This is a genomic window from Psychrobacter sp. UBA2769, from assembly GCF_002352555.1.
Classification (GTDB): Bacteria; Pseudomonadota; Gammaproteobacteria; order Pseudomonadales; family Moraxellaceae; genus Psychrobacter; species Psychrobacter maritimus.
This window is the reverse complement of record NZ_DEIR01000024.1, coordinates 36,203-79,260: the sequence shown is the minus strand read 5'-3', so window position 1 is coordinate 79,260 and position 43,058 is coordinate 36,203. Positions and strand designations below refer to the sequence as shown.

The window sequence follows — 43,058 nt, the reverse complement described above, 5'->3', positions numbered from 1 at the left end:
ACGCCAACGCCAACGCCAACGCCGACGCCGCCAGTTAATCCCGATGCTAAAGTAGATACTGAACTTACTGGTTTCCAGAGTAATACGCTAAGTAGTAAAAAGTTCTTAACTCTTACGGAAGATGCGATTGGTTATGCAGAGATACGTAATGACAAATCTGACTTTACAGAGACTGTGACTGTAGATGGATCTAAGGTTCCTGTAGACAATCAATTAGGAGATAACTTTACTGGTTACGATAAATTCTTTGCCCGTGCTGACATGACCAAGCCTGACTCTGTAAAACAGAAGGTTCTTGTCAATATAAGTGGAACTAGTGATTCAGAGTATGGTAATGGTTTTAAGCTTCATACTGAAAACACAAAAGTTCAAGGTCCTGTAGCATTAGATCTAAACTATTCATCTGTTTATAAGAACTTTGATACACAAATGAAAACGCAGATGCAAATTGGACATGTATATGGAGATCCAAAGTTAGCTACAACAGACTTGGCGCGTGTATCCACTGTCTACGTACAAGGCAATGGTACAAACCTTGAAGATATGCAGTACATGAAAGACTTGGCACAGTACAATATTGATAACGACATCAATGATGGTATGGTAGTCTATGCTGGTGTTGCTACCTATATGGAGAACCTGCATCTAAAAGAAGGCGCTCGCGGTGGTCCGGTAGTTGATGGTACCTCTAAGTTCGATGTTGATTTTGTGAACAGCAAGCTTGAAGGTACATTGAAGTTTGCAGATGGCGATTATAAATATATGCCTACTGGCAACCAAATTAATATCAATGCTAATATTACAGGAAATACTTTCGCCGGTAACAAGGATGGTATCGATGCCGCAGGTGGTTTCTATGGTGAAGATGCTAAATTCTTAGGCGGCGTTTACCAAGAAGCGTTAGCTCAAGGCGGCAAGGGTGCTCAACCAGGTGAAGGCACGACTTTCCAAGGAACCTTTGGTGCTGAAAAGCAATAAATAAATTAAACATAAAAACTTAGATATAAAAAAGCGCCTTAGGGCGCTTTTTTTTGTTTTCTAGATTCTTGTATTCACGAAATCTGTATAAAGCATGATGGAAAGATTAACTAGTAAGTAGAAGTAATAAAAATACAAAACAAAAATTGGTATATTTTGTATCAATATAGTTTAAGACTGCTATTTAATATGAGAATTTACTGAACATAGTTCGATTTTTATAATTAATTCTCAAATTGTTATTTGACTCAATCCCTGTCTTTAATCTCAATAACATCTCTATATGTATCAAGGTATATAAATTAATATGAGGAGGATTTTTTATTATTTCAAAACTTCCTAATTAATATTTCTAATATTGTATTAATAAAGGACTTATATAATTACTAATGCTTCATTATTTTTCTTATATTAGTCTAATTATTCTTATAAAACATAGGAAATACTCAATTTACTCTAAAAAAATGATGATTATCTTACTTTTTCTAAAAAATGACGCAATACATGGAAATGCATCATTGATTATCGTAATTATTTTAATTTGGATAACTATGAAAATACAAGAGTATCCTATATTCTTTTGTGCGTATATTGATACATATTTTCTCTATATAGCTTATTATATTCGCTTATAAGGATTAATTGGTAACTAAATATTACAGTGAACATTATTTCATTAATATTAATTGACTTTCTGTGGTGAATTTGTTTATGTATGCATGCAACTAGATTAAAGTTGTATCTTATTCGAAGTAACGGAATATCATAAACTCTTCATGGAGGAAGACGAATGTCGCCTAACTGTCATTCAATCTCAGCTGTAACAGCAGCAAAAAAACTAAATACACCACTCAAAGCCAGTGTGGTTCTCTTAAGTGCTATTATTCTAGCGTCATGTGTGACTAGTGGCGGAGATGATCCTATCACTCCGAAACCAACACCTGTGTTGCCAGGTACTGATACGGGAAGTGGAGCTGGTAATATAACTGAGGCTGAAAAAGCTATTAAAGCGGCTGAGGCTAAAACCAAAGCAGCAGAAGAAGCGCTTAAAGTAGCAGAAGCCAAAACCAAGGCAGCAGAAGAAGCGCTTAAAACAGCAGAATTGAAGTTTGGAGAGGAATCAGAAAAAGCAGCACAAGCATCGAAGACAGCAATTGATGCAGCAAGAGCAGAAGCAGTACAGGCAAAAGCAGCAGCAGAAGCTGCAAGAGTCGAAGCAGTAGCAAAAATTGAAGCCGCTGCAAAAGCATCTAAAGAAGAAGTGGATGTAGCCAAAAAGATAGCTAGTGAAGCAGTAGCAAAAGTTAAAGACGCTGAAGAAAAAGCAAAAGCTGCAGATCTTCGTGCTACGGTAGCAGAGGCCAAAGCTAAAGAAATTGAAGAGTCACTTAAAGCGGAAATAGCGGCTAAAAAGGCAGCAGAAGAAGCCAAGGAGCTGGCGCAAGCAGCAGAAAATGCTGCTAAAGATGCTAAAGTAAAAGCAGAACAAGCTGCCACAGCCGCCAAAGCGCAAGCAGAGCTTGAGAAACAAAAAGCGGCCACTGCGCAAGCAGAAGCGGATAAAGCCAAAGGTGAGTTAGTCACCGCACAAGATAAGTTAGCGGCTGCAGAGAAAGCCCTAGCAGACGCATTGGCAAATGGCAGTGGTGACACCGCCGCCCTGCAAGCAGAAGTGGATCGTCGCAAAGCCGCCCTTGAGGCCGCCAATGCCCAAATAACCGCTGCCCAGCAAGCGCAAGCTGCAGCGACTGCCGCAGCAGAAGCTCAAATTGCTGCCGCCAACCAAGCCGCGCAAGCCGCCAAAGACGCCCTAGCAGCAGCCACCATCAAGAACGCTGCCGAAGCGAAGAAATCGGGTGTTCAATCATTAAACATTAATGCCGGCTCACTCGGGTTGTTTAATACCACCACCCGCGACTTTGCCGTGAATGAAGACGGCTCTGCCGTTGATGCCCGTGCTGATATTGCCTCTCAGAATCCAGATGGCACAGCAGGCTTACTCCCACTGGTCCCAATCACCCTCTCTGGTGAAGGCGACACAGCAGTCGCAGACTCAAACGGCTTTAAAGCCCATAAAGGCAAAGCAGACATCGTGGTTGCCGCCATTGGTCAGACACTGCCTTTAACCTACACCTCAACCTATAAAGACTTTGGCGATGACATGCGCATCGGTCATATTGATGGCTCTGCTGAAGTTGCTCTATTGAACAAAACCTTACCCGTCAATGGTGTCGCCGTCATCGGTAATGCCACCCAAGTGGCTAACATGCCGAAAGAGGGCACCGTAGGTTACACAGGGGACGCCACTTACCGCAAGCTGGGTATTGGCAATGACATCGAGTTTGGCAAATCTGTATTCACCGCCGACTTTGTTGCTAAAAACGTGAAAGGGGACTTAACCTTTGCTAACGCCGGTAAGATTGGTCTAACCGCTGGTATCAATGGCAATCAATTCTCAGGCACGGCGGCTGACAATGCCGGTTACAGCACTGAAGGGGGATTCTTCGGTGGTGACGCTCAATACCTAGGCGGGGTTTACGCTGGTAATGAGGCTCAAGGCACCTATGGCGCGAAGAGCGACAAGCAAACCGCAGCAGAAAAAGCCGCTGCCAAAGCCCAAGCGGATGCCGCCAAAGCCAATGCTGACAAAGACACTGCCCAAGCCCAAGCCGCCGCCGCCCAAGCTGCTGCAGACAAAGCCCAAGCGGATGCCGTTAAAGCCCAAGAGGCCCTGAAAAAAGCAGAAGACGCCTTAGCAAATGCTGGTAATGGCGAAGATCAGCTCGCCGCCGCCTTAGCACGTGCGGCCGCCGCCGAAGCCGCTCAAGCTGCAGCCGAAGCCGCCGCAGAGACTGCAAAAGCTGCTGAAGCGGCTGCATTGTTAGCCAAAACCGCAGCAGAAAATGCAGCCACTGCAGCGCAAGTAGCTGCCGACAAAGCCATTGGTGATGCTAAAGTTGAAGCCGACAAGAAAGTAGCTGCCGCCAATCAACAAGCGGCTGATGCTAAAGCGCAAGCGGCTGCGGCTCAAACACGTGCCGATGAAGCGGAAAAAGAGAAATTAGAAGCTGAAGCTAGAGCGAAAGCGGCAGAAGAGGCTCTTGCAGCGGCACAGCAATTACCGCCAGCACCAACCAACCCAACAGTTGCTGCAAATACTAAAGTTACTGGCTTCCAAAATAGTATTGCAAAAGACGACAATAGTGGTTTGAGCGCAAATACTTCTGCGAGCTACGATACCTACACAGCTCTTTTTAATGAGACTGGATCGAGTTATTTTAAACAACCTGTGAATGTCACATTAAGAAGTACAGATGACGAAGACTACGAAAAGGGTTTTAAGAAGAGCTCTCTCAAGCAAATTGGTGGTACGTGGGACAATAAGCTAAATTACACCTCTACTTATAAAAACTTTGATAATCAAATGCAAATTGGTCATGTGTATGGCGATCTTAAACGTCTTGCTAACTTAACCCAATTAGCTACTTTGTCAAACGTCTATGTACAAGGTAATAGTACAAATGACGTTGATATGAAGTACATGAAAGATCTATCGCAATACAATATTAATAACCGTATTAATGACGGTAAAGTTGCCTACAAAGGTGATGCCACTTATCTTGGTAATACAAAAAGTGAGATTATTGGTGTTGATCCAACTGTAGGTACGTCTAACTTTAGTGTTGATTTTGTGGATAGCCAAGTCGACGGCACACTATCGTTTGCTGGTATGAAAGATAAGAAAATAAAAGCAGAAATTGCAGGTAATACCTTTGCGGGTAATTGGAATGGCGTTGATACTAAAGGTGGGTTCTATGGAGAAGATGCCAAGCTATTAGGTGGTATATATCAAGATGCTGGCGGTAAAGGAACTTATGGTGCTACTAAAGTCGGCTCTAACTCTGAACCAGTACCAGTACCTAAAGCTATAACTGGTGTTATGAGCAATACTGTCAGTAGTGTGTCAGGGACTGGAACAGAAAATGCTATTGGTTATCGTCAGTTTGTAAGGGACAATGATACATTCAATACCACAACAGGTTCTGGTGAAGATACCAACCCAGTAATGATTGTTGATACTAATACAGATAATCTACCGGGTTATAATCAGCTTGTTGGTCGTCTAGATATTACTAAACCAGGTAAATTCGGACAAGCATCGAAACTGACACTAGTAAAATCTGATGATATATCACTCGATGATGGTTTCAAAAAATCTAAAGATACGACTACAGCGACCTTTGGTAAAGTTGAATCCATTCTTGGCAAGATTGATTTAAAATACGATTATCAATCTGTTTATAAGAACTTCGACTCGCAAATGCAAATCGGTCATGTGTATGGTGACATGCGTAAAGAAGGTTCATTTGGTGGGGTGAAATCACGCTATACCAATGTTTACGTCATGGGTGAAGCAACTGAGAATATGCCTACAGAAGGTAAAGTTCAGTATGCTGGTGTTGCAACCTATATGGATAATCTGCATTTAGGCTCAGGCGCTCTTAAAACCCCAGTGGTTAATGGTACATCTAATTTTAATGTTGATTTTGTGAACGATTCATTAACAGGGACATTAAAGTTTGCTGATATTAATAAAAATATTGGTATTAGTGCTGGCATTACGGGTAATACTTTTGCTGGTAGTAAAGATAATATTGCAACCTCAGGTGGTTTCTATGGTGAAGATGCTAAGTTCTTAGGTGGTATTTACCAAGAAGCACAACCTGGTAGCGTACCCGGAACTGGAACTACGCCAGGAACTGGTACAACTTTCCAAGGAACCTTTGGTGCCGAAAAGCAATAAAGTAATATGACTGTATAAAACAAACAAAAAAGCGTCCTAGGACGCTTTTTTGCTCGCTTAAAGCATTAAAATCCCTTAGGATAACTAAAGTTGGAATAATGTTTAGAAAAATAGTGATCGTACTTAGGTAAGGATACCCATGAATAATCAATATATGCGCAAACCTCTCACTGCTTCCATTTTGCTATCGATGATGGCGTTTTCTCTACCATCAATGGCTGCTCCAGACGATTTACCAGAGATAGAGCCCGAGCTTAACCAAGCTGATGAACTGCTTAAACGCGAGAGTCAAACTGCTGTATCAGACCCAACAGCACCTTCTACCACTGTTAATGATACAGAAGCACAACGTGCTATCAGAAGTCGCCAGCAACTTGCTGCCGCCACCGCTTATAACTTAGAAGCCTTAAAAGCCAACCCAGCTGCGTTTAGTAAATTCTTGAATGATGCTTTAGCTGCGCAGGATATGGTGACCGTTAAGCAGGTATTGCCCCACTATAAAGCGTTAGAAACCAATGACTCTATGCTTATCAAGTTTGCTGATGCCTTGATATATCGCAGTGAAGCTAAAAACAAACAAGCGATTGAAATCTATCGCGGTATGTTAGCCGCAGATCCAGACTTTCACCCTGTTCGCTTAAATATGGCAATTGCGATGCAAGCTGATAAGCAATATGCTGCTGCAAAAGAGCAGTTTTTAAAACTGCAGTCGGTTGATCTGCCTGCACCGGTGATGGCTAGAGTTCAAAACTCGTTAGCTCAAATCAATAGCTCAGAGAAATGGCAGTTTAATGCTTCTGCCAGTTATGTTAGAGATAATAATATTAATGATGCGCCCTCTCAAACTATTCAAACAGAGTTGGGAAGAACGGTTGAACAAAAGTCAGCCAATGGTATTCAAGTATCTGGCAGCGCAAACAAACGCTTTAATCTACCTGAGAACTTTTATGCAACTGTAGGTGGCAATGCCTCTTTGAAGGGCTATTGGGACGAAACTGACTATAACGATTATCTATTTACCGCCTCTGCTGGCGTTGGTTATGACGATGCCAAAAATGATCTCTCTCTGACGCCTTTTGTGACTAAAAGGTATTATGATGAAGAAGCTTATAGCTTGCGTAAAGGCGTGACCGTGAGTGGCTCGCGCTGGGTTAAACCAAAGCTCAAACTAACGGCTACAGGTATTTTATCCAATGAAACCTTTGAAGAAGAAAGAGATAAAAACCGTGAAACAGATGGTCAGTTTTTGGGTTTAAATGCTTTTTATATTAAAGATGCCAAAGAATATTTTTATGGGGGATTTGGTAATTATCGAAATGATGTACCCAAATCTAGCGTCATTAGTTATGATCGAAACTCAGTAAATGCTGGTTGGGGTCGTGAATGGAAGCGCGGTATTTCGACATTAGCATCAGCAGGTTATGCGATGAAAAAGTATGATGATATCTCAGAGGATTATCCAAAGGGAAGTTTTTACTATCAAGCCATTGGTGCTGATTATGGCTCAACAAGAGAAGATAAAACCACGTCACTCGGTCTGCAAGTATGGAAGCGCGATTTTACTATACTTGGATTAACGCCAAGATTGGTATTTGATTATGAAACAACTTCTAGTAACTTTGCTTATTATGACGACCGTGATGAAAAATCAGCGACAGTACTATTAACGAAAACCTTTTAGTTAAACCATTTTAATTAAATACGTTTACTACGTATAAAACGCTAATAATAAAAAACCTCGCCAATTAGCGAGGTTTTTTTGTCATACAATAATAAATAAAAACTACTTATCTATCTAAGTTCATTTCCATCTCTTCAAACTTCGCCGATACTGAAGGTCTTGGACCACCAGTCATGATACTCACGGCAAAAATAGCGATGGTACTTAAGATAAAGCCTGGAACGATAGCGTATAACCAGCTGTTTAATGGCACGCCATTCATCTGGAAAGGACCATAAACCCATAAGATAACAGTCAATGCACCGACGACCATGCCAGCAACGGCACCGTTACGGTTCATACGACGCCATGTAAGGCTGAAAATAACCAATGGTCCAAATGCTGCGCCAAATCCTGCCCAAGCGTTAGATACTAAGCTGAGTACAGAACTTTCTGGGTTCGAAGCAAGTAGAATTGCGACTACAGCAACCACGACAACTGAGAGTCGACCAACCAATACTTGACGCGCTTCTGGCGCATCTCTATCAAAGAATAGCTTATAAACATCCTTAGTCAATGAGCTTGATACCACGAGTAGTTGAGAGGAAATCGTACTCATAATAGCGGCTAAAATGGCGGCTAATAAGAAACCCGATACCAGTGGATGGAACAAGAACTGGGTGAATACCAAAAAGATGGTTTCAGGGTCGTCTAATGTCATTGCCGTTTTTTGTACATAGGCGCGACCAGCGATACCTGTCACACAAGCACCGATAAGGCTGATAATCATCCAGCTCATACCGATATTACGCGCAGTGGGGATATCTTTTACTGAGCGAATGGCCATAAAACGGACGATAATATGCGGCTGACCAAAATAACCAAGCCCCCAAGCGAGTAGCGATACAATTCCCAGTACCGTCATGCCGCTGGTAATATCTAACATACTAGGGTCAATGGCTCTAATAGCATTGGTCGTCGCCGACACACCACCAAGGTCGGTCAAGGCGACAATAGGCACGATGACCATGGCAAACAGCATGATGATACCCTGTACAAAGTCAGTCATCGATACCGCTAAGAAACCACCAAATAGCGTATAAGCAACGACGACACCTGCGGTTACCCATAGACCTGTACTATAAGAAAGATTTAACGAGCTTTCAAAAAGTTTACCACCACCGACTAAACTGGCAGCGGTATAAACGGTAAAGAATAAGATAATAACCACGGCAGAGATGACACGTAGCAAATGCGACTTGTCTTCAAAGCGGTTGGCAAAATAATCTGGCAAAGTGATGGCGTTGTCAGCGACTTCGGTATAAACACGAAGGCGCGGTGCCACGATAAGATAGTTTAGAAAAGCACCCAAGGTTAAACCAATGGCAATCCATGCACTGACGACACCGTCAGCGTACATAGCACCTGGCAAACCAAGTAGTAACCAGCCTGACATGTCCGATGCGCCTGCTGATAAGGCAGTGACTGCAGGGCCTAAACTACGACCACCAAGCATATAGCCTTCAGTATCATTGGCTTGCTTAAAATAAGCATAAATGCCAATCCCAATCATCACTAAGAAATAGGCGCCAAGCGATATCATCACGCCACTAGAAACTCCGTTCATATAAACTGTCCTTAACCAACATAATTGGCTGTCATTATTTTGAATGATAAAAATTAGGTCTTACAAGACGCTGTTCGAAAACAATGTCTTAAGATGAAAGAATCTAAAGACGAAAAAAGCCATTAAGTAGGACATAATGGCTTTTATTCAAAATCTTCTGTTAGTTTTATATGATTGATGCTGTTCTAGGACTGCTATCTATAAAGTCATGATTCAACGCAAACGGCATATACATCTGTCAATTTTATAATCTCATCGCTCGCATCTGCTCACCATGTATAAATCTCAGTCGTTTATATAACCAATCATTTAAAACCACTAAACCTACTATTTACTATCATATATTACTAGAAGTGTTCAATATATGACTATCAGTGTGTTTAAGGTAAATTTATGTTATCTAAACAACGTCAAATGTATTATAACGTATGAGTGGCACAAATGCGAATGTGCTATTTTGCTAAATAACGCAGTTCTTTTAGCCAATATTGTTAAAAAGTCTACTTACTCGTTATTCAATGGGCGCTAGCAGCTCTAATAATGCCGTCACGCTGCTTGATTGTGTTAGTTTTGGATTGATGACCACGCCCAAATAACGTTGCAATTCGATATTATCTGCCATATCAATACGTTCTAAATCCTGACTGACCATCGTTTGTGGTAATACCGACCAGCCAAGCCCAACAGAAACCAACATCCGAATAGACTCAAGCGGGTTGGTGCTCATAGTGGCGTAAGGTTTTAGATTGTGCTTAGCAAATTCCGCCAAGGTAATCTGACTGGTAAAGGTATTGGCAGATGGCAGGATTGCAGGATAGCGCGCCAATTGCTCGAGCGTTACATTGGATTTGGTCGCTAAAGGCGATAAAGTGCCGGTCATAAAGTAGAGCGGATCTGACCATAAGGTATGATAGGTCAAACGCTTATCATAGACGGGCGGCAGCGTTAAAAATGCCAATGATAAATCACCATCGAGCACCGCTTTATGGGCAGTTTCTGAATCGACAAAATGCACTTCTAGTTGTACGGCAGGATAAGCTTGGATAAAATGCTTAAGCACAGGCGCTAGGTGATGCAAGCCGATATGATGGCTGGTACCAATCACCAATTTGCCAGAGACGATATGTTGCGAATGCTGTAGGTTAATTTTAAAGTTTTCATAATCTTCAAGCCAGCGTTTGGCATGAGGCAGCATTTCACTGGCGGCTTGCGTCGGTACAATGCCGCGACCAACCGTATCAAATAGGGTAATATTAAACTCATCTTCTAAATTTTTGATGCGCTTACTGACCGCAGGCTGAGTAATAAATAGCTTTTCTGCCGCACCTGAGATGCTGCCTGTCTTCATAACAGTGACAAATGTCGTCAAATTTGTGGTATTCACACCGATGTCCTTAGCTACATAACGAGCTATAAATAAAAGTTGGCTAGCCTAATCATAATGAATTAGAAATAAAAGTTTGTGACTATGCAAAAATCATCAATTATTATTATAGGATTAGCCTGCTATAATCACAAGACATCTAGACGTATTGTGACATATTTATTCTGTTAACGTCATGATTGGCAGTATATGGCGTATTTTGAGTAGCCATTAATGCAATAGAGGATAAATATTATAAAATATCTGTGTTTATTCTTTGTGCCTATAACGTCTTAATAAGGCTCTATAAAACATAAATGAATAAACAAGTAGTAACAATAAACAGGTAGTAACAAAGTATTAAATTAAAGTGCGTCAGTAGACAAAAATATTTTGTCACTCACTCATTATTAAAGCAGTCATTCAGAAATTAGCAACTAAAAAAGGATAGCAACATGGCCGGTCAAACGTTATATGACAAACTTTGGAATGCTCACGAAGTCACCAAGCGCGATGATGGTTCGAGCCTGATTTATATCGACCGCCATTTGCTACACGAAGTGACAAGCCCGCAAGCATTTGAAGGCTTAGAGCTTGCCAACCGTGCACCGTGGCGTCTGTCGGCTAATATCGCAAGCCCTGACCATAATGTACCGACAGTGACTAAAGAGCGCTCAGAAGGCGTGGCTGGTATCAAAGACAAAGTATCGCGCTTACAAGTACTAACCCTGGATGAAAACTGTGCCAAGTTTGATATCGCTGAATTTACCATTAATGATGCGCGTCAAGGTATCTTGCACGTGGTCGGTCCTGAGCAAGGCTTAGTCTTGCCTGGTATGACGGTCGTTTGTGGTGATTCACATACCGCTACCCATGGTGCTCTTGGCTGCTTAGCACACGGTATCGGCACCTCAGAAGTTGAGCATGTATTGGCAACCCAGTGTTTGATTCAAAAGAAATCAAAAAATATGCAAATCCGGGTCACCGGTAAGCTTGGCGCTGGCGTGACGTCAAAAGATGTGGTGCTTGCTATCATTGCCAAAATCGGTACCGCTGGCGGGACGGGGCATGCGATTGAGTTTGCCGGACAAGTATTTGAAGACATGAGCATGGAGGGTCGTATGACCGTCTGTAATATGGCAATTGAAGCGGGCGCACGCGTCGGCATGGTTGCTGTCGATGATACGACCATTGAATATGTGAAAGGCCGTCCTTATGCACCGACTGAGGAGCAGTGGGAGCAAGCCGAAGCCTATTGGCGCACCTTGTACTCAGATGATGATGCCGTATTTGATACCGTGGTTGAGATTGATGGTAGCGAGATAGCACCGCAAGTTTCTTGGGGCACCTCACCTGAAATGGTCGTTGATATTACTCAGTCGGTACCAACCCCTGACCAAGCGGCTGATGAAGCGCAAGAAGAAGGCTGGTTACGCGCTTATACTTATATGGGTTTAGAAGCTGGGCAAAAAATCACCGATATCCAGCTTGACCGTATCTTTATTGGTTCGTGTACCAACTCACGTATCGAAGATTTACGTGATGCAGCAGCAGTGATTAAAGGTCGTAAAGTTGCCGATAATATTAAAGAAGCCATTGTTGTTGCAGGTTCTGGTCAAGTGAAATTGCAGGCAGAAGCAGAAGGCTTAGATGCTTTGTTCACAGAAGCGGGTTTTGAGTGGCGCGAGCCGGGCTGCTCTATGTGTTTGGCGATGAATGCCGATAAGCTTGAGCCGCAAGAGCATTGTGCCTCAACGTCTAACCGTAACTTTGAGGGTCGTCAGGGTAATGGCGGTCGTACGCATTTGGTCAGCCCAGCGATGGCAGCAGCAGCAGCTTTGGCTGGTCACTTTGTCGATGTGCGCACGTTTTAATGACCCTATTATCAATGATTGATTTTGAAGTAACTAGAGATTCTGTCTGTATGGGTGATGACGTTGACGCACCTCATTATGCTAAATTAAGTCTTGAGTCTAGCCTACCTTTAAAAGAGTTAGTAACTACAATTTTGAATAAGTATCAATTAGCTAGTGTAGCAAGTCCTAAGATTTATTGGATATGTAAAATAAATGGTATTCATGTCGCTACTATTACCGTCACTGAGGATTTGTGTAGAAGTATTCAATTTGAAGAAGGCTGTAAGGTTCATTTAGATTTATTAAATAGCGTTCATTTTAAATATACTTGGTGAATTTTAATTGAACTCCGTTGGAATATAGGCAGATGCGTCATATTAAAAATAGATAGTTTTGACCATACTATATCTATAGTTCACATCATCACTAAACTTCAAAAAAATATAAACTTAATAGAAAAGGTAACCCTATGCAAGCTTATAACACCCAAACCGGTATCGTTTGCCCACTCGATCGCGCAAACGTCGATACCGACCAAATTATCGCCAAACAATTTTTAAAATCCATTAAACGTACGGGCTTTGGCGTCAATTTATTTGATGATTGGCGTTATCTCGACGAAGGTTATCCGGGTCAAGACAATAGCACCCGCGTGATTAACCCAGACTTTGTTTTAAATCAGCCACGTTATCAAGGTGCAACCATATTGCTGGCACGTAGAAACTTTGGTTGTGGCTCGAGCCGTGAACATGCACCTTGGGCGCTTTCAGAATACGGCTTTCGTACTATCATTGCACCAAGCTTTGCTGATATTTTTTATAATAACTGCTTTAAAAATGGCATGCTGCCAATCGTCTTGGATGAAGCCATTGTTGATACCTTGATGAAAGCAACGCTTGCCAATGAAGGCTATGAGTTGACTGCCGACCTTGAGCGTCAAGTGGTTATTACCCCAAGCGGTGAAGAGTATGCTTTTGAGGTCGATGAGTTTCGTAAGCATTGTTTACTCAATGGGCTTGATGATATCGGTCTGACTTTGCAGCAAAGCGATGCGATTAAAGACTATGAGCATAAAATGATGCAAAAAACGCCTTGGATATTTAATGATGTTAGAGCATAGCTATTAGAGAATAGTCCTTAGTATTCAAAGGACTGATAAATTTTTTTTAGTAGAAAATATTATTCAACATATAAAAGTGCTCAACGCTAATACAGCGTTGAGTTATGGTAATTAAGTGGCTAAAATGAATGATAATGTATTTTTACCTTATCGTAATTTCTACCTCATAAATAGTAGCCACCATTATGAATAAAACACGCTTTGTTGTATGGACAAGTACGGCTATTGCCGCAAGTTTATTATTATCTGGCTGTCAGGTATTGACGGGTTATCAACAAATAGACTCGGCAGAAAATGCCAAAGTATGGACTGGGAAAATAACCCCTGTCGCCGGTGAAGTAAATATTGCCTGTGTCGGTACTTATCATTGCGAAATTGCCCGCATTGATCAGACGCGCATTATAGGTAGTGATACTCATGAGCCTCTTAATCCTACCATGCTGGTTGCGATGCAAGCGGTGAATGCAAACGGTAAGAGCCGTACTGGTAATAAGCATGGACAAGCGCCAGTGGCGATGGATATGACGCCGCTTACTCATAAAAAAGCGATAAAGATTGTACCCTTGTCAGCATCTGCTATGCCTGGGCTAACCAATTATTATGCGCGAGTAAAGCCTGGCAAGCGTGAGGTACAAGTCAATTTCTATCCAGAAAATAACGTGGGCTATGTCGAGCGTTTCGCGATGATTCACGATTTTTCTGAGGCAGGAACCTATCAGCTGCGCGCTTATCAAAAAAAATCAAGCAACAACTCAGGCAGTTTGCTTGATAGTGCTTCGCCAGAGCCGTTATGTGTTGAGCTATATCAAGGCAATAGTGTCCAGCGCCGCTTTTGCAAAGAGATAGAGGCTGAGCATCAAGGGGAGTTTGTGGAAACTCGAGTTGTTAAAGCTGAACCTACTCAGTCGCCATCAAAGCCACTAGCAAAAAATAAAGTAAAAGCCAAAGTTTCATAAAAAAGCGTTTACATCGAAGCTTATTTAAAGAAGTTTATTTAAAGAAACTTATTTAAACAGATAGACCCTGACTTCTTGTGTAACACATTGCACAAGAAGTCATTTTTTAACAGGCTCTCATAAGCTTGTTAGCAGTACCCTAAATAGCAATACCTTAAGTATTAGTAGCATAAACGTCAATTCCATAAAGAATATTTACTTAACCATTTACTCACAAGGATCAGTATGGCAACGATTTTAACATTAGCAGGCGATGGCATTGGCCCTGAAATCATGACTCAAGCCGTTGATGTGCTTAATGCTGTCAATAATAAGTTTGAATTAGGCTTAACCCTTGAATCTGGATTAATCGGTGGTGTGGCGTTTGATGCCACGGGTGAACCATTGCCAGAAGAAACGCTACAACGTGCGCGTGCAGCAGATGCGGTGTTATTAGGTGCGGTTGGCGGTCCTAAGTGGGATGGTATTGAGCGTAGCAAACGCCCTGAGCGTGGCTTACTTAAAATTCGTAGTGAGCTTGGTTTGTTTGCCAATCTGCGCGTAGCCAAACTTTATCCGCAGCTTGTCAATGCTTCAAGCATTAAGCCTGAGATTATCTCGGGTTTGGACTTGCTGATTGTACGTGAATTAACCGGTGGTATTTATTTCGGTGAGCCGCGCGGTATTCGTACCTTAGCGAATGGTGAGCAGCAAGGCTATAACACCATGGTGTATAGCACCAGTGAAATTCAACGCATCGGTAAGGTTGCTTTTGAGCTGGCAAAAACCCGTGCACAAGCAGCAGGGACGCCAGCTAAGGTTTGCTCAATCGATAAAGCCAATGTTTTAGAAGTCACTGAGCTGTGGAAGCAGACGATGATTGAGATGCAGCAAGCGAATTATAACGATGTGGCGTTATCGCATATGTATGCGGACAATGCTTGTATGCAGCTGATTAAAGACCCTAAGCAGTTTGATGTAATGGTCACAGGCAACATGTTTGGTGATATCTTATCTGATGAAGCGGCGATGCTGACCGGTTCTATCGGTATGCTGCCATCGGCGAGCCTCAATGAGGCGGGTAAAGGCATGTATGAGCCTTGCCATGGTTCAGCCCCTGATATCGCTGGTCAAGATAAAGCCAATCCATTGGCGACCATTTTATCTGTGGCAATGATGCTGCGTTATACTTTTAAACAAGAAGCTGCCGCGCAAGCGATTGAGCAAGCGGTCAGTGACGTACTTGACGATGGGTTACGTACCATTGATATCCTCGATCGTAGCGAGACAGGACTCAAGCAAGTAGGTTGTCAAGAAATGGGGCAGGCGGTACTGGCAAAATTGGTTTAGTGATGCAGCTTTAATATAAGCGGATTTTTCAAATATTGTTAACTAGATGCCTTAATAGCTAGGAAAATTAAAAACTAGAAAGCATGATAATTAGAAATCCTTATAGCGCGAAACCCATAATTTGCTTAGCAAATTATGGGTTTTTTTATACCTATTTAAAAGATTTATTCACCGTAACACACTCAATAAACTGGTCGCAGAAAAGGACTTTTTTTAACACAGATGCCGCAGGATAAGGCTTTTATTAACATAAAGCTGTTATATGCTGACAGGCTAATATGTCACTATAGGCGAGTTTACTAAGTTATTAAAATACTGAGTCATTAAAAACTAAGTCATTAAAATAAGCGCTATTTATTAACCTTAGTTTTTCTACGAAAGAAATATTTTATTAAGACATTAAAAATTACTTAAAACAAACGTCCTAATAGTGAGTTTTTATCATTAGATTTCTAATAAAAAACAATATCAATAACAATACCTACTCTAGGAGTTTTACATGTACCAATTAACCAAAATTAGCAGCGCGCTGGCAGCCCTTGGTTTATCGACATTTTTATTGATGGGCCAAAGTGTTGCTGCTACTAATGACAATACTACTAATGCTACTAATGACAATACTACTAATGCGACAAGCAACGCCGCTACCAATGAAACCGTTACCAGTAATGCAGCGTCCAACACTGTCAATAAACAAGCTGCTGCTAACAATGCCACAGATATCAGCCCAGTGACCAATGGGGTGAGCCAAAAATTTGCTGGTAACAGTAGAGCTGCCGTATCGTTGAATAAATTTTTACCGACCATTAAATATACGACAGAAAATCTGCCAGCAGTCGCGCAAAAGATAAATGCCGCTACTTGGAAGGAAGGCACTAAAATTGATCGTAATGTCGGTACCAAGCTACAAGCCTTGTTGAACTGGAACCAAAACGGTGTTGGTCCGGTAGATGGTTATTGGGGTAAAAATACCATCAAAGCCATGCAAGCTTTTCAAAAGGCAAATGGCTTGACCGTAACCAATGATTTGAATAATGAGACTTGGCAAGCATTAACCAAAAATGAGAAGCTGATGACACAGCCAGTATTGGTCAGTTATCAGCTGAGTGAGGCAGATGTTAATATTAAAACCACGAGCATTCCCGCAGGCGCAGAAGCCAAGGCTAAGCTCGATGGTATGTATTATGAAAGCGTGACGGAAGGCTTGGCAGAAAAGTTTCATATTAGTGAAAAATATCTTAAAACGCTCAATCCTACCGCTAAATTTACCGCTGGTGAAACCATCACTGTTTATAACCCTGGCAATCCTAATACGAAGCCTGTGAGCCGAGTCGTCGCTGATAAAGCCACCGAAACGCTATATGCTTATGATGATAAAGATAACTTAATTGCCAGCTATCCGACCACGGTAGGCAGCACAGCGACGCCATCGCCAACAGGGACGCATACGGTAGAAGTAAAGGTACATGAGCCTAATTATACCTACACAGGCAATGATGGTAGCAAAGCTATCATTCCACCAGGTCCTAATAATCCAGTCGGGCTGGTATGGATAGGACTGAGTAAGCCTTCATACGGTATTCATGGTTCACCAGATCCTGCCCGTATCAGCCGTCAAGCATCTGCAGGCTGTATACGCTTGACTAACTGGGACGCGCTTGCACTGTTAGGTGTGATTCAAAATGGTGCAACCGTTGAGTTTAAATAAGTCATCACTATATTGGTTAGCAATAAAATCGATGCGCTAGATACGCTAACAGTTACGTGCGACTGGTATAAAATGAACACAGAGCTATTGGTATTCATTTTGCGCAGCCTCTGTCTGCGTAGGCACAGCAAGCAAGAAAAATGAATACCAGTAGCGCGTTATAATACTTGTACTGATCTTATTTAAGATTGACTATATCGGTTGCAAAGTGAATTCACTATATTTATAGGTTGTTATTTAAAAACCGTTATTTAAAAATCGTTATTTAAAAACGGCTATTGAAAAGTTGTTATTAAGAAAACAAAAGTCGTTATTAAGAAAACAATTAAGTCCTAAGATTTCGGTCTTAAAATGAAGACAAAAAAATACCGCTAAAAGTAGCGGTATTTTTTATGGTAAAAGCAAAAAACAATATTAATAGACTAAAATATGATAGGCAATAATGAGTAGGCTAGCAGTATCATTATTATTATCAGTTAAACCTCTCAAGCATTTATATTAATGCTGTTATAACCATTTTAGCCAATAAGAATTTAGTTTTTACCACGGTAAGTAATGCGACCTTTTGATAAGTCGTAAGGCGTCATCTCAACCTTAACTTTATCGCCAGTCAAAATGCGAATGTAATGTTTGCGCATCTTACCTGAGATGTGCGCAATGATTTCGTGTCCGTTTTCTAAACGAACTTTAAACAATGTATTTGGAAGGGTATCAATGACTTCGCCTTCAAATTCAATAATATCGTCTTTTGCCATAATTTGTATCAATCAATTAAAAATAAGCCCATATTATACGTAACTTAGCGGATTAAAGCAATACGGAACCTGATTTTTGCTTGACAGCCTGTAAGTGATATGTATGTTATCTTTTAACGAGGGGCTGTAGTAGATAAGCACTATGCCCGCTTATATTAGCTTAATCGGGTAGGTTGAGCCAAATAGGCGTTAAAGGCGCATTTGGCAGTAATTGTTGAAAACGCTTAGGATAATAGGCGTTAATAAAATACAAGCCATCGCCAGAAGCCGTCGGCGGCGCAATCGTACGATCTTTTTTGGCTAAAATATCCAAAAAGGCTGCGGGCGGCAATTCGTGTCGACCAATGGCATATAAAGTGCCCATGAGGTTACGTACCATATGATGCAAAAAGCCATCCGCCTGAATGTCAAAAACAATAAATTGACCGTGGGCAAAGAGTCTTGCATGACTGACTGAGCGGACGGGCTGATTAGACTGACAGGCAGCAGCACGGTAGCTGCTAAAATCGTGAGTACCAACGATATCAGCCGCCGCTACTTGCATCGCTGCTAAATCCAGCGGCTCATAAATATGAGTCACTTGATGATTTAAAATAGCAGGGCGCTGGGCTTGATTGAGCGTGATATAACGATAACGACGGGCAATAGCCCCAAAACGGGCATGAAAGTCGTCAGGCATCGGCTGTATCCAGCGTAGGGCAATATCATCGGGCAATAAGCTGTTGACGCCGCGCAGCCAGTTATGAGGGTGACGATAGGCATGAGTGGTAAAATGGGCAATCATATTGCTGGCATGCACGCTTGCATCGGTACGACCAGCCGCGACGACCTCTACTGTCTCATTCGCGACTTTACCGATAGCTGTCTCTAACGCTTCTTGGACGCCCAATACTTCTCGTTGCCGCTGCCAACCATGATAGTGCGTACCCAAAAACTCAATGGCGATGGCTAATGTATAGGTTGGGGGAGCTTTAGCTTCGATGCTGTTAATCTCGGACATGTTAATCTCGGACATGGGTGTTATTGGGCATTATAGTATTGGATATTTTAGTATTAGACGTTCTAGTATTAGACGTTCTAGTATTAGACGTTCTAGTATTGGCGCTTATATTCTAGGATTAGCGCTTATAAAGTACGCATATTCAACGCTAGTCTAACGTTTTTTGATAGTAGTGCCAGCTTGATTGACATTGTTGAGCCAACGTTGACGGCGTCTTGCCGGACTATCATAACGCAGTAAAAGCCATAACAGCCGTGCATAAATAGCGGGAATTGTTAAACGTCCGCCACTAATTACATGGTAATCATATTGCCAACTACCGGCAGCATAGCTCTCACTGACCCCGCCAAATGGAGACTGGCTAGCGCATACCACCATGTGGCCATTTTTATAAGCAAGTTCTAGTGCTTCTGCTAGCGCTGGCGAATAAGGAACGTTGCCTGCGCCGAAACCTAATAAAATAATCCCACAAGGCGGCTGTGATAATAATGCCTGTAGCTGATTGCTCATCACCTCAGTGTCGTTCGGCAGGCAATATAAGGCATGAATGCGCGCTTGTTTAGCACGAGCTTCAATATTGCTGACCAATTCCTGCTGATCATCTAGCCAGTGCTGGCGGCGGGTATCTGGTAAGCTTTTGATATAACTATTGGCAGGATAGGCCGCTCGAGAGTGACCGGTAAATGCCATCAAATCGTGGCTATGAATTTTTTGCACTGTCTGTGCCAGCCAAGACTCGCCGCCAAAACCAATCTTTATACCTGATTCACCAGCTGCCGCCAATTTTAATGAATCGGTGAAGTTATCCCAAGCATCGCTATTTGCGTCAATGGTGTAAGAGTGCAACACGTCACTGTCTAATAATGGGCGCATACTAGCGGTGATAACCACGCAAATATCACTACCAGCAAAAGCCTCTGCTAAAAACGCGCCTAAATAACTCAAAGTATCCGTACCAGTAATAAGCACAAACCGTCTGTCGCCTTGGGCATAGGCGGATAGCAAAAGCTGATAAAAATGTACAAAGTCACTAGGGGTAAGCTGGCTGCTGTCTTTAATTAAAGTATTATCAAGCCATGAAACCTGAGGCAGATTATTAGCATTATTTTGCTCAGCCAGTAGTTGTTGCAAGGTCGGCAAAAAAATATCTGCCGATAACGGTGCTAAGGGTCGCCCGTAGCTACCAAAAGTACCACCAGCATAAATGAGACGAATAAGATTGGAGCGTGTCTTTGTCATAATAGAGGAGGGCATAGTATTAGCACAGTGAAGAGAAATGAGAGCAGAAAGCGCCGCTAAGTTTTAGGGCGCATTCTAGCAAAAATAATGAGTAATGATAGAGTGAATGATAATAGAGAGTATCAAGCTTAAATGCAAAAAAATCAGCAAGTATTCTTAGGATAGTAGAATACTTACTGATAAGAGAAGGTGCTACTTGTTATGCAGTGCGATCTAGTAGAGTTTGCGCTAGGCTTTGTTGCTCCCTCGTACCTTGGCTTATGACTTCATTGAGTAAGCGTTTGGCACTATCATATTCACCCAGCTGTACATACTGACTGGCTAAGTCTAAGGTGACTTGATTGCTGTCTAACGTTTTGACGAAATCAAAGTCAGCTGCAAAGCGTGATGAGAAGTCTTCGGCAGTTTCAGCCTCAGTCTCAGCAGTAACTTCACTGTCAACATTGTTTTCAACTTCGCTTGCAAGGTCAACTGGCGTCGTCGCTGTTGGAGCACTTGTTAAAGAATCAAAGTCAAAATCATCATCAATCAGGGTATTTTCATCGAACGTAACAGTCGTTGGTGCAGTGTTAGAAGCTACTGTTTCATGAGGGACTTCATTTATTTCCTGCGCTGCATTGTCTTCAAAAGTAAAGTCATCAAAATTGTCTTCAGTAAGAATAGGCGTTTCACTTGATGGCTGTATTTCCGTCTCTGCTTCAACTGGTGCATTGAAAGTATCAATATCATTGATATTATCAACATTATCGAGAGATAAAGTAAGGTCTTCTTGCTCTAGTTGAGTTGCTTCTGTAGTGACTTCATCAACATCAGCATAAACGTTATCATCGCTAGCTTCAATTTCTAAATCTGCCAAATCTAAGACAAAGTCTTCATTGTCATCTAATGTAGTATCATTAGACGTATCATTAGACGTATCATTAGATAGAGTGGTAGTAGGCGCTTGCGTAGAGATATCTTGTGGCTCTGCTAAGTCGAAATCAAAATCAAAATCGGAGTCACTGACACTACTATCGCCACTATTATCATTTTCGCTTATAACAGCTGAAGCAGATAAAATTTCATCATCAGCGATATCTAGCTCAGTAACCGGTGTCATGCTAGTAGCGGCGGGCTCGTTAATATCGTTTTCTAAGTCATTCAGGCTCAGGTCAAAATCTTGCTCGATATTATCGAAATCATTAGAAATAGCTAAAGTGGTGTCAGAGCTGTCTGCTAAGTCGCTTCTATAGGCAGTAGGTTGAACCGCATCATCATCAAGATGGTTATCAATAATGGCGTTTTGACTGTCGACTTTGCCTGCAGGTATATCAAAATCAATACTTTCAAAACCTGCATCTTGGTCATTTTCAGCTGGTAGAGCATGTTTGGCTGCTTGATTTTGTTCTTCAGTCAGCAATGCTTTTAATTCATCGGCTTGAGCGATACTTTTTGCATCAGCATGAGTTTTAATAGAGTCATAAACTTTATTAAAGTTATCAGATTGATCTATTGTGGCATATATCGCAAGCAGCTTAAGAGATAATTGGCTATCATTAGGTTTTTCAATAAGACCGCGATTGAGCGTTTCAATGGCTTTGTCATAGCGCTGCTGATCCATAAAACGTTGCGCAATCTCAATAGGATTGAATTTTTTGTCATTATTGCTGTCGGCTTCACTAGGTGCTTCTTTAAGCGCAGTTTTTCCTGCCTTTACAATTGGCTGCCTTGATGGTTTTTGTGCTTTATTTTTACGCACGACCAAAACCGCTATTAGTACAATAAATACCAATCCGGCGATAATATATAGCATATTGTCCATAGTTACTCCTGCGCCCACGATCACAGCATAGTGCATTGATCGGTTAGGCAATTATTGATTGCGTAGTTTTTCGAGACGAGCTTGTAGCTCCGCCAGTTTTTGGTTTTGTAATTGCAACTTTTTAGTATAACCGCCAAGCGTGCTGTTGGTCTTTGATAAACGTTGAGCTTGGTCGGCGGTACTTTGTCGTGATGATTTAAGAATATCTAACACATCTGTGCTAAGCCCGTTGCCCGTTGCCATACCCGCCTTAGTTTTAGTGCCATCTGCGCTACCATCATGGCCAGGAGCGAGAACAGAAAACTGAGCGGTTGGCAGGGTTTGTGTTTTCTTTATAACCGGCTTCTCAGTACGCTTTGTCGCTTTAGCACTCTCAGTTTTTATTTTAGAGGCAGCTTTCGGTGCAGCAGGTTTTTTAACTATGGGTGTATTTGCTTTTCTATTAGGCTTTCTTTGCTCGCTGATAGCGGCCTGTAGCTTTTTTTGAGATGGCACGACATCATACTTGGGTAAACTTAACTGAGCATCGGCTTTTAGCTGATCCGCGTTTTTATTGATAAAGGCATTCGGGTTTTGTGTTTGAATCTCGTTCATGACGGTTTGTACATCAAGATTGTTTTTCTCTGCGATTTGCTGGGCAATGATCCATAAGTTATCGTTACGCTGTACTGTATAGTTAAACTCAGAGCTCGTGTCATTATTAGCAGAAGCTATACTAGCGCCTTTATCATTGGAACCTAGCGTAGATAGATTTCCAGAGGATAGGGTTTGCTGTGAAGCAATCTGGGTAGATGGGGTAGTGCTATAGAGATCTGCACCATCTGACTTGTTTTTAGCAGTTGGCAACGGGTTAACAGGTGTTGGCGTGGCAGCCATCATATTTGTGTTATTTGCATTGCTTGTATTGTTTGAAACGTTAGGCTGTATCTGACGGGTAATCTGGATATTCAAGATATCAAATTGATTATCCGTAAGCCCAGTAGCAGATGCACTGCCATCTAGATTTCCTGTTGCATGATTATTAGCATGATTGACAGCTGTCATCGTAGGATTGCTCTGCTTATCAGCATCATTATTCAAACGCTCATTATCTAAGCGACTATTCTCTAAGCTATTAGGAGAATATACCGTCGTAGTACTTTGCGTGGCAGGCGTGATAACGGCTGTAGGTGCCAATAATAATGGTGGCGGCGTACCCTTTTTAACAATTAACGGTTGCGCATTTGTGGTAGAAACCTCAGGTAAGTTCGGCTTTTTTGCGCCTGTAACGATATTTTGAGTAGGGGTAATCGGCAAGCTGTTATTTAGAGGCATCAGCAATGTCTTAGGAATAACATTGCGCTGAGTACCATCATTAATAGACAGCACCACATCTGCAAAAGGCTTAGAGACAGGTTTGGTCGTTGTGATAAGAACGTGGCCACTGGTGGCTGACGTCGGTTGGAAACGGACGGTCATTGAGTCAGTTGGCGTCAAACCCATTTGCTGATAAATAGTAGAGTTCGCCAAACTGGCTGAAAAATCAGCGGTTTTAATATCAGTGACCATAATACTGGCAGCTAAAGGTTCATGCTGCGCTGAAGTAATGACTGTCTTGCCAATGGTGGCAGCTTGGGCATGAGACATAAAAGCTGCATAGCCGACTGAATAAAGCAGCGCCATTGATACTGAGCGATGTACAGTAGTCAAGCGATGAGATAAGTGACAAGACATGTGCAGCCCTTTAGAGTGAGAGTTATCTGTGTTGTTATAACAAAATACTGTTTAGTTTACCAGTTTATTTCACCGCTGTTGTGAACAATGCATTAATTGTTTGCTTAATGTTTATTCTTGCAACTCAATCTTTTTATCAAGCAGCATGGCATCACCGTAGCTAAAAAAGCGATATTGGGTATTAATGGCATGTTGATAGGCCTGTTCGATAGCCGCTTTGCCTGCAAATGCCGAGACTAGCATCAATAATGTCGACTTTGGTAGATGAAAATTAGTAAACAGTTTGTCTATAACACCAAACTTAAACCCTGGATAAATAAAGATATCGGTATCACCCGCCCAACTAGAAAGCGCTTGTCCATTGACCGCTGTTTTTTGATACGCAGTCTCGAGCACGCGTGTGACCGTTGTTCCAATCGCAATCACTTGCTTACCATTGGCATGCGTTTGATTAATGAGGTCAGCGGTAGTTTGGGGCAGGTGAGCATATTCGCTATGCATGGTGTGATTGAGCAAGTTGTCTGTTTTTACCGGGGCAAACGTACCAGCACCAACATGTAAGGTGACAAAAGCGGTATTAATACCTTTGGCGGCAAGCTTATCTAACACGAGCTCATCAAAATGTAAGCTGGCGGTCGGTGCCGCGACGCTGGCAAGTTTGGCGGGGTCATGAAAAACCGTCTGATAACGGGTATTGTCAGTCGCATCGGCGTGGCGCTCAAAGTAGGGCGGAATAGGCAGCTCACCATAACGCTCTAAATCAGGCAAAATAGACGCCTCAAAAGCTAGAATAAATAAGTTATCTTGGCGACCAATCATCACAGCCTGCATATGACCGTCGGCAATCTGCAATCGTTGCCCAAGTTTGGGTGCTTTACTGGCTTTAACATGACAAAGGGCAATATGCTCTTGGCTAACGGTTGCACCGTCTGTCGTTTGTAAATGTAAGGTCGCGCCATCTAAATCTGATAGCTCAACCAAACGCTCAATAAGTACTTCTATCTTACCGCCCGTATCTTTTTGCCCAAACAAGCGCGCTTTCATGACTTTGGTGTCGTTAAAGACGATTAGGTCGCCCGTGTTTAGCAGGTCGGGCAGCTCAGAAAACTGTTTGTCTAAAATCTGACTGTCATTGTTTTTTTGATTGTTTTTAGCTACATATAGCAACTTTGATGCCGAACGCTGCGCCAATGGGTAACGAGCGATTAAGCTGTCTGGCAGCTCATAATCGTAATCATCAACACTAAGATAGTCTAAAACGTCATCATTCTTATTAATATCGTTATTTAGGTTTCTATCAGTACTGTTGTTGAAGTTTTTGTCGGTATTATTATTGGTCGTATCAGTGAGGTTAATATCTGGGTTTATAGGTTGAGAGTCAGTCATAGTCGGTCTTTCAATAGATAGAAGTTTCGAGGTAATTGTAGCAGAAATGCGGATATGAAAGAACGGTTTCCTAAGCATTAGCCGTTCATAAATGACGAATAGCAAATAAAATAGCCTAAGCAAAAACTTAGGGTATGACAAAGTTATGGCTTTGTTTCCAATAGCTTTGTTTGCAAAACTTTAATGACTTATTCAAATAAATTTAGCTGCGGCAGTATTTGCGTGGCGGGCGTTAACGAAGAAAAAGTCACACCGACAAGCCGGATAGGCAGCAGACGTGGAATATCTAAAAACAGCTTATCAAGCCAGTAATGGGCAGATTCGGCGCTATCAAAAGCCGTAGATAAAGTGTGCGAACGCGTGACTTGGGTAAAATCGGCGTATTTGATTTTAAGGGTAATGGTATAGGCGACTAGCTGCTTTTTATGCAGCTGCTCAAAAGCATCGGCGTTTTGCTCGTATATTTGTATACGTAGCTCATCATCGTGACTTAAATTGTCCCTAAAAGTGGTCTCAGAACCAACCGACTTGTGCGTACGCTGCGATTTAACGGGGCGTTCGTCACGGCCATGGGCGATGTCATGATAAAACTGTCCGCGTTTACCAAATTCATTGACTAAAACCGCAGCAGGGGTGCGCCGTAGGTCAGCACCGTTACTGATACCCATTGTATGCAAGCGTCTCGCTGTCGCTTTGCCAATCCCATGAAAACGCTCAATAGGCAATGTACTAATAAACTCATCCGCATCCGCTGGCGTGATCACCGCCGTGCCATTGGGTTTATTAATATCAGAGGCAATCTTGGCGAGCATTTTATTAAAGGACACGCCCGCAGAGGCATTGAGTCCTGTCTGCTCTAAAATTTGCGCCCGTAGCCAATTTGCCATTAGCGTGGCCGAGCCGTGATGCACGCTCAGTCCTGTCACATCAAGATAGGCCTCATCCAACGATAATGGCTCAACCTGCGGCGTCAAACTATGCATAATGCGGCGAATATCTTGACTGACCGCTCGATAGACATCAAAGCGTGGCTTGACAAATATGACATCGGGGCAACGTTTACGAGCTTCATAACACGACATGGCGGAGCGTACGCCAAACTTACGCACCTCATAACTGGCAGCTGCAACCACTCCGCGACCATTGGGGTCACCACCGACGACTAAAGGCTTGCCGCGTAGCTCAGGAAAGTCGCGCTGTTCTACACTGGCATAAAAAGCATCCATGTCAATGTGAATAATCTTGCGAGGGCTGGGTGTGATAAGAGCAGTCATAACCACTATTTTACCTGATTTGGCTTCTTAATTTTAGTCTCTGTTATTGGGTATAAAATCGTTTATAAGGAGATGAATACTACTGTTAAAATAAGGCGAGCAGGTAGCGCTAAGCACGCTAGCAGACGTTATGAATGGGATATTTGGCAAAATTAATCAGCTTCATTTAACGTTTATCCGAATATTCCTACCGTTTATCGGCAAGAAGTACTTTCGATGTTACAGTTTTGCTGCTATTGTTTTACAATAAAGTATCCAAAGAGGTTAGTGGCTGTTAAATGAGTACGACTTGATGATTTTATTTTTCAGCAGAAATGGATGTTTGTATAGCTCATGTCATGCTCATGGAACGAGCAATGATGCAAGGTATTAGCAGAAAGCCACTGGGTTTTTACTGATAGTACAGGATAGTTAGGGAGCTGGATATGAATGGTGAGTTAACAGGGAGCGATTTGACCCGCGCATTACTTAAACGTAGTGATAAACCAATATGGTGTGCGGTTGATGATGAAAGTGATGAACAAGCGATGATGGATCATGATGGTAATGATTTTACCGCCTATATCGTATCATTTAAAGATGGCTACTTTTATTGTAGCTGCGGCACACCTTGGGCATATGCAGTGCCAGTCAAGATAAGTGCAATCACGCAGTGTGAGGTGAACGTTTGAGTAGCATGGTAAGTAGTAAATCACCTATATAAAATAGCCTCATATTGTAGAGGCTATTTTTTTGTCAATAATAAGCGCTTAGTGCATTAGGTTGCATCAGGTTGAGCCATGGGATCGGCGTCAGCAAAGGCTTTTAGCGTGCGACAATGTGCGTCAATCTCGGCGATATTGGGATAAGCATTTAAGTCTACTTTAAAGCGCCGTGCCGACGAGACTTGCGGAATCAAATAACAATCTGCAAAAGTAGGGCTGTCGCCATAGCAGAATTTCCCACGGTTGTTATCTTGTGCTAAGCGTTTTTCTAACGCTGCAAAACCCTCACTTATCCAGCGATTACACCACTTAATAACAGCTTCCTCGTCTACCGATAGCTCATTGCGCAGATATTGCAAGATACGGCGATTGTTAATAGGATGGATATCACAGCCAATCATGGCGCTTAGCGCACGTACCTGCATACGACCGGCAGCGTCTTGAGGTAATAGCGGCGTCTCAGGATAAACCTCTTCTAACCACTCTAAAATAGCCGGGCTTTGAAACAACAGCAGATCATCTGCTTGCAATACAGGCACTAAACCTTGTGGATTAATGGCTTTAAACGCTGACTCAAGCTGCTGATCTTTTGCCAAGTTAACCGCGATATACTCATACGCTAAACCTTTAAGATTCATTGCGATACGAGTACGATGCGATGTTCCGCTACGAAAGTAACTATATAACTTCATCATTATCAATTCCCTTTATAATGGTAGGTTGTTTGTGTCATAAGTGGTTATAATTATTGATACCATGCTTATGTTATATAATCCAAATAAGTAATGTTAAGTCGTATTGTTATAAGTAGTACTGTTATGGGATTTCCATAAATAATACATTAACAAAGTAGACCATCAATTGAACAAACCACTAATTGAGCAAAACATGCCCGCATCTGAAAACCTAACAGACAATCCTACTAGCAATAAAAACCAAGGTGGCGTGCAGTCACTTGAAATTGGATTGTCAGTATTAGACGTTCTAATCAATCACAACGAGCCTATGATGCTAAAGGATATTGCGCAAAATGTGCAAATGCATCCGGCTAAGTGTCATCGTTATTTGGTCAGCCTTATTCGCAAAAATTATGCGCGGCAGCTGAGTGATGGTCGTTATGGACTTGGCGTGCGCGTTAATGCACTGGCAGCATTGGGGCAGACTGGGTTTAATCAAAACAATATCTTGGAGCGATTGACGCATATCGCCAATGAAATTAAAGATACGCTACACTGCGGCGTGCAAATTGCCAAATGGTTTAGTGAAGGTCCGATTATCATTCAATCGGTTGAGCCAGATAGCCCTATCAGCATCATCACTCGTATCGGCTCGCGTATGCCGCTAACAACGTCGGCAACAGGGCAATTATTTGCCAGCTATCAGCCAGATGCCGTTATCGAGCCGTTGGTGAAGGCGGAATGGCGTATAGAAGATAAAGCAGTCATCGCAGAAAAGTGGCAGCACTTTAACCAGATGCAAGCCAAGATTCGTACCCAAGGCTATGCTACGGTGACCGGTGATATGCTGATGGGAATTAATGCCATTACCATTCCAGTGATTGTGCCTCAATCAGCCAACACTGCTGCTATTCAGTCCACTGCCAATGACAAGTTATCTGTTAATAACCAATCATCTTTTGATAACTTGCCATTAGAATATGCCATTACTATCATTGGTACCACCGAGCAGTTGCCGATGAGTGAGCAATATAACGTGGTTGAGAAAATACTAGCAATCGCGCAGCGTTATCAAATAGCGTAGTCAAGACTCGCTACTTAACTTAGCTACCTGATAAAGTAAAATTTAACCATCCAATAAATTAGCGCTATTACTCACCTGCAGGCGCGACTTCTCGTGCTTGCGCCAGTTCCTCTGCATGTAAAAACTGAGTATGAGCGGGTGCACGCTTGGTACGCGACCATTCTTCTAACATCTCATATTTCATCTCTTCCGTAATCATCGAGACCTTTTCTTCTGAGGTAATATCATCGTAGGTGAGCTCCATACGATGGCCATTAGGATCAAAGAAATAGATAGAGTGGAAAATACCATGATTGGTCACGCCAACCACATCAATACCATTTGCTTCTAAATGCTTTTTTGCGGCCATTAACGCATCACGGTCTTTTACTTTCATGGCTAAGTGTTGTACCCAGTTTGGCGTATTGGGGTCAAAGCCCATTTCCGGTTGATTGGGCACTTCAAAAAACGCCAAGACATTGCCATTACCGGCATCTAAAAACACATGCATATAAGGGTCAAAGGCTTTGGTCGAAGGCACGTGATCTTCAGCGAATGCAAGGATGAAATCCATGTTTAGGTATTTTTGATACCATTCAACGGTTTCTTTGGCGTCTTTGCAGCGATAAGCCACATGATGGATTTTTTCAATTTTAAAGCTCATATCAAACTCCTTTTGATAGGGAATGCAGTGAGTAATAGGCTGCCAGTACCGATTGACTATAGGTCGATGGTTGCTTGGCAGCTCAAAACCACTGTGCTCACATTTTTTCTAGACTATTTATCAAAATCAAAGTTAAGCGCGGGCAGTACTTTGCCGCGTACTTCACCAAAGCCGACACGAATGCCGTCTTTTTCGCTATAGCCTTTCATGATTACTGTGTCGCCATCTTCAATAAAACTGCGGGTCTCGCCGCCTTTTAAAGTGACAGGTTTGGTCGCATTCCAAGCAATCTCTAACATTGAGCCATAAGAATCTGGTGTTGGTCCTGAAATCGTCCCTGAGCCCATCATATCGCCGACTTCTACTTTACAACCCGTGATGGTGTGGTGGGTTAGCTGCTGCGCCATTGACCAATACATATATTTAAAGTTGGTCTCACAAACCACCGTTGCTTCGTCTGCATTTTCAGGCAATAACTCGACTGATAAAGTGATATCAAAGCTGCTATCAGAGGCTTTTTCATTGAGATAAGCCAGTGGTTTTGGCTCTTGCGTTGGGCATGAGGTTTTAAAGGGTGCTAAAGCATCCATGGTCACAATCCAAGGCGATACTTCAGAAGCAAAGGTTTTGGCATTAAAAGGACCTAAAGGCACGTATTCCCATTTTTGGATATCACGGGCTGACCAATCATTAAGTAATACCATGCCAAAGATATGATCCGCGGCTTCATCGACTGCAATCGGTTGACCGATATTATTGCCTTTACCGACGACAAAGGCGGTTTCAAGCTCAAAATCTAGACGTTTACAAGGCGAGAAAATAGGACGGTCATCAGCATTGGGTTTTAGCTGACCCGATGGACGTATCACATCAGTGCCACTAACGATAACGGTGCTGGCGCGTCCGTTGTAACCGACTGGCATTTCAGTCCAGTTAGGCAGTAGGGCGTTATTTGGGTCACGGAACATAGTGCCAACGTTGGTCGCATGCTCTTTAGAAGAATAAAAGTCCGTAAAACCGGGCACTTGCACCGGCAGATGCATGGTGACGTCTGCTGGCTTAAACAAAGCTTTTTGCTGCAAGTCTGCATTGTCGCGCAAGGTATCATTGTCAGCAGACAATAGCATTTGAATGGTGGTGCGCGCCTTGGTCCAGTTGTCGCGACCAGAATCAATAAAGGCGTTTAAGGTTGGTTGATCAAAATACGGACCGTCAGCCAAACTTAATAACCCTTCTGCTTCGAGTACCGATAAGTCTAAAACGTGCTCACCGATAGCAACGCCAGCGCGACGGTTGTTATTACCAGTAGCGCCTTTGGTTTCACTAAAAATGCCATAAGGTAGGTTATGAATAGAAAAGTCAGAATCAGTGGCGATATCGATAAATGAGGTAAGGTCTTTGTCAATCGTTGACATGGGGAAGCTCCTTGCTAAAGCGCATATTGAATTACGTTATAATTAACTACTTACGTATAATGTAATTTATAGCCAAACAGATTGCAAGTTTTTTTGTGCAGTGTTTTTTAGAAAGTATCAGGTATAAAAAAAGGCTGAGTAATGACTCAGCCTTTTCATTCACATGATTTTTATGAAATCGCGTTAGATAATTAGTCTTTTAAGACGTCGACCATGGCATTGGCAACATAATCGATATTACTGCTGTTCAAGCCGGCAACACACATACGCGAGTTCGATACCATGTAGATACCAAACTTACTTTGGAGTTGTTCAACCTGTTCAGGCGTCAGACCTGTAAAGCTAAACATACCGTTTTGCTCAGTTAAGTAATCGAAATTACGATCAGAGATTTTCTCTTCCAATACTGATTTGAGCTTTAAGCGCATGGCTTTGATACGGTCACGCATCGCATAAACTTCGCTAACCCATTGCTTATGTAGCGCTTCGTCGTTCATGACGATATCGACCACACGACCGCCATGTGATGGTGGGCTTGAGTAGATGCGACGTACGGTCGCATTTAGCTGACCAAAAACGCGCTCAGTTTCGTCTACTGTTGGGCAAACGACCGATAAACCGCCGACACGCTCGCCATATAGCGATAAGTTTTTAGAGAATGAGTTACTGACAAACAGTGGCAGACCCATATCAACCGCTTTGCGAATTGCGTAAGCATCGCTGTCCATATCTTCGCCAAAGCCTTGGTAAGCGATGTCCATAAATGGAATCAGCTCACGCGCTTGAATGACGTTTAGGACGGTATCCCACTGCTCACGAGTCAAATCCATACCAGTTGGGTTATGGCAGCAAGGGTGTAATAAGATGACGTCGTCTTTATTTAAAGTCTCAAAAAAAGCAATCATCTCATCAAATTTGATGCTGCTGGTCGCTTTGTCGTAGTACGGATATTTACCGACTTCGACGTCAGAGCCTTCAAAGATAGCAATGTGGTTGCCCCACGTTGGGTCGCTGACGTAGCATTTAGACTGCGGGAACCATTCATGGATAAATTCTGCGCCTACTTTTAACGCACCAGAACCGCCGATTGTGGCGATGGTCGCAACCAAACCGTCTTGTAAGATTTGCGCGTCTTTACCAAACAACAATTCCTGACAACCTTTACGGTGTCCGGGTAAGCCGGCCATTGGCAAATAAGGACGAGGAGAGATGGGGTCTGCAATACGCTGCTCAGCCGTTTTGACACACTCAAGGACGGGCAATTTGCCATCCTCATCATAATAAACGCCCACGCCTAAATTGACTTTATCTGGGTTGGTGTCGGCGGCAAACTTGTCCATCAATCCTAAGATCGGGTCACCAGCATAATAATCGATACGTTCAAACATTTTTTTTCCTTACAAGGGAGATGAGTTAAGGCGTTAAAAAGCATAAACCAGTTTGGCGATTAACTCAACGTTAGATTCAGCGATACTGATTAATTAACGCATTTTTTTGTTTATTGGCAAATTTTTGGACAGATTTAAGCCTTTGCCAAACTTAAGTAATGAGTTGGTTAAAGAAGGCTTAAATACACTTAAATACTCTGTAAATCATCAAAGTGACTCGCAAAGTAAGATTGCAAGAATTGCTTAAAGGCAATGCTGGCGGGTGATAATGCCCGTGACGAGCGTTGGTAAATAAAAAAGCGGCGCATTTTGACCGGTTGTGCTAAGGGGCGCATCTGTAAGCCATTGGCGCTTACCCAATCTATCACCTCCGGCATATAAGGCAAGCACAAGGTAATGCCAAAACCTTGGCGGGTCATCTCAAGGGCGGTGGACATAAAGTTAACTTTATAGCGCGCTTGCTGGATATGGCTAGCAATACTTTCATCAAGCTCGGCGGTCACTTGCTCAATAAACGGCCCTTGCAAGGTAATGAGCGGAATGTCTACCAAGTCTTGCCAGACAACTTCTGATTTTTGCGCCAGCGCATGGCTGTCAGGCATCACCACACAAAACGGCAGCTGATATAACAAATCGGCGCTGATGTCATCCTCAGATTCCATAAAACCAAGCTCAGTCCCGACACCCAAATCTACCTCGATGTTTTGAATGTGCTCTAAAACATTTTCAGCTGAGCAATCAAGCAAAGACACGCTAATATCTGGATATTCTTTAGCAAACTGGGCAATAACCGCTGGCATGGAGGAAGCGGCAAATTGCGACACCGCAAGCCTAACCTGACCTTGTGCCAAACTTGTCAAACTACTGGCTTCATTTTCAAACAGCTGCATCTCATTTAAGATACGCCGCGATTGTGGCAATAAATGATGCCCGACAACGGATAAAGACAGCTGGCGCGTGGTGCGATCAAACAACACGATACCGAGGCTAGATTCTAGCTCTTTAATCAAACCACTGACGGCAGATTGGGTTAAATGCATCTGCTCACTGGCACGGGTAAAACTGCCATTGTCGGCAACGCTGATAAAAGCGGTCAATTGGCGAATACTGATATTCATAAGCAAACCTGATAAATAAATCAAAAAATACGATTAGTCTTATAAATCAAGCTAATCTAATATAAATGCATCGTCAATAAGAATTATTGATTGAAGTTATTTTTTAGCATTATATTTTTACTGTTTTTTATACCACCAATTGAAATTAAGGATGATTACAATGGCCGATTTATTTGAAAACCCAATGGGATTGCAAGGGTTTGACTTTGTTGAATTCGCCTCACCTCAACCACAAGCCGTCGCAGAGTTATTTGAGCAGCTGGGTTTTACCCATGTGGCCAATCACCGCTCAAAGGACGTGGCGTTATACCGTCAAGGTGATATCAACCTTATCATCAATCGTGAGCCAAAAAGCCAAGCCAGTTATTTCGTTGAAGAGCATGGCGCTGGGGCTTGTAGCATGGGTTTTCGCGTCAAGGATTCTAAAAAAGCTTATGAGCTGGCGATTGAAAAAGGCGCGCAGCCAGTAGATGTGCCAACAGGGGTGATGGAATTAAGACTGCCCGCTATCAAAGGCATTGGCGGTTCTCTCATCTATTTGATTGACCGTTTTAAAGACGGCGAGTCTATCTATGATGTCGATTTTGAATTCTTACCAGACGTTGACAGACGCCCTGTAGGTTATGGCTTTAAAGTCATTGACCACCTAACGCATAACGTTTACCGCGGCCGTATGGCGTATTGGGCAAACTTCTATGAGCGCATCTTTAACTTCCGTGAAATCCGTTATTTCGATATCAAAGGCGAGTACACCGGCCTGACCAGTAAAGCGATGACCGCCCCTGATGGCAAAATTCGTATCCCGTTAAATGAAGAGTCTAAGCAAGGCGGCGGCCAAATCGAAGAATATTTGATGCACTTTAACGGTGAAGGTATTCAGCATATTGCCTTAGCCAGTGATGATTTATTTGCCAGTATCGATAAGCTAAAAGCTGCCGGCATTCCATTGATGACCGCACCAAACGCGGCTTACTATGACATGCTAAGCGAGCGTCTACCAAACCACGGCGAGAATGTCTCTGAGCTGCAAATGCGCGGTATCTTGTTAGATGGCACCACTGAGGGTGGAAAACCACGTCTACTGCTACAGATTTTCTCTGAAACTATCTTGGGTAGCCCAGTATTCTTTGAATTTATCCAACGTAAAGGCGATTACGAAGAAGGCTTTGGTGAAGGTAACTTTAAAGCCCTGTTTGAATCAATTGAGCGTGACCAAGTCCGTCGCGGCGCGATTGGTCAGTCAGAGACCGAAACGCCGTAACTTAGTTCAACACCGTAACTTAGTTTAACACCGTAACTTAGTTTAAAGTTTATCTGTTAGCGCTGATATACAAGTGCTTATGTATCCATGCTTATATATCAGTGCTCAGAACAAGAAAATGGACAAGACGAAAGGATAACGTCTTGTCTTCATTAACCCTCATTATTACGACAGTCACTTTAAAGTATCGGTTCAGTTTAACTAAGATTAATTGAGTTTAACTGAGGTGGTTTAAGACAAGTTAATGATGCAAAGTTAATGTAACCCACGGTAATAAAAGGAATACAGGCATGGAACGCCTATCACAGACAACGTCTCATAGTAAAACCGTCAGTGCCAATAGTGTGGTTGTAACACCGCGAGCAGCTGATGGATCTCATCACGACCATTCAACTCATATAAAGCAGCCTTACGTCTCGCGTCAGCCAGACCGTCAGGGGCATATTCATTATAGTACCGATGAAAATGCCATGTGGCAGGCGCTGCTTGAACGTCAAGCCACGCAAATACCCAATCGTGCCTGCTCAGCCTATCTAGATGGCCTTAAAAAACTGAACTTGCCATCGACGCATATCCCGCAACTACATGATATCGATGAGGTGCTACAAGCGACGACTGGCTGGCAAACTGCGGCGGTTCCTGCGCTTATCAGCTTTGGTAAGTTTTTTAAGCTGTTGGCAAATAAATCTTTCCCTGTGGCGACCTTTATCCGTCGCTTCGAAGACATGGATTATATCGAAGAGCCTGATATTTTTCATGAAATCGTTGGACATTGTCCGCTGCTGACTCATCCTGCGTTTGCGGCTTTTAATGAGACGTATGGCAAGCTGGGTTTGAATGCCAGTAAAGAAGAAAGGTGGTTTTTAGCACGACTTTATTGGTTTACCATCGAGTTTGGCTTGGTTGGTAGTCGTCCTGACAATCGTCGTATCTATGGCGGCGGTATTTTAAGTTCGCCTTCTGAAACCCTTTATGCGCTGAGTGGTACTTCTGATAAGCAAGCAGAACATCAGCAGTCCCAATGTCAGTCCCAATATCAGCCACAATCCCAATACGAGCAAACCCATTACCAACAACCCGAATATAGAGCGTTTGACTTGCTTGATGTGCTACGTACGCCTTATCGCATTGATCATATTCAGCCGATTTATTATGTGATTGATGATTTGAATACGCTATTTGATATTGTCGATAGCGACATCATGGGCATGGTCAAGCAGGCGATGTCACTAGGATTGTTTGAACCCACTTATGCGGCAAAAAACTCCTAAACGATTGAGGGAAAGACTTAGTAGTATTTAAGAGGTTGCACCATTTATATGGTTCAGTACTAATGGTTTAGCACTGAAGTAATAGCGTCAACATGGACGTTCGTTTATTAAAAATAATAGTTAACATAAAAGGAAATTATAATGACTACATTATCACAAGCCAGCTGTGAAGCCTGCCGTATCGGCGCACCGACCGTTGACGATACGGAAGCGCGCGAGCTATTAACACAAATTCCTGAGTGGTCGCTGATTGAAGTCGATGGCATCAAGCAACTACAGCGCCAGTATAAATTCAAAAACTTTGTCACAGCAATGGCATTTGCCAACGAGCTTGCTGAGATTTCTGAAGCAGAAGGGCATCATCCGGGTATCTTGGTAGAGTGGGGCAAGGCCACCGTCACTTGGTGGTCACATAGCATTAAAGGTCTGCATCGCAATGATTTTGTCATGGCCGCTAAGACCGATAGCCTACTGGGTAAGTGGTGAGGGTAGCAATAATCATTGCAACTCATTAAACTTGTCAACCCAAAGCCAACCCCAACGCCAGAATCTACTGGCAAGCTAAGGATGTGTGATGCCGCCAAAAATACTAACCCAAATTTCACCGCAACTGGCGTTTATGATTTCTGCCATTGTCATCGCCATCATGGGCGTTACCATGATTGGCTTTGGCTGGGTGCCGCATTTATCATTGATACTCGCTATCTGTGTGCTACTGGCCATCGGTCTGTTCAAAGGTTTGAGCTTCGATGACATGCAAGCGCAAATGGCGTCTGGCGTCATGCGCGGTATCGGTGCGATTTATTTATTCTTCTTTATTGGTTTGATGGTCGCCGCTTTGATGATGTCTGGTGCCATTCCGACGCTGATGTATTTTGGTTTTCAGCTGATATCGCCAGAGTATTATTATATCTCAGCCTTTGTATTGACCTCTATTATCGGTATTGCTTTAGGCAGTAGTTTGACCACTGCTGCTACCCTTGGCGTAGCTTTTATTGGTATGAGCAATGCCTTTGATGCCAATGTGGCGATTGCCGCTGGTGCGGTGGTATCAGGAGCGTTTTTTGGTGATAAAATGTCGCCGTTATCGGATACTTGTACCATTGCCTCATCGGTTGTGGGTATTGATTTGTTTGAGCATATTCGCAATATGATGTATACCACTGTACCGGCTTGGATACTGACGGTGATACTGTTCTGGTTTTTCTCTGGGCAAACGGCTGGCTCGGACTTAAGTCAAGTGAGGGTATTGCAAGGACAATTAATCGAAAGTGGCTTGGTACATGGTTATGCTGTACTGCCTTTTGTCGTGCTAGTAGGACTGGCGATATTTCGCGTCAATGCCATTTATACCATCATCTGTACTATCGCTGCGGCATTGATTATTACTTACTTACATAGCTCGCCAAGCTTTGGTCAGTTGGGTGGTTATCTATTTGCAGGCTATGCCCCTGCTGAGTCATTAGAGCTGGGCGAGGTAGGCGGTATGCTATCGCGCGGCGGTGTCCAAAGCATGTTCTTTACCCAAGCGATTGTGATATTGGCGCTCAGTCTTGGTGGCTTGCTGACGGCATTGGGTATTTTGCCAGCATTATTATCAGGTATTAAAGACAATTTAACGACAGCAGGGCGTGCTATTTTTGCTGCTGCCATGTCGGCTTTAAGCATCAACGTACTTATCGGTGAGCAGTACTTGAGTATCTTATTATCAGGAACCGCCTTCCGAACGACGTTCGAGCGTTTAAACTTACACCCAAAAAACCTATCGCGTACCATTGAAGATGCCGGCACGGTGATCAATCCATTGGTACCTTGGAGTGTGTGCGGCGTGTTTATCAGCCAAGCGTTGGGCGTTCCCGTACTTGATTATCTGCCTTATGCCTTTTTCTGTTATTTATCGCTACTATTAACGATATTATTTGGCTTTACAGGAATAACCATTACGCGTAAAGATGGCACCAATGTCCGTAAGCACCAAAAAGCACAAGTTGCTAATTAACGATAGGCTATTTTAAAATAAATTGAGCTAGCATTAGCGGTCTAAAAAACCACTCTAACCCGATTAGAGTGGTTTTTTTTTGGCAATTTGAACCATTAAACGATATATCTAAAAGTGGCTGAATAAGAGATAATAGGTTATATAGATTTCTAATCACTAAATGAACAAGAAATGTGCATTTAGACACTACTAACGCTTTGTAGTCGCAGAAATCTTATACATTTTACTTAAATAAAAAGGCAGTCCTGCATGACCCATAATAATCCATATAACCTGATACCCTTGCAACCTACGGGCAGAAATGAGACCAATACTGCCAATACTTATTCACCTGAAGACATGATTAAGATTTACGAGCAGCAATTTCTGACCGAAGTGCCAGAAGATAAACTCACAGAATTCTTGCCTTTTTTAAAAGCTTTTTATGATATTGATAACCATACTTTAGATGTCAGCGCCATTATTTTCGATGCGATTGCTGACTCTTGCATTATTTATAATCATAAAGTCAAAGCTGGGCGTTATGAGATATTAGAAGGATTGGTAAAAGAAGAGATTGAAGCAGACGCAAGCGAAGTAGAGAGCGAAAGCGCTGAAGAGGAACAAGTACAAGCCTATACCCTAGAGTGTAAGCGTACTTTTTTTATTAATGATATAGAAATGCCTTATCATTTTAATTTGTTTATCCATGGCGATAGTTATTCTACCTTGACCAAGAGAGAGAGCTTGTTAGAAAAAATGTACTGGTTTGTCAGTGACAGCTTTGATGAGCAGTTATTAGATAACTCTGATGCTACAGAGGGTTTAGCATCTATTAATGAGCAACTGGCGAGCCTAGGTATTCGAGAAATGGATCTGACCACCATCCATGAGCTAGTGGACTATATAGAGGATAGCCTCATAGATGATGCCATGGCAGATGCGGTTAATAAGTTGTTGGATGAAGCCGAATAGCATTGAATATATCGTTTACTGTTAAAAAACGACCACGCTAAGCTAATTAGCGTGGTTTTTTTTGATAGGACAACCATTTCTAAAGAACAGGCAATAAAAAACCCTCGCAATCTATCAATTTTGAGGGTTTCGTATATGGTACCGGTGGTCGATACTATTAATTGAAATTAAGTAAGGGAGGGTAAAAATTACGGCTGTTTAGTTAATATATAAGCGTGTTAATATAGCAATAATCTATAACATTTAGTTACGTGTGATGCTTAAGCTATTTTAGTCGATATGTGTCAGTTTGAGTTCTAAATACAGATATACAGGGCGTATATATATTGAGACAAAACAACAGCCGCGTTATATTCTGAAGAGGAAGAGACATGGAAAACAAGGCTATATCTATCTCTTACAATGTATCTATACTAGCATTGCTTCTTTATTTCTTTTTGAATTTCAATGGCCTATATGTTGAGCATCATGATAATCTAGATCAACACTTTGGGTGGTATAAGCTGCTTTCGGACAATAATGCATGGTTTTTAGGTAATAATGAAAGTATTCCACATATGGGAGACATATCTCGCGGATTACTTTTACCGGAGACGCAGCTAGTAAACATAATTTTTATGATATTCCCCACTTTGCTAGGCCATTGCATATTAATATTAACAAAGTTCACTATAGGCTATTTTTCATTTGTAGCTTTATCTAATTATATACTTAGTGAGAGGTATCTTCCTAAGATATATATAGCCTTAATTTCAATTTCTTTTGCCCTGACATCGGGTAACGAAAACCTTTATATTGCTCAGGCATCGATACCCTTAATAGCTTATTTATATATAAAGTATATTAGAGAACAAAAGTTAATAATATTGGCCTGTATATTTTTCTATCCAATACTGTCTGAACTAACAAGATTTGGTATGTTCATACTCATCTTCATGAGTGTTCATTGTGCATATTTGTTGTACATTAAAGATAGAAAGTTGAAGAATAGTTTAGTCTCGATATGCGTACTATCAGTAGGCTACTTGTGTGTCGAGTACAGGTTGATATTGAGTATTGTTTTATCGAATGAAGATACTATTAGAAAAACAATGGTTACTGATTCTGAAGGGAACTTTATTACGGTTTTCGTATCTTCCTTTCTGAAAGGGCATTACCACTTTTCTAGTTATATATATGTATTTATACCTCTCGTTTTATACCTTATGTATTATATGTATAAGGAAAGAGTGGCTATCCCTAAAGCAGTGTACTTAATAGGTTTAATAATAGTATTCAATAGCTTCATATATGCATTATATACAACAACAGACGTACAGTATGTTTTCTGGGATATTGTAACCCCCCTAGCTGGTTGGGACTTTTCTAGGTTTATTTGGTTTAACTCTTTCCTCTGGCACCTTCTAATTTTAATACTGTTGTCCTATACATATATCATAGAAAAAAATAGAAAAGTAGTGCTTATACTGCTATTTCTTCAGGTCTTATTTACCGTTGTTTATCCAAAATATGGTAATGACTTTTATAAGACTATCAAGTGTAACTACTTAACTATATGTGAATACAATCTATCTTATAATGAGTTTTACAGTACAGATTTGTTTAGCTCTATAAAAACAGATCTTGAATACAAAGGTAATGAGAAGGTTATTGCTTTTGGTATTCATCCAAGTATTCTAGTTTACAATGGGTTTTATACTATGGATGGTTATCACAACGCCTACTATCAAAGCTATAAAGACAAGTTTAGAGAGTTAATCGAACCTGGGTTGGATATATCAGAAAAATATACATCGTATTATGATAACTGGGGGGGGAGGGCATATGTTTTTTCGGAAGAGGCAGATTATCCACCTCACAGAAAACCAAATACAAAGCCTATTGATCTACCGATAGATTTTAAGGTAGCTAGAGATATGGATATCAAGTATGTAATATCAAATGAGCCATTAATTATGAATGATGAGTTATACCTTAAGGGTACGTATAGTAGTTCTGCATCTCCCTACACAATAAGAGTTTTTGAGTTAAGATGATAAAAGGGAAGGTTATTAAAAAGTATAAAGCGAATCAAGATTAGCTTATTGCTAATAAGCAGTATGATCCTAAATTCATGACATTATAGAAGAGAAGAAACGTTTTAAACGTGATCTCAAGAGGAGCGAGACATTCTCAATAAGGAGGGATAAAGCGAAGCACTGCTTTGCCGCGACGCAAGACAAGAGCTGTGCTCGCAGTGGGACTAGAATTTAAAAGGGTTTAGGCTATAAATTGCCAATACAAGTGTGGTTTGATTATTATTGTAATGCTGCGATGAGCTGATAGGCTTACGTGCTTACATAACTGCCACCCCAATGTACATTTAAAAACCAGTGTACATGACAGTGTACTCAAAGTGCATGGATTGGGATAGACAAAGCAGGACAGTATAGAACACCAGATACAACAAAGCCCCTGATATCAGGGGCTTTGGCGGCTCTATAAGATAGTATAGAACTAGGTATTGGTACCGGTGGTCGGACTTGAACCGACACGCTTTTAAAGGCAACGGATTTTGAATCCGTCATGTCTACCAATTCCATCACACCGGCGTGTTAGGTGATAAAGTTTATATTGCAAAAGATTATCGAATTGGGCTACAGGGTTAACTCTGTATAGGCTGCGTATTATAGCAGGCTATTTTTGGCCGTCAAGAATTATTTATCATATTTACGATAAAAATTCATTTTTAACCAACGAAGGCACGTTCAACCACATAATCTGCCTGTACACCCATGCGTGGAGAGACGGTCAGGCCAAAATCATCTAAAATCGTTGACACTTCAGCGTTAAACGGCATACTACCGCAAATCATAACGCGGTCATCCTCTTTATTCATCGGAGGCAGACCGATATCTTCAAAGAATTTGCCCGATTTCATCAGGTCAGTGATACGGCCAGTATTTCTAAACTCTTCGCGGGTGACGGTAGGGTAATAAATGAACTTTTTACGGAAATCTTCACCAAAGATTTCATCATTTGGCAGCTCTTCTTCGAACATCTCGCGATAAGCTAAGTCTTTGACCTGACGCACACCGTGTACCAAAATGATTTTTTCAAAACGCTCATAAACTTCAGGATCACGCGCTAAGGCTAAAAATGGCGCCAGCCCTGTACCTGTTGACAGCATATATAAATGCTTACCCGGTAATAAATCGTCCAGTACCAAAGTGCCTGTTGGTTTTTTACTGACCAATAGCTCATCGCCAACTTTAATATGCTGCAGACGCGAGGTTAATGGACCGTCTTGTACTTTAATAGAGAAAAATTCCAAATGCTCTTCGTAGTTAGGGCTGGCAATCGAGTAAGCGCGCAGTAGCGGTCTACCATCGACAACGATACCAATCATCGCAAACTCGCCATTACGAAAACGTAAACCGTCGTCGCGGGTGGTTTTGATGCTAAATAGTGCATCGTTCCAGTGATGAACCTCTGTGACCGTTTCGGTGCGGAGTTTTGACATAAAGCCCTCGTTAGTAAGTGGTAATGTGTAGTCGCCAATTAAAATATTTTTGGGATAAAAATATTAATGGATTTAACGTTATGCAAAGTATTAATAAAATAAAGCGTTTATTCAGTCAGACTAGCAAATGCAAGCTGCAAAAAACCGTTATTTTAACATTATTATCAGGTTTTATAAGACGTCAGGTTTTACTAAATGACAGCCCTGCCTATAACCGTAAATGCTGACGCCGTACTTTATGAATGCAGGTCTATGAATACAGGTTTGTGAATCCTGCTATATGAATGCAAGCCATTCTCAATAAATTTCTCGCTCATCATAACAAACTTTAAAGTAAAAATCCGTCTGGCTGCCTGTCTGTAGCATGATAAAATGGAATATCGTTAGCGAATAATTTTCTATGATTGGCGCGTGCCATTTATTATCAGCCATTTATTTTTTGGGATTGGATTTATGACTTGTCAGACTACGGC

At 42.0% G+C, this 43,058-nt stretch carries 32 protein-coding genes and 1 tRNA gene; 17 read left to right on the top strand and 16 right to left on the bottom strand.

Annotated elements, in window-relative coordinates; all coding sequences use genetic code 11:
* The 3 genes from B3Q63_RS12695 to B3Q63_RS12685 all read left to right on the top strand — a co-directional run.
* Positions 1-978 (top strand): transferrin-binding protein-like solute binding protein (locus tag B3Q63_RS12695; protein ID WP_296177363.1); only part of this gene is annotated, 978 nt, incomplete at its 5' end.
* A 790-nt stretch (positions 979-1,768) separates the two neighbouring features.
* A complete protein-coding gene (locus tag B3Q63_RS12690; RefSeq protein WP_296177361.1) occupies positions 1,769-5,782 on the top strand; it encodes a transferrin-binding protein-like solute binding protein in 4,014 nt (1,337 codons plus the stop codon).
* Positions 5,783-5,921: 139 nt separating this feature from the next.
* Positions 5,922-7,463, top strand: coding sequence for a porin family protein (locus B3Q63_RS12685; RefSeq protein WP_296177358.1), 1,542 nt, complete (start codon positions 5,922-5,924; stop codon positions 7,461-7,463).
* A gap of 106 nt (positions 7,464-7,569) precedes the next feature.
* Here the strand turns inward: B3Q63_RS12685 and putP are convergent, their stop codons facing one another.
* Positions 7,570-9,069 (bottom strand): sodium/proline symporter PutP, encoded by a 1,500-nt coding sequence (gene putP / locus B3Q63_RS12680; protein WP_201564710.1) that lies wholly within the window; start codon positions 9,067-9,069, stop codon positions 7,570-7,572.
* 511 nt (positions 9,070-9,580) lie between these two features.
* Positions 9,581-10,453: a LysR family transcriptional regulator gene (locus B3Q63_RS12675; protein ID WP_201564708.1), complete on the bottom strand. Its 873-nt coding sequence runs from the start codon at positions 10,451-10,453 to the stop codon at positions 9,581-9,583.
* 434 nt (positions 10,454-10,887) lie between these two features.
* On the opposite strand from B3Q63_RS12675, the gene leuC reads away from it, so the two are divergent.
* From leuC to B3Q63_RS12645, 6 genes are all read left to right on the top strand, one after another.
* On the top strand, positions 10,888-12,306 hold the full coding sequence (leuC, locus tag B3Q63_RS12670) for a 3-isopropylmalate dehydratase large subunit (protein WP_201628678.1): 1,419 nt from the start codon (positions 10,888-10,890) through the stop codon (positions 12,304-12,306).
* A 14-nt stretch (positions 12,307-12,320) separates the two neighbouring features.
* Positions 12,321-12,623, top strand: coding sequence for a hypothetical protein (locus tag B3Q63_RS12665; protein WP_296177351.1), 303 nt, complete (start codon positions 12,321-12,323; stop codon positions 12,621-12,623).
* Positions 12,624-12,757: 134 nt separating this feature from the next.
* Positions 12,758-13,408, top strand: a complete 651-nt coding sequence (gene leuD / locus B3Q63_RS12660; protein ID WP_201564702.1) for a 3-isopropylmalate dehydratase small subunit — start codon at positions 12,758-12,760, stop codon at positions 13,406-13,408.
* A gap of 185 nt (positions 13,409-13,593) precedes the next feature.
* Positions 13,594-14,364 (top strand): hypothetical protein, encoded by a 771-nt coding sequence (locus B3Q63_RS12655; protein WP_296177346.1) that lies wholly within the window; start codon positions 13,594-13,596, stop codon positions 14,362-14,364.
* Positions 14,365-14,589: 225 nt separating this feature from the next.
* Positions 14,590-15,693 (top strand): 3-isopropylmalate dehydrogenase, encoded by a 1,104-nt coding sequence (leuB, locus tag B3Q63_RS12650; RefSeq protein WP_296177344.1) that lies wholly within the window; start codon positions 14,590-14,592, stop codon positions 15,691-15,693.
* A 499-nt stretch (positions 15,694-16,192) separates the two neighbouring features.
* The gene (locus tag B3Q63_RS12645; protein WP_296177343.1) at positions 16,193-17,401 is read left to right on the top strand and encodes a L,D-transpeptidase family protein; all 1,209 of its coding nucleotides are present in this window, start codon (positions 16,193-16,195) and stop codon (positions 17,399-17,401) included.
* A 533-nt stretch (positions 17,402-17,934) separates the two neighbouring features.
* On the opposite strand, the gene infA is transcribed toward B3Q63_RS12645, so the two are convergent.
* The 7 genes from infA to dinB form a co-directional block, all read right to left on the bottom strand.
* Positions 17,935-18,156: a translation initiation factor IF-1 gene (infA, locus tag B3Q63_RS12640; RefSeq protein ID WP_021814850.1), complete on the bottom strand. Its 222-nt coding sequence runs from the start codon at positions 18,154-18,156 to the stop codon at positions 17,935-17,937.
* Between the two features lie 160 nt (positions 18,157-18,316).
* Positions 18,317-19,156, bottom strand: coding sequence for a tRNA pseudouridine(38-40) synthase TruA (truA, locus tag B3Q63_RS12635; RefSeq protein ID WP_296177339.1), 840 nt, complete (start codon positions 19,154-19,156; stop codon positions 18,317-18,319).
* 153 nt (positions 19,157-19,309) lie between these two features.
* Entirely contained in the window at positions 19,310-20,395 is a 1,086-nt protein-coding gene (locus tag B3Q63_RS12630; RefSeq protein ID WP_296177336.1) for an asparaginase, read from the bottom strand.
* 199 nt (positions 20,396-20,594) lie between these two features.
* Positions 20,595-22,196, bottom strand: a complete 1,602-nt coding sequence (locus B3Q63_RS12625; protein WP_296177333.1) for a FimV/HubP family polar landmark protein — start codon at positions 22,194-22,196, stop codon at positions 20,595-20,597.
* A 51-nt stretch (positions 22,197-22,247) separates the two neighbouring features.
* Positions 22,248-23,909 carry a type IV pilus assembly protein FimV gene (locus B3Q63_RS12620; RefSeq protein WP_296177331.1) on the bottom strand — a complete coding sequence of 554 codons (1,662 nt, stop codon included), beginning with the start codon at positions 23,907-23,909 and terminating at the stop codon, positions 22,248-22,250.
* A gap of 111 nt (positions 23,910-24,020) precedes the next feature.
* Positions 24,021-25,295 (bottom strand): tRNA preQ1(34) S-adenosylmethionine ribosyltransferase-isomerase QueA, encoded by a 1,275-nt coding sequence (gene queA, locus B3Q63_RS12615; protein ID WP_296177328.1) that lies wholly within the window; start codon positions 25,293-25,295, stop codon positions 24,021-24,023.
* A gap of 188 nt (positions 25,296-25,483) precedes the next feature.
* Positions 25,484-26,569, bottom strand: a complete 1,086-nt coding sequence (gene dinB / locus B3Q63_RS12610) for a DNA polymerase IV (protein WP_296177325.1) — start codon at positions 26,567-26,569, stop codon at positions 25,484-25,486.
* 425 nt (positions 26,570-26,994) lie between these two features.
* Here dinB and B3Q63_RS12605 point away from each other — a divergent pair, with 425 nt between their 5' ends.
* Positions 26,995-27,240, top strand: a complete 246-nt coding sequence (locus tag B3Q63_RS12605; RefSeq protein WP_201565867.1) for a hypothetical protein — start codon at positions 26,995-26,997, stop codon at positions 27,238-27,240.
* 86 nt (positions 27,241-27,326) lie between these two features.
* Here the strand turns inward: B3Q63_RS12605 and maiA are convergent, their stop codons facing one another.
* Entirely contained in the window at positions 27,327-27,965 is a 639-nt protein-coding gene (gene maiA / locus B3Q63_RS12600; RefSeq protein ID WP_296177367.1) for a maleylacetoacetate isomerase, read from the bottom strand.
* A gap of 196 nt (positions 27,966-28,161) precedes the next feature.
* On the opposite strand from maiA, the gene B3Q63_RS12595 reads away from it, so the two are divergent.
* Positions 28,162-29,034: an IclR family transcriptional regulator gene (locus B3Q63_RS12595; protein WP_296177322.1), complete on the top strand. Its 873-nt coding sequence runs from the start codon at positions 28,162-28,164 to the stop codon at positions 29,032-29,034.
* A gap of 67 nt (positions 29,035-29,101) precedes the next feature.
* On the opposite strand, the gene B3Q63_RS12590 is transcribed toward B3Q63_RS12595, so the two are convergent.
* The 4 genes from B3Q63_RS12590 to B3Q63_RS12575 all read right to left on the bottom strand — a co-directional run bounded on the left by B3Q63_RS12590 (position 29,102) and on the right by B3Q63_RS12575 (position 33,598).
* Positions 29,102-29,677, bottom strand: a complete 576-nt coding sequence (locus B3Q63_RS12590; RefSeq protein ID WP_296177320.1) for a VOC family protein — start codon at positions 29,675-29,677, stop codon at positions 29,102-29,104.
* A gap of 113 nt (positions 29,678-29,790) precedes the next feature.
* A complete protein-coding gene (fahA, locus tag B3Q63_RS12585) occupies positions 29,791-31,092 on the bottom strand; it encodes a fumarylacetoacetase (protein WP_414706354.1) in 1,302 nt (433 codons plus the stop codon).
* A 191-nt stretch (positions 31,093-31,283) separates the two neighbouring features.
* Positions 31,284-32,480, bottom strand: coding sequence for an aromatic amino acid transaminase (locus B3Q63_RS12580; protein ID WP_296177317.1), 1,197 nt, complete (start codon positions 32,478-32,480; stop codon positions 31,284-31,286).
* Positions 32,481-32,668: 188 nt separating this feature from the next.
* Positions 32,669-33,598, bottom strand: a complete 930-nt coding sequence (locus B3Q63_RS12575) for a LysR family transcriptional regulator (RefSeq protein ID WP_296177313.1) — start codon at positions 33,596-33,598, stop codon at positions 32,669-32,671.
* Between the two features lie 160 nt (positions 33,599-33,758).
* On the opposite strand from B3Q63_RS12575, the gene hppD reads away from it, so the two are divergent.
* The 6 genes from hppD (at position 33,759) to B3Q63_RS12545 (ending at position 41,119) form a co-directional block, all read left to right on the top strand.
* Positions 33,759-34,859, top strand: a complete 1,101-nt coding sequence (gene hppD, locus B3Q63_RS12570; RefSeq protein WP_201619496.1) for a 4-hydroxyphenylpyruvate dioxygenase — start codon at positions 33,759-33,761, stop codon at positions 34,857-34,859.
* Between the two features lie 290 nt (positions 34,860-35,149).
* Positions 35,150-36,130 (top strand): phenylalanine 4-monooxygenase, encoded by a 981-nt coding sequence (locus B3Q63_RS12565; RefSeq protein WP_296177309.1) that lies wholly within the window; start codon positions 35,150-35,152, stop codon positions 36,128-36,130.
* A 141-nt stretch (positions 36,131-36,271) separates the two neighbouring features.
* Positions 36,272-36,616, top strand: a complete 345-nt coding sequence (locus B3Q63_RS12560) for a 4a-hydroxytetrahydrobiopterin dehydratase (RefSeq protein ID WP_296177307.1) — start codon at positions 36,272-36,274, stop codon at positions 36,614-36,616.
* An 88-nt stretch (positions 36,617-36,704) separates the two neighbouring features.
* A complete protein-coding gene (gene nhaC / locus B3Q63_RS12555; RefSeq protein WP_296177305.1) occupies positions 36,705-38,129 on the top strand; it encodes a Na+/H+ antiporter NhaC in 1,425 nt (474 codons plus the stop codon).
* 249 nt (positions 38,130-38,378) lie between these two features.
* Positions 38,379-39,083, top strand: coding sequence for a hypothetical protein (locus B3Q63_RS12550; RefSeq protein ID WP_296177303.1), 705 nt, complete (start codon positions 38,379-38,381; stop codon positions 39,081-39,083).
* A 371-nt stretch (positions 39,084-39,454) separates the two neighbouring features.
* Positions 39,455-41,119, top strand: a complete 1,665-nt coding sequence (locus B3Q63_RS12545) for a DUF6044 family protein (RefSeq protein ID WP_296177301.1) — start codon at positions 39,455-39,457, stop codon at positions 41,117-41,119.
* A gap of 468 nt (positions 41,120-41,587) precedes the next feature.
* Here B3Q63_RS12545 and B3Q63_RS12540 read toward each other — a convergent pair.
* Together B3Q63_RS12540 and B3Q63_RS12535 are read right to left on the bottom strand one after the other, a co-directional pair.
* Positions 41,588-41,674 (bottom strand) — tRNA-Leu (locus B3Q63_RS12540).
* Positions 41,675-41,811: 137 nt separating this feature from the next.
* Positions 41,812-42,585 (bottom strand): ferredoxin--NADP reductase, encoded by a 774-nt coding sequence (locus B3Q63_RS12535; RefSeq protein ID WP_296177298.1) that lies wholly within the window; start codon positions 42,583-42,585, stop codon positions 41,812-41,814.
* Positions 42,586-43,058: the final 473 nt, after the last annotated feature.

Bases quoted from the DNA above. Each gene is read 5' to 3' on its own strand.
- B3Q63_RS12690 (WP_296177361.1), top strand. From the start codon at position 1,769: ATGTCGCCTAACTGTCATTCAATCTCAGCTGTAACAGCAGCAAAAAAA.
- B3Q63_RS12685 (WP_296177358.1), top strand. From the start codon at position 5,922: ATGAATAATCAATATATGCGCAAACCTCTCACTGCTTCCATTTTGCTA.
- putP (WP_201564710.1), bottom strand. From the start codon at position 9,069: ATGAACGGAGTTTCTAGTGGCGTGATGATATCGCTTGGCGCCTATTTC.
- leuC (WP_201628678.1), top strand. From the start codon at position 10,888: ATGGCCGGTCAAACGTTATATGACAAACTTTGGAATGCTCACGAAGTC.
- B3Q63_RS12665 (WP_296177351.1), top strand. From the start codon at position 12,321: ATGATTGATTTTGAAGTAACTAGAGATTCTGTCTGTATGGGTGATGAC.
- leuD (WP_201564702.1), top strand. From the start codon at position 12,758: ATGCAAGCTTATAACACCCAAACCGGTATCGTTTGCCCACTCGATCGC.
- B3Q63_RS12655 (WP_296177346.1), top strand. From the start codon at position 13,594: ATGAATAAAACACGCTTTGTTGTATGGACAAGTACGGCTATTGCCGCA.
- leuB (WP_296177344.1), top strand. From the start codon at position 14,590: ATGGCAACGATTTTAACATTAGCAGGCGATGGCATTGGCCCTGAAATC.
- B3Q63_RS12645 (WP_296177343.1), top strand. From the start codon at position 16,193: ATGTACCAATTAACCAAAATTAGCAGCGCGCTGGCAGCCCTTGGTTTA.
- infA (WP_021814850.1), bottom strand. From the start codon at position 18,156: ATGGCAAAAGACGATATTATTGAATTTGAAGGCGAAGTCATTGATACC.
- truA (WP_296177339.1), bottom strand. From the start codon at position 19,156: ATGTCCGAGATTAACAGCATCGAAGCTAAAGCTCCCCCAACCTATACA.
- B3Q63_RS12630 (WP_296177336.1), bottom strand. From the start codon at position 20,395: ATGACAAAGACACGCTCCAATCTTATTCGTCTCATTTATGCTGGTGGT.
- B3Q63_RS12625 (WP_296177333.1), bottom strand. From the start codon at position 22,196: ATGGACAATATGCTATATATTATCGCCGGATTGGTATTTATTGTACTA.
- B3Q63_RS12620 (WP_296177331.1), bottom strand. From the start codon at position 23,909: ATGTCTTGTCACTTATCTCATCGCTTGACTACTGTACATCGCTCAGTA.
- queA (WP_296177328.1), bottom strand. From the start codon at position 25,295: ATGACTGACTCTCAACCTATAAACCCAGATATTAACCTCACTGATACG.
- dinB (WP_296177325.1), bottom strand. From the start codon at position 26,569: ATGACTGCTCTTATCACACCCAGCCCTCGCAAGATTATTCACATTGAC.
- B3Q63_RS12605 (WP_201565867.1), top strand. From the start codon at position 26,995: ATGAATGGTGAGTTAACAGGGAGCGATTTGACCCGCGCATTACTTAAA.
- maiA (WP_296177367.1), bottom strand. From the start codon at position 27,965: ATGAAGTTATATAGTTACTTTCGTAGCGGAACATCGCATCGTACTCGT.
- B3Q63_RS12595 (WP_296177322.1), top strand. From the start codon at position 28,162: ATGCCCGCATCTGAAAACCTAACAGACAATCCTACTAGCAATAAAAAC.
- B3Q63_RS12590 (WP_296177320.1), bottom strand. From the start codon at position 29,677: ATGAGCTTTAAAATTGAAAAAATCCATCATGTGGCTTATCGCTGCAAA.
- fahA (WP_414706354.1), bottom strand. From the start codon at position 31,092: ATGTCAACGATTGACAAAGACCTTACCTCATTTATCGATATCGCCACT.
- B3Q63_RS12580 (WP_296177317.1), bottom strand. From the start codon at position 32,480: ATGTTTGAACGTATCGATTATTATGCTGGTGACCCGATCTTAGGATTG.
- B3Q63_RS12575 (WP_296177313.1), bottom strand. From the start codon at position 33,598: ATGAATATCAGTATTCGCCAATTGACCGCTTTTATCAGCGTTGCCGAC.
- hppD (WP_201619496.1), top strand. From the start codon at position 33,759: ATGGCCGATTTATTTGAAAACCCAATGGGATTGCAAGGGTTTGACTTT.
- B3Q63_RS12565 (WP_296177309.1), top strand. From the start codon at position 35,150: ATGGAACGCCTATCACAGACAACGTCTCATAGTAAAACCGTCAGTGCC.
- B3Q63_RS12560 (WP_296177307.1), top strand. From the start codon at position 36,272: ATGACTACATTATCACAAGCCAGCTGTGAAGCCTGCCGTATCGGCGCA.
- nhaC (WP_296177305.1), top strand. From the start codon at position 36,705: ATGCCGCCAAAAATACTAACCCAAATTTCACCGCAACTGGCGTTTATG.
- B3Q63_RS12550 (WP_296177303.1), top strand. From the start codon at position 38,379: ATGACCCATAATAATCCATATAACCTGATACCCTTGCAACCTACGGGC.
- B3Q63_RS12545 (WP_296177301.1), top strand. From the start codon at position 39,455: ATGGAAAACAAGGCTATATCTATCTCTTACAATGTATCTATACTAGCA.
- B3Q63_RS12535 (WP_296177298.1), bottom strand. From the start codon at position 42,585: ATGTCAAAACTCCGCACCGAAACGGTCACAGAGGTTCATCACTGGAAC.